This is a genomic window from Arthrobacter sp. ISL-65 (genome assembly GCF_018613795.1).
GTDB lineage: Bacteria > Actinomycetota > Actinomycetes > Actinomycetales > Micrococcaceae > Arthrobacter.
Map to the genome: position 1 here is coordinate 228,931 of NZ_JAGGPN010000038.1, position 51,506 is coordinate 280,436.

Annotated in this window: 52 protein-coding genes and 2 pseudogenes (1 of these 54 running past the window's edge); 26 read left to right on the plus strand and 28 right to left on the minus strand. The window is 65.5% G+C overall.

Going from position 1 to position 51,506, the window contains the following annotated elements; translation table 11 throughout:
- A protein-coding gene (gene dapC / locus J7I85_RS16830; protein WP_214853802.1) for a succinyldiaminopimelate transaminase crosses the window boundary here: on the minus strand, nucleotides 1-1,015 show its 5' portion. The gene continues 125 nt to the left of window position 1, outside the view; only the first 1,015 of its 1,140 coding nucleotides appear in the window; it begins with the start codon at nucleotides 1,013-1,015; the stop codon falls past the left edge of the window.
- A gap of 13 nt (nucleotides 1,016-1,028) precedes the next feature.
- Complete coding sequence (gene fdxA / locus J7I85_RS16835) at nucleotides 1,029-1,355, minus strand: ferredoxin (RefSeq protein WP_026265673.1); 327 nt, start codon at nucleotides 1,353-1,355, stop codon at nucleotides 1,029-1,031.
- Nucleotides 1,356-1,509: 154 nt separating this feature from the next.
- On the opposite strand from fdxA, the gene J7I85_RS16840 reads away from it, so the two are divergent.
- Nucleotides 1,510-1,767, plus strand: coding sequence for a hypothetical protein (locus J7I85_RS16840; RefSeq protein ID WP_308159531.1), 258 nt, complete (start codon nucleotides 1,510-1,512; stop codon nucleotides 1,765-1,767).
- Nucleotides 1,768-1,777: 10 nt separating this feature from the next.
- Here the strand turns inward: J7I85_RS16840 and J7I85_RS16845 are convergent, their stop codons facing one another.
- The gene (locus tag J7I85_RS16845) at nucleotides 1,778-3,115 is read right to left on the minus strand and encodes an MFS transporter (protein WP_214853804.1); all 1,338 of its coding nucleotides are present in this window, start codon (nucleotides 3,113-3,115) and stop codon (nucleotides 1,778-1,780) included.
- 63 nt (nucleotides 3,116-3,178) lie between these two features.
- Here J7I85_RS16845 and J7I85_RS16850 point away from each other — a divergent pair, with 63 nt between their 5' ends.
- Nucleotides 3,179-3,688, plus strand: coding sequence for a helix-turn-helix domain-containing protein (locus J7I85_RS16850; protein WP_214853805.1), 510 nt, complete (start codon nucleotides 3,179-3,181; stop codon nucleotides 3,686-3,688).
- On the opposite strand, the gene J7I85_RS16855 is transcribed toward J7I85_RS16850, so the two are convergent.
- Entirely contained in the window at nucleotides 3,685-4,071 is a 387-nt protein-coding gene (locus J7I85_RS16855) for a hypothetical protein (protein WP_308159532.1), read from the minus strand. The genes J7I85_RS16850 and J7I85_RS16855 overlap by 4 nt on opposite strands.
- Before the next feature lie 28 nt (nucleotides 4,072-4,099).
- Entirely contained in the window at nucleotides 4,100-6,028 is a 1,929-nt protein-coding gene (gene typA / locus J7I85_RS16860) for a translational GTPase TypA (protein ID WP_214853807.1), read from the minus strand.
- A gap of 272 nt (nucleotides 6,029-6,300) precedes the next feature.
- On the opposite strand from typA, the gene J7I85_RS16865 reads away from it, so the two are divergent.
- Nucleotides 6,301-7,152 (plus strand): SGNH/GDSL hydrolase family protein, encoded by an 852-nt coding sequence (locus J7I85_RS16865; RefSeq protein WP_214853809.1) that lies wholly within the window; start codon nucleotides 6,301-6,303, stop codon nucleotides 7,150-7,152.
- A gap of 84 nt (nucleotides 7,153-7,236) precedes the next feature.
- Here the strand turns inward: J7I85_RS16865 and J7I85_RS16870 are convergent, their stop codons facing one another.
- Entirely contained in the window at nucleotides 7,237-9,111 is a 1,875-nt protein-coding gene (locus tag J7I85_RS16870; protein ID WP_214853811.1) for an ABC transporter ATP-binding protein, read from the minus strand.
- Between the two features lie 79 nt (nucleotides 9,112-9,190).
- Between J7I85_RS16870 and J7I85_RS16875 the strand changes: the two genes are divergently transcribed.
- Complete coding sequence (locus tag J7I85_RS16875) at nucleotides 9,191-9,820, plus strand: PH domain-containing protein (RefSeq protein ID WP_214853813.1); 630 nt, start codon at nucleotides 9,191-9,193, stop codon at nucleotides 9,818-9,820.
- A 46-nt stretch (nucleotides 9,821-9,866) separates the two neighbouring features.
- Here J7I85_RS16875 and J7I85_RS16880 read toward each other — a convergent pair whose 3' ends face one another.
- From J7I85_RS16880 to ychF, 4 genes are all read right to left on the minus strand, one after another.
- Complete coding sequence (locus tag J7I85_RS16880) at nucleotides 9,867-11,000, minus strand: ABC transporter permease (RefSeq protein WP_374102482.1); 1,134 nt, start codon at nucleotides 10,998-11,000, stop codon at nucleotides 9,867-9,869.
- Nucleotides 10,997-12,538 carry an ABC transporter permease gene (locus tag J7I85_RS16885; RefSeq protein ID WP_214853816.1) on the minus strand — a complete coding sequence of 514 codons (1,542 nt, stop codon included), beginning with the start codon at nucleotides 12,536-12,538 and terminating at the stop codon, nucleotides 10,997-10,999. The genes J7I85_RS16880 and J7I85_RS16885 overlap by 4 nt, the downstream gene beginning before the upstream one ends.
- A 178-nt stretch (nucleotides 12,539-12,716) precedes the next feature.
- Nucleotides 12,717-14,495, minus strand: coding sequence for an ABC transporter family substrate-binding protein (locus J7I85_RS16890; RefSeq protein ID WP_214853818.1), 1,779 nt, complete (start codon nucleotides 14,493-14,495; stop codon nucleotides 12,717-12,719).
- 326 nt (nucleotides 14,496-14,821) lie between these two features.
- Entirely contained in the window at nucleotides 14,822-15,907 is a 1,086-nt protein-coding gene (gene ychF / locus J7I85_RS16895) for a redox-regulated ATPase YchF (protein ID WP_214853821.1), read from the minus strand.
- A 90-nt stretch (nucleotides 15,908-15,997) separates the two neighbouring features.
- Between ychF and J7I85_RS16900 the strand changes: the two genes are divergently transcribed.
- Nucleotides 15,998-17,293, plus strand: a complete 1,296-nt coding sequence (locus J7I85_RS16900; protein WP_214853824.1) for a DNA recombination protein RmuC — start codon at nucleotides 15,998-16,000, stop codon at nucleotides 17,291-17,293.
- Between the two features lie 37 nt (nucleotides 17,294-17,330).
- Here the strand turns inward: J7I85_RS16900 and J7I85_RS16905 are convergent, their stop codons facing one another.
- Together J7I85_RS16905 and J7I85_RS16910 are read right to left on the minus strand one after the other, a co-directional pair.
- Nucleotides 17,331-18,407, minus strand: coding sequence for a 4-hydroxy-3-methylbut-2-enyl diphosphate reductase (locus tag J7I85_RS16905; RefSeq protein WP_214853827.1), 1,077 nt, complete (start codon nucleotides 18,405-18,407; stop codon nucleotides 17,331-17,333).
- Between the two features lie 40 nt (nucleotides 18,408-18,447).
- Entirely contained in the window at nucleotides 18,448-19,296 is an 849-nt protein-coding gene (locus J7I85_RS16910) for a hypothetical protein (protein WP_214853830.1), read from the minus strand.
- 324 nt (nucleotides 19,297-19,620) lie between these two features.
- On the opposite strand from J7I85_RS16910, the gene xseA reads away from it, so the two are divergent.
- Nucleotides 19,621-20,904: an exodeoxyribonuclease VII large subunit gene (gene xseA / locus J7I85_RS16915; protein WP_214853834.1), complete on the plus strand. Its 1,284-nt coding sequence runs from the start codon at nucleotides 19,621-19,623 to the stop codon at nucleotides 20,902-20,904.
- A 78-nt stretch (nucleotides 20,905-20,982) separates the two neighbouring features.
- Nucleotides 20,983-21,258: an exodeoxyribonuclease VII small subunit gene (locus J7I85_RS16920; protein ID WP_251024435.1), complete on the plus strand. Its 276-nt coding sequence runs from the start codon at nucleotides 20,983-20,985 to the stop codon at nucleotides 21,256-21,258.
- A 55-nt stretch (nucleotides 21,259-21,313) separates the two neighbouring features.
- Here the strand turns inward: J7I85_RS16920 and J7I85_RS16925 are convergent, their stop codons facing one another.
- The 8 genes from J7I85_RS16925 to J7I85_RS16960 all read right to left on the minus strand — a co-directional run bounded on the left by J7I85_RS16925 (nucleotide 21,314) and on the right by J7I85_RS16960 (nucleotide 29,241).
- Nucleotides 21,314-22,168 (minus strand): PPK2 family polyphosphate kinase, encoded by an 855-nt coding sequence (locus J7I85_RS16925; RefSeq protein ID WP_214853837.1) that lies wholly within the window; start codon nucleotides 22,166-22,168, stop codon nucleotides 21,314-21,316.
- 35 nt (nucleotides 22,169-22,203) lie between these two features.
- Entirely contained in the window at nucleotides 22,204-23,424 is a 1,221-nt protein-coding gene (locus J7I85_RS16930; protein ID WP_214853840.1) for a pyridoxal phosphate-dependent aminotransferase, read from the minus strand.
- Between the two features lie 162 nt (nucleotides 23,425-23,586).
- Entirely contained in the window at nucleotides 23,587-24,546 is a 960-nt protein-coding gene (locus J7I85_RS16935; protein ID WP_214853843.1) for an ABC transporter substrate-binding protein, read from the minus strand.
- On the minus strand, nucleotides 24,543-25,286 hold the full coding sequence (locus J7I85_RS16940; RefSeq protein WP_214853846.1) for an ABC transporter permease: 744 nt from the start codon (nucleotides 25,284-25,286) through the stop codon (nucleotides 24,543-24,545). The genes J7I85_RS16935 and J7I85_RS16940 overlap by 4 nt, the downstream gene beginning before the upstream one ends.
- The gene (locus J7I85_RS16945) at nucleotides 25,283-25,996 is read right to left on the minus strand and encodes an ABC transporter permease (protein WP_214853849.1); all 714 of its coding nucleotides are present in this window, start codon (nucleotides 25,994-25,996) and stop codon (nucleotides 25,283-25,285) included. The genes J7I85_RS16940 and J7I85_RS16945 overlap by 4 nt, the downstream gene beginning before the upstream one ends.
- Nucleotides 25,996-27,084 (minus strand): ABC transporter ATP-binding protein, encoded by a 1,089-nt coding sequence (locus J7I85_RS16950; RefSeq protein ID WP_285289607.1) that lies wholly within the window; start codon nucleotides 27,082-27,084, stop codon nucleotides 25,996-25,998. The genes J7I85_RS16945 and J7I85_RS16950 overlap by 1 nt, the downstream gene beginning before the upstream one ends.
- Nucleotides 27,085-27,350: 266 nt before the next feature.
- The gene (gene rsgA, locus J7I85_RS16955; protein WP_374102485.1) at nucleotides 27,351-28,427 is read right to left on the minus strand and encodes a ribosome small subunit-dependent GTPase A; all 1,077 of its coding nucleotides are present in this window, start codon (nucleotides 28,425-28,427) and stop codon (nucleotides 27,351-27,353) included.
- A gap of 361 nt (nucleotides 28,428-28,788) precedes the next feature.
- Nucleotides 28,789-29,241 (minus strand): NUDIX hydrolase, encoded by a 453-nt coding sequence (locus J7I85_RS16960; RefSeq protein WP_214853851.1) that lies wholly within the window; start codon nucleotides 29,239-29,241, stop codon nucleotides 28,789-28,791.
- Nucleotides 29,242-29,297: 56 nt separating this feature from the next.
- Between J7I85_RS16960 and J7I85_RS16965 the strand changes: the two genes are divergently transcribed.
- Nucleotides 29,298-30,386, plus strand: a complete 1,089-nt coding sequence (locus J7I85_RS16965; RefSeq protein ID WP_214853854.1) for a pirin family protein — start codon at nucleotides 29,298-29,300, stop codon at nucleotides 30,384-30,386.
- A gap of 140 nt (nucleotides 30,387-30,526) precedes the next feature.
- On the opposite strand, the gene J7I85_RS16970 is transcribed toward J7I85_RS16965, so the two are convergent.
- Entirely contained in the window at nucleotides 30,527-31,483 is a 957-nt protein-coding gene (locus J7I85_RS16970) for an N-acetylglucosamine kinase (RefSeq protein ID WP_374102483.1), read from the minus strand.
- 36 nt (nucleotides 31,484-31,519) lie between these two features.
- On the opposite strand from J7I85_RS16970, the gene J7I85_RS16975 reads away from it, so the two are divergent.
- On the plus strand, nucleotides 31,520-32,551 hold the full coding sequence (locus J7I85_RS16975; protein WP_214853857.1) for a nitronate monooxygenase: 1,032 nt from the start codon (nucleotides 31,520-31,522) through the stop codon (nucleotides 32,549-32,551).
- 39 nt (nucleotides 32,552-32,590) lie between these two features.
- Here J7I85_RS16975 and J7I85_RS16980 read toward each other — a convergent pair whose 3' ends face one another.
- Nucleotides 32,591-33,577 (minus strand): LysR substrate-binding domain-containing protein, encoded by a 987-nt coding sequence (locus tag J7I85_RS16980; RefSeq protein WP_214853860.1) that lies wholly within the window; start codon nucleotides 33,575-33,577, stop codon nucleotides 32,591-32,593.
- Nucleotides 33,578-33,667: 90 nt separating this feature from the next.
- Between J7I85_RS16980 and J7I85_RS16985 the strand changes: the two genes are divergently transcribed.
- Nucleotides 33,668-34,939 carry an MFS transporter gene (locus tag J7I85_RS16985; protein ID WP_214853862.1) on the plus strand — a complete coding sequence of 424 codons (1,272 nt, stop codon included), beginning with the start codon at nucleotides 33,668-33,670 and terminating at the stop codon, nucleotides 34,937-34,939.
- 118 nt (nucleotides 34,940-35,057) lie between these two features.
- The gene (locus J7I85_RS16990) at nucleotides 35,058-35,567 is read left to right on the plus strand and encodes an Lrp/AsnC family transcriptional regulator (protein ID WP_214853864.1); all 510 of its coding nucleotides are present in this window, start codon (nucleotides 35,058-35,060) and stop codon (nucleotides 35,565-35,567) included.
- On the opposite strand, the gene J7I85_RS16995 is transcribed toward J7I85_RS16990, so the two are convergent.
- The 3 genes from J7I85_RS16995 to J7I85_RS17005 form a co-directional block, all read right to left on the minus strand.
- Complete coding sequence (locus tag J7I85_RS16995) at nucleotides 35,558-35,866, minus strand: hypothetical protein (RefSeq protein WP_214853866.1); 309 nt, start codon at nucleotides 35,864-35,866, stop codon at nucleotides 35,558-35,560. The two genes, J7I85_RS16990 and J7I85_RS16995, sit on opposite strands and share 10 nt — an antisense overlap.
- Nucleotides 35,863-36,630 (minus strand): transcriptional regulator, encoded by a 768-nt coding sequence (locus tag J7I85_RS17000; protein ID WP_214853869.1) that lies wholly within the window; start codon nucleotides 36,628-36,630, stop codon nucleotides 35,863-35,865. Before J7I85_RS17000 ends, J7I85_RS16995 begins: the two co-directional genes overlap by 4 nt.
- 131 nt (nucleotides 36,631-36,761) lie before the next feature.
- Nucleotides 36,762-37,997 carry an MFS transporter gene (locus tag J7I85_RS17005; protein ID WP_214853872.1) on the minus strand — a complete coding sequence of 412 codons (1,236 nt, stop codon included), beginning with the start codon at nucleotides 37,995-37,997 and terminating at the stop codon, nucleotides 36,762-36,764.
- Between the two features lie 156 nt (nucleotides 37,998-38,153).
- On the opposite strand from J7I85_RS17005, the gene J7I85_RS17010 reads away from it, so the two are divergent.
- From J7I85_RS17010 to J7I85_RS25125, 6 genes are all read left to right on the plus strand, one after another.
- The gene (locus tag J7I85_RS17010; protein ID WP_214853875.1) at nucleotides 38,154-38,660 is read left to right on the plus strand and encodes an Lrp/AsnC family transcriptional regulator; all 507 of its coding nucleotides are present in this window, start codon (nucleotides 38,154-38,156) and stop codon (nucleotides 38,658-38,660) included.
- Between the two features lie 9 nt (nucleotides 38,661-38,669).
- Nucleotides 38,670-39,095, plus strand: coding sequence for a DUF1761 domain-containing protein (locus tag J7I85_RS17015; protein ID WP_214853878.1), 426 nt, complete (start codon nucleotides 38,670-38,672; stop codon nucleotides 39,093-39,095).
- Between the two features lie 43 nt (nucleotides 39,096-39,138).
- Nucleotides 39,139-40,134 carry a magnesium/cobalt transporter CorA gene (gene corA / locus J7I85_RS17020; RefSeq protein WP_214853881.1) on the plus strand — a complete coding sequence of 332 codons (996 nt, stop codon included), beginning with the start codon at nucleotides 39,139-39,141 and terminating at the stop codon, nucleotides 40,132-40,134.
- The gene (gene zapE / locus J7I85_RS17025) at nucleotides 40,134-40,640 is read left to right on the plus strand and encodes an AFG1/ZapE family ATPase (RefSeq protein WP_214853885.1); all 507 of its coding nucleotides are present in this window, start codon (nucleotides 40,134-40,136) and stop codon (nucleotides 40,638-40,640) included. Before corA ends, zapE begins: the two co-directional genes overlap by 1 nt.
- A gap of 75 nt (nucleotides 40,641-40,715) precedes the next feature.
- Nucleotides 40,716-41,057 (plus strand): hypothetical protein, encoded by a 342-nt coding sequence (locus J7I85_RS17030; protein WP_003805240.1) that lies wholly within the window; start codon nucleotides 40,716-40,718, stop codon nucleotides 41,055-41,057.
- A 630-nt stretch (nucleotides 41,058-41,687) separates the two neighbouring features.
- Nucleotides 41,688-42,089, plus strand: coding sequence for a hypothetical protein (locus tag J7I85_RS25125; protein ID WP_251024436.1), 402 nt, complete (start codon nucleotides 41,688-41,690; stop codon nucleotides 42,087-42,089).
- A gap of 24 nt (nucleotides 42,090-42,113) precedes the next feature.
- Here the strand turns inward: J7I85_RS25125 and J7I85_RS25130 are convergent.
- Nucleotides 42,114-42,644 (minus strand): annotated as a pseudogene (locus J7I85_RS25130) (HipA domain-containing protein); the annotation flags it as partial.
- The gene (locus J7I85_RS17040; protein ID WP_214853887.1) at nucleotides 42,601-42,861 is read right to left on the minus strand and encodes a helix-turn-helix transcriptional regulator; all 261 of its coding nucleotides are present in this window, start codon (nucleotides 42,859-42,861) and stop codon (nucleotides 42,601-42,603) included. The pseudogene J7I85_RS25130 and the gene J7I85_RS17040, both read right to left, overlap by 44 nt.
- A gap of 441 nt (nucleotides 42,862-43,302) precedes the next feature.
- Here J7I85_RS17040 and J7I85_RS17045 point away from each other — a divergent pair, with 441 nt between their 5' ends.
- Together J7I85_RS17045 and J7I85_RS17050 are read left to right on the plus strand one after the other, a co-directional pair.
- Nucleotides 43,303-43,533, plus strand: coding sequence for a helix-turn-helix domain-containing protein (locus J7I85_RS17045; protein WP_214853889.1), 231 nt, complete (start codon nucleotides 43,303-43,305; stop codon nucleotides 43,531-43,533).
- Entirely contained in the window at nucleotides 43,533-44,840 is a 1,308-nt protein-coding gene (locus tag J7I85_RS17050; protein ID WP_214853891.1) for a site-specific integrase, read from the plus strand. The genes J7I85_RS17045 and J7I85_RS17050 overlap by 1 nt, the downstream gene beginning before the upstream one ends.
- 280 nt (nucleotides 44,841-45,120) lie before the next feature.
- On the opposite strand, the gene J7I85_RS25955 is transcribed toward J7I85_RS17050, so the two are convergent.
- On the minus strand, nucleotides 45,121-45,447 hold the full coding sequence (locus J7I85_RS25955; RefSeq protein WP_374102486.1) for a DUF4209 domain-containing protein: 327 nt from the start codon (nucleotides 45,445-45,447) through the stop codon (nucleotides 45,121-45,123).
- Nucleotides 45,448-46,943: 1,496 nt separating this feature from the next.
- Between J7I85_RS25955 and J7I85_RS25600 the strand changes: the two genes are divergently transcribed.
- The 7 genes and pseudogenes from J7I85_RS25600 to J7I85_RS17085 all read left to right on the plus strand — a co-directional run.
- Nucleotides 46,944-47,429: an HNH endonuclease gene (locus tag J7I85_RS25600; protein WP_214853895.1), complete on the plus strand. Its 486-nt coding sequence runs from the start codon at nucleotides 46,944-46,946 to the stop codon at nucleotides 47,427-47,429.
- A gap of 220 nt (nucleotides 47,430-47,649) precedes the next feature.
- Complete coding sequence (locus J7I85_RS17065) at nucleotides 47,650-48,210, plus strand: hypothetical protein (RefSeq protein ID WP_214853896.1); 561 nt, start codon at nucleotides 47,650-47,652, stop codon at nucleotides 48,208-48,210.
- Between the two features lie 643 nt (nucleotides 48,211-48,853).
- On the plus strand, nucleotides 48,854-48,982 hold the full coding sequence (locus J7I85_RS25605; RefSeq protein WP_285289608.1) for a hypothetical protein: 129 nt from the start codon (nucleotides 48,854-48,856) through the stop codon (nucleotides 48,980-48,982).
- 146 nt (nucleotides 48,983-49,128) lie between these two features.
- On the plus strand, nucleotides 49,129-49,407 hold the full coding sequence (locus tag J7I85_RS17070) for a hypothetical protein (RefSeq protein WP_214853897.1): 279 nt from the start codon (nucleotides 49,129-49,131) through the stop codon (nucleotides 49,405-49,407).
- Nucleotides 49,391-49,597: a hypothetical protein gene (locus J7I85_RS17075; RefSeq protein WP_214853898.1), complete on the plus strand. Its 207-nt coding sequence runs from the start codon at nucleotides 49,391-49,393 to the stop codon at nucleotides 49,595-49,597. The genes J7I85_RS17070 and J7I85_RS17075 overlap by 17 nt, the downstream gene beginning before the upstream one ends.
- Before the next feature lie 173 nt (nucleotides 49,598-49,770).
- Nucleotides 49,771-50,409 carry a hypothetical protein gene (locus J7I85_RS17080; RefSeq protein ID WP_214853899.1) on the plus strand — a complete coding sequence of 213 codons (639 nt, stop codon included), beginning with the start codon at nucleotides 49,771-49,773 and terminating at the stop codon, nucleotides 50,407-50,409.
- Between the two features lie 638 nt (nucleotides 50,410-51,047).
- Nucleotides 51,048-51,506 (plus strand): annotated as a pseudogene (locus J7I85_RS17085) (hypothetical protein); the annotation flags it as partial.

Here is a 51,506-nt window from a genome sequence, read left to right on the forward strand (position 1 = left end):
GGCGTGCCACGGTGTCCCAGGTTGCTTCGCCCGCCGTGCACCACAGGTACAGGCCGGCGGCGGACTCGTGCAGCGTCAGCCCGAAGGACTCAAGCGCCGGCAGGAGCCGCTCCCGCCGTCCGCGGTACAGGTCCTTCTGCTCCAGGACGTGCGCGTCGTCGCCCAGTGCCACCCGCATGGCTTCCTGCACCGGGTACGGCACGATCATGCCGGCGTGCTTGCGGCTGTTGACGAGGTTGGCCATGAGGGCCGCATCACCGGCGACGAAGGCGGCCCGGTAGCCGGCCAGGTTGGACTGCTTGCTCAGCGAGTACACGGCGAGGAGCCCGTCGTGGGACGCACCGGCGACGCGCGGATCCAGGATGCTCGGAACAGCCTGTCCCCCGCGCTGCAGGTCCCACTCGCCCCAGCCAAGCTCGGCGTAGCACTCATCGGATGCCACCAGGGCGCCGATTGCGCGCGCCTGGTCCACGATCTTCTTCAGCGACGCGGCGTCGCGGACGCTGCCGGTGGGGTTGCCCGGCGAGTTGACCCAAACCAGCCGGACCTTCGCCCGGGTGGCCGCGTCCAGCTCGTCGAGGTCATCAGCCGCAACCGCCGTGGCCCCGGCGAACGTGGCCCCGATGTCATAGGTGGGGTAGGCGACCGTGGGCCGGACGACGACATCTCCCGGCTTAAGGCCCAGCAGGAAAGGCAGCCACGCCACGAGTTCCTTGGAGCCCACGGTCGGCATGACGGCGCTGGGGTCCAGCCCCTCGACGCCGCGGCGGCGGGCGAACCACGCCGCGATGGCCTCCCGGAGCGCGGGCGTGCCGTGCACCGTGGGGTAACCCGGCGCATCCGCGGCTGCCTTCAGCGCGTCCTGGATGACCGGCGGCGTCGGGTCCACGGGCGTGCCGATGGACAGGTTCACCGCACCGCCGGGGTGTTCAGCCGCTTTGGCGAGGTACGGCGCCATCGCTTCCCACGGGTAGTCGGGCAGGCTAAGGCCGAAACTGCGCACAGCTGTAGTCACGAAGGGGTCCGCCTCAGTGGTCCTGGTTCTGCGGCGGGAGCGCTGCAATCATCGGGTGGTCCTTGCCGGTATTGCCCACCTTGGCGGCGCCGCCCGGGGAGCCGAGGTCGTCAAAGAACTCGACGTTCGCCTTGTAGTAGTCTGCCCATTCCTCGGGGGTGTCATCCTCGTAGTAGATGGCTTCCACCGGGCAGACGGGCTCGCATGCACCGCAGTCGACGCACTCATCGGGATGGATATAGAGGGAGCGTTCGCCTTCGTAGATGCAATCGACGGGGCACTCCTCAATGCATGCCTTGTCCTTAACATCTACACACGGCTGCGCGATTACGTACGTCACGTCCCTTGCCTCTCCACGTTGATTCCCGGCGGCTGGCCGGTTGCTGCATCCGGCCTGCATGCCGGGCTGTCCACTTCAGAGCCTATTATCTCCCAGGCCCGTCCCGCTAACGAAGCGGGCGCGTCACACTCCGGACAGGTCATACGATGGACGGGTGAGTCCGACGACACCAACTCCCCGGCAGTTCCTGGCCACGGCCCCCGTCGGAACGCGCGTCGTGGTGCGCTACAGGATCGACGGCGGCTTTACGGATGCGCTGGGAGACCTTCTGGAGTGCGGCGAAAGTGAGTGCACCGTGCGGACCCGGAGGTCCGACGTCGGCATTCCCCTTGACAGCGTGGTGGCCGCCAAACAGGTGCCGCCGGCAGCTCCGCGGCGGGGTTCACGGCTGGCCCCGCCAGCCGCGGGCTGACAGCCCGGGCCTAGGCCCTGTCCTTTTCGTCCAACACCTCGGCTTCCGCGGAACCATCTGCCCGCATCCCACCCGTCTCCACCCCGTCCGGAAGCGTGCGCATCGTGCGCAAAGGAGAGAACAGGACCGGGGCGGCGGCCAGGAGACTGCCAGCCGCTCCGATCATCATGGTGGCCACCAGCCCTATGTGCTCGCCAAGGTACCCCGAGGCCAGGGCCGACAACGGAATCACGCCCCACACGGCAAACCGGATGGACGCATTCATGCGGCCGAGAAGCCGGGACGGGCAAACCCGTTGGCGCATGGTGAGCTGCACGACGTTGTACACCAGGACGCTGAAGCCAAACCCGAATTCGGAGATCACCAGCAGCACCAGTGAGACTGCGGGTTCGGGCACGACACCGGCGAGCGGCACGAGCAGCAGAAAAACTGAGCTGACCACGGCGCACACCGGAATCACCGTGCCTTCGCCAGCGCGGGCGGCCAGCCTCGGCGCCGCCACGGCGCCCAGCACTCCGCCGGCCGCGCCAACGGTCATGACCAGGCCCAAGCCCTGCGGCCCCAGCCCGAGATTGCGCAGCACCAGCAGCGGCGTCAGCGTGAAGATCAGCGTGCCGAAAAAGTTCATTCCGGCGGTACAGGCCGCAATGCGGCTGATGAGCGGATGCCGGAGCACAAAGGAGAGGCCTTCCCGGATTTCCGCAGGGAGCGGCCTCCGGTCGGCCGGGGCCACACGTACTTCCGAGTCCCGGGTGCGGGCCAGGAACACCGCGGAGAGCAGGTAGCCCGCGGCCTCCCCCACGAACAGCACGGGAGCCGAGACAAGCGCCAGCATCGAGCCGCCCACGGCGGGTCCGCCGATGCGTGCAACCTGGGTGGTCGCCTCCAGCTTTGAGTTGGCCTCCCGCACCTGCGGAGACTCCACCAGCACCGGAACGTAGCTCTGGTACGCGACGTCGAAGAACACCGTGGCCGTTCCCACGGTCGCCGCGATGACGTAGAGGTGCCAGATTTCCAGGCTGCCGCCCCACCAGAGGAGAGGCACGGCGGCCATGGCGGCCATCCGCACCAGATTCGCGGCGATCATGGTTTTCCGCTTCAGCCAGCGGTCAACCCACGCCCCAACTGGAAGCCCAACAGCCAAGAAGGCGGCTAAGCCTGCGGCGGTCAGCGCGCCAACCTCGAATTCGGACGCGTGGAGCATGCTGACGGCCAGCACGGGGAACGCCAACTGGCCCAGCTGCGCGCCGAACTGTCCCAGCGCCTGGCCGGCCCAAAAGGTGGTGAAGTTGCGGTCCCGCCACAGCGCTCGTGCTGTTGGGACCACCGCGGTCGATTCGGCAGTCACTGCTTCAGTTTCCGGCAGTGATTGGCATATGTCAATCGTTCATTGCTCGTTACACTGGCGTCTATGACACCCCCGCCGGAAAGCGATGATGCAGACCTGGTGGCAAAGGGCCGCGCCCTAAGTTCTCCGCTACGGCTGAGGATTCTTCGTTTATGCCTGCACCAGTCACGTACCAACAAGGAGATCGCCGAACTGCTCGGCCTCAATCCCGCTTCCAGCCTCCACCACGTCCGCACCCTGGTGCGGACCGGGTTCCTGGTGGCCGAGGACCGCCGGAAGGGGCGGCGGGGAGCCACCGAGGTACCCTACATCGCCAGCCGCAAGTCGTGGAGCACCCCCGTGGACAACGTTGCGCCCATCCTCATCGAGACGTTCCTGCAGGAAACCCGGGACCTTCCGCCCGAGGACATTGAGGTGTGGCGCCTCGGGGTGAAGTTCAACGCCGCCAGACGGGAGGAAATGCTGGCCAAGCTCCGCGCCGTCATCGAGGAGTACATGGCACTTCCCGCAGACGACGATGGCGAGGCCACCTCACTCATGATCGCGCACCACCGGGACCCGGCGGCAGGCTAGCGGGCGGAACCGGACGGGCGGCTGTACCGCCTGCACCAGGCCAGCATCGCGACGGTAACCACCACGATCCCGTAGACCCAGATGCCTCCGGCCAGGTCACCGGCAATGAGCCGCTTGCCTGGCTCCATCCCGGACCACCAGCCGGCCAGGGCATAACAGACCGCGCCGCACACCGCCGTCGGAATCAGCGTCCGGAACGCCGCCCCGAGGAACAACTGAAGCGACGCCAGGAGCAGCAGCGCCGCCACGGCACCCATGGGCAGAGCGGAACCGGCGGCAGCGAACTCCTGACGGTGCAGCGCGGTTCCGGCGAAGGCAGCAAAAAGAGCTGCCGGCACGGCGGCGGCCAGGCCGCCTGCCATGCCGGCAGCTCTTCTGTTCACGATTTCGGTTCCCTGCGGGAGGGTGTCGTTATGCCTTCGCGCGCGCGCGGTTGGCCTTGGCACGCTCATTGGTGTCAAGGATGACCTTGCGGATGCGGATGGCGTCCGGTGTAACCTCAACGCACTCGTCCTCGCGGGCGAACTCGAGGGACTCTTCCAGGGTCAGGTCCCGCGGCGGCGTCAGGTTCTCGAAGGTGTCCGAGGAAGCTGCACGCATGTTGGTGAGCTTCTTTTCCTTCGTGATGTTCACGTCCATGTCGTCGGCGCGGGAGTTCTCGCCCACGATCATGCCCTCGTACACCTCGGAGGTGGGCTTGACGAAGAAGGAGCCGCGTTCCTGCAGGTTGATCATGGCGAACGGGGTCACGACGCCTGCGCGGTCGGCCACCATGGAACCGTTGGTGCGGTATTCAATCGGGCCGGCCCAGGGCTCGTAGCCCTCGGAGATGGAGGCTGCGATGCCGGCGCCGCGGGTGTCCGTGAGGAACTTGGTGCGGAAGCCGATCAGGCCACGGGCAGGAACGATGAACTCCATGCGGCACCAGCCGGTGCCGTGGTTGGCCATGTTGGTCATGCGGCCCTTGCGGGCGGCCATCAGCTGCGTTACGGCGCCGAGGTACTCTTCCGGCACGTCGATGGTCATGTGTTCCATCGGCTCGTGGATCTTGCCGTCGACCGTCCGAGTGACAACCTGCGGCTTGCCCACGGTCAGCTCGAAGCCTTCGCGGCGCATCTGCTCCACGAGGATGGCCAGCGCGAGCTCGCCGCGGCCCTGGACTTCCCAGGCATCCGGACGCTCGGTGGGGAGAACCTTGATGGAGACGTTACCGATCAGTTCCTTGTCCAGGCGGTCCTTCACCTGGCGGGCCGTGACCTTGGCGCCCTTGACCTTGCCGGCCAGCGGGGAGGTGTTGATACCGATCGTCATCGAGATCGCGGGATCGTCAACGGTGATCAGGGGCAGCGGCTGGGGGTTCTCGACGTCGGTCAGGGTCTCACCGATGGTGATCTCCTCGATGCCGGCGACGGCGACGATCTCGCCCGGACCGGCGGACTCGGCCGGAACGCGCTCGAGCGCCTTGGTGGCAAGGAGTTCAGTGATCTTGACGGTCTTGAGCTCACCGTTGGCGCGGGCCCAGGCAACCTGCTGGCCCTTGCGGAGGGTGCCGTTGTAGATGCGCAGCAGGGCGAGGCGGCCCAGGAACGGGGAGGCGTCCAGGTTGGTGACGTGCGCCTGCAGGACACCTTCCGGGTTGTAGGTCGGGGCGGGGATGTGCTCGATGATCGCGCTGAAGAGCGGCTCGAGGTCCTCGTTCTCCGGGGCGGTGCCATCAGCGGGCTGTTCGAGGGAGGCGCGGCCAACCTTGGCGGCGGCGTAGACCACCGGGACGTTGAGGATCTTGTCCAGGTCAAGGTCGGGAACCTCATCGGCGAGGTCGGAGGCCAGGCCCAGGAGCAGGTCCATGGACTCGTGGACGACCTCTTCGATGCGGGCGTCCGGGCGGTCGGTCTTGTTGACCAGGAGGATCACCGGCAGGTGCGCGGCGAGGGCCTTGCGGAGGACGAAGCGGGTCTGGGGCAGCGGGCCCTCGGACGCATCCACGAGGAGAACGACGCCATCCACCATGGACAGCCCGCGCTCCACTTCGCCGCCGAAGTCGGCGTGGCCGGGGGTGTCGATGACGTTGATGGTGATGGTTTCGCCCTTGGAGGACGGTCCGTTGTAGGCCACCGTGGTGTTCTTGGCCAGGATGGTGATGCCCTTTTCGCGCTCCAGGTCACCGGAGTCCATGACACGGTCTTCGAGGTGGTTGTGCTCGGCAAAGGAGTTGGTCTGCTTGAGCATGGCGTCCACGAGGGTGGTCTTGCCGTGGTCAACGTGGGCCACAATCGCGACGTTGCGCAGGTCACTGCGAACTGCAGTTGCTACCGCGGTGTTGGTGGTGGTTTCAGACATGCGTTATTGCTCGATTCAGTGGTGAAGTCAGCTGTTGTATCGCGACATTTCCAACCGGAACGCACGACGGATCAGACCCTTAACACAGGGCACCTACCTCCAGTCTAAACGCTGAGCCATTTATTGGCCTAAAACGGGCGCCCGCACACGCGCCCGGACCCGTTACCAAATCGTGAATCCAACGGGGCGTCATGTGAGCAAAATCACTGGCTTTTCCGAAAGTGATCCACCACTATTGCTAGACCACTTACGAACATGCCAGGAGTCCACGGATGTTACAAGCCTCGACGCGGGCCCTCCTGATTGGTCCGGTCATCGCCGCCAGCGTGTTTTTGACGGGCTGCGGCGCAGCAATGGAACCGTCGTCCGGTGCCGGATCGGCGGCGCCAGCGGTGCCGCGTGCCGCCGCCCCGGTGGCCGCCCCCGGTGAGGCCGTGGCCGCCGGTTCTGCGGTCGTGAGCGAGCTGGGGGCCGCCGTCGACCCCGCCAGCCTTCCGGCCGGAGCGCTATACCGCAATCCGGCCAACGGGCGGGACGAGGTAATCGTGGGCAACATCGCCCACACCGCACTGCTGATCGGCGACTCGCAGTCCGAGCCGCAGGCCAGCTGGCCGCGCCAGGCCCTGGCAGGGCTGGGCTATGACGTCTTCTTCTGCGGCAAGGGCGGCACCGGCTACGTCGCCGCCAACGGCACCACCGGCAACTACGTCGAGGCCCTGCAACGCGGCGACTGGCACCTCCCCTACGGTTTCCCCCCGCTGGTGGTCATCGAGGGCGGCGGAAACGACGCGAAGCAAGGGGCGAGCGACGAGCAGATCTCGGCCAACGCAGACCGGCTTATCACGACGATCAAGCAGCGGTACCCGGGCGCGAAGCTGGCCATGGTGGGAACCTTGGGCAAGGGAACGGAGCACGGCGGCGCCCGGCGCGCCGAGGTGGACGCGCTGCTGGGGACCGTCGCCGCGGACCACGGTATTCCGTTCGTCAGTGTCGGGGACTGGCTCACGCGTTACGGGCTGGAGGCCCAGCTGAAGGACAGCGTCCACATGAACGGCGACGGGCACCGCGCCCTGGGTGCGCTGCTGGGTGAGAGGCTCGCGAAGTTGGGGCTGGCCCTGTCCTAAGGCCGTTGTTAAGCGAAAAAGCAGAAGGAAGCCGGTGGCCGCCCATGGCGGTCACCGGCTCCCTTGCTTTTGCTTCGCGCCGCGCTACTCCGTTCCGGTGGCCAGCAGCTGTGCCCGCAGTTCGCGGCGCTCGCGCTGTTTTTCCGGATGCGGCAGGGGCACGGCGGCAAGCAGCCGCTGCGTGTAGGCCTCCTGCGGGTTGCGCAGGATCTGGTCGCGGGAGCCCTGCTCCACGATGCGGCCGCGCTGCATGACGCAGATGTGGTCTGCCAGCACGTCCACGACGGCGAGGTCGTGGGTGACGAAAAGGCAGGCGAATCCGAGCTCACGCTGGAGGTTCTGGAACAGCTCCAGGACCCTGGCCTGCACGGACACGTCCAGCGCAGATGTCGGCTCGTCCGCCACCATCAGCTTCGGCTTGAGCGAGAGTGCCCGGGCAATGCCGACGCGCTGTTTCTGCCCGCCGGACAGCTCGTGCGGGTACCTGTTCCGGTAGTTCCGCGGCAGCTCCACCTGATCCAGCAGCGCCTCGATGCGCTTCTGCAGTTCGGCGCCCTTCGCCACGCCGGCAAGGTACATGGGCTCGCCGATGCTTTCGCCGATGGGCAGGCGCGGGTTCAGGGACGAGGACGGGTCCTGGAACACCATGCCGATGTGGCGGCGCACCTGGTGCAGCTGCTTGCCGTTCTTCTTCGCGGCGGAGATGTCCTCCCCCACAACACGCATCGTTCCGGCAGCCACCGGCAGCAGTCCGACGGCGGCACGCCCGATGGTGGTCTTGCCCGATCCCGACTCCCCAACGAGGCCCACCACCTGCCCGGGATGGATGGTCAGGTTGGCGCCCTCGACGGCGCGGAAGGCCGGCACGCGGCCCTGCTTCGGGTACTCGATGGCGACGTCGGTCAGCTCCAGGACCGGTTCCCCCACGGGTCCCCTGGATTCGGCGGCTGCCAGGGCCGCCGCGTTCTCCCGCTCGCGGCGGACCAGTTCGTCGTGGTCTACGGAGTCAAGCTCGGCATGGGTGGCCGCTGCCAGCGCTGCTGTCACATCAACCTCCGGCGCAGTGTCCGTTCCGCCCTGGCCGAGGTGCGGCACGGCCGCAAGCAGCGCCTGGGTGTAGGGATGCTGGGGGTTGTGGAAGATCTGCTCCGCGGTGCCGGTCTCCACGATCAGGCCCTTGCGCATGACGGCGATCCGGTCCGCCAGGTCCGCCACGACGCCCATGTCGTGGGTGATCAGGACGATGGCGCTGTCCAGCTTGTTGCGCAGGTTCCGCATCAGGTCCAAAATCTCCGCCTGCACCGTGACGTCCAGGGCCGTGGTGGGCTCGTCAGCGATCAGCAGTTTGGGATCGCAGGAGAGCGACTGCGCGATCATGGCACGCTGCCGCTGGCCGCCGGAGAGCTGGTGCGGGTAGGACTTGAACGCCTTTACCGGGTCCGGCAGCTCCACCAGCTCCAGCATCCGCAGCGCGCGCTCCTTGGCCTGGTCAGGTGAGACTTCGTTGTGAAGCCGCACCGTCTCGACGATCTGCGCGCCCACCGTGTAGACCGGGTTCAGCGCCGTCATGGGCTCCTGGAAGATGACAGCCACGTCCTTGCCCCGGACGCTGCGGATATTGGCCGCATCCGCGCCCAGCAGCTCCTTGCCGGAGAGCCTGACGCTCCCGGACACCCTGCTGTTGCTGGGCAGCAGGCCGAGCAGCGCCATGGAACTGGCGCTCTTGCCCGAGCCGGACTCGCCAACGATGGCCAGGACCTCGCCGGCGCGGACCTCATAGTTGAGGCCAATGGCGGCCGGCACCCACTTCTTTTCCACGCCGAAGTCGACGCTGAGGTCCCGCACTTCGAGGACGACGGAACCCTTCCCGTCTGCCCTCCGCCGTCCGGCGCCGGGCTCAATGGAGTCCGGCTCCAGCGGGTCCGACGACGGGCGGTCAGGGCTGATGTAGTCAGACATGTTGGGGTTTTCCTTCCACCCGGGCCAGCGGAGCAGCTTTGATTAGTGCTGCGGCCGGGAATACTGAATTATTGGGGGCATGAGCACTGTGCCGCATGCCGGAAACGCTGCAATTTTCAAGGCGCGCACCAACAAATGGTTTGCCGGATTCTCGTGGCTCGTGTCGGCTGCCGGGCTGGCCGGCCTGGTTGTGGCGGGCGGAGTCCCCGCCCTGGCGGGTGCCGGGCCACTGCTGCTCATCGCCTACCTGGGCTGGCTGCTGTTCTGGCGTCCGGCGGTGGTTGTGCACGACGCCGGGGTCACCATAGAAAATCCGTTCCGTGCCATCACGGTGCCGTGGGCGGCGCTGGTTCAGGTGGACACGAGGTACGCGCTGACCCTGGTCACGCCCGGCAGAAGTTACGGGGCCTGGGCGGCTCCCGCGCCCGGCATCTGGGGCGGACGCAACGCCCGCCCGGAGGACCTCAGGGGGCTGCCGGACAGCACGTACGGGCCGGGGAACTCCGTCCGCCCCGGCGACCTCAAGAGCACCGACTCGGGGCAGGCCGCGCAGCTGGTCCGTGGACGCTGGCAGCAGCTGGTCGAATTGGGGCTCCTTGATGCCGGAGCAGCCGAGACCACTCCGGTCAGCGTGAAGTTCCGCTGGCGCGAGGCAGCCGCGACCCTGATCCTTCTCGGGCTGAGCTACTGGAGCGTGGCCGTCCTGTAGGCAGGCAGCGCGCTGCACCCGCCCGCGGCGTGGCAGCAGCAGCACGTCAGGCTCCCCTGTCCCCGCCGGCGGTCCGGCCGTCATCAGCCCTGCTGTCCAGGGCCGCCACCGGCGTCGCCTCCGGAACTGTTGCCCCGGCGTCCCTGGCCTTCTTGGCGTTGAACTTCTTTTGCCGCGGGTCAAAGGCGTCCCGCAGGCCGTCGCCAATGAAGTTGATGCTAAGGCAGATGAGGACGATGAACAGGCCGGGGAACCAGAACAACCAGGGTCGGGTGGCGAAGGCTTCCTGGTTCTGGGAGATGAGCAGGCCCAGCGAAGTGTCAGGGGACTTGACGCCGACGCCGAGGTAGCTGAGGGCCGTTTCGGTAAGAATCGCCGCCGACATGGTCAGGGTGACGTTGACGATCAGCACGCCCACCGCGTTGGGCAGGATGTGCTTGAAGATGATCCGGGCATTGCTCGCGCCGGAAATACGCGCCGCGTCGACGAACTCGCGCTCCCGCAGGGTGAGGAACTCGCCGCGCATGAGCCTCGCCAGGCCCACCCAGCTGATGAACCCCAGGAAGATGCCTAGGGCGAGGACACCGTTGCTGCTGGCGAAGGCCGCGAACCAGCTGCCTTCATCCCGGCGTCCTGCCAACTGGGCCATGACGGCGGCGAGGAGCAGCGCCGGGACGATGATGATGACGTCGGTGAGCCTCATCAGGACGGCTTCCATCCATCCCCGGAAATAGCCGGACAGTGCCCCGACGACCACACCGATCAGGCCGGCGATCAGGCCGATGACCACCATAATCGTGATGGACTGCTGGGCACCGCGCATGGTCATGGCGAACAGGTCGCGCCCGATCCGGTCCTGGCCGAAGGGATGCTCCCCCCAGGCCAGGGGCCACAGTGAAGCCGTGGGCGTGCCGTCGTTGACCAGCGGCGAGACGGCCTCGTGGGTGTACTTCCACCAGCCGGGGATCCCGGCATAGCCGACGGAGGTGAAGGCCATGACGAAGATGATGGCGAAGACGGCAAGGCCGACGATGGCGCCGGAGTGGCCGAGAAACCGCTTACGGACGATCTGGCCCTGGCTCAGGCCCCGGGCTTCGGAGACAGGCTCGATGCCGGCAGCTTCCTGCCGCAGGCCGGCCTCCTCCGCCATGATTTCATCCTGCTGACTGGGCTGGCTCATGCTTTCACCCTTACTCGTGGATCCAGTGCGGAGTAGGCGAGGTCCGCGATGAGGTTGAACGCCATGGCCGTGATGGCGACGCAGACGAAGACGCCCATGACGGGGTTCGGGTCAACGTGCTGGATGCCGTCCAGGAACAGGAATCCCATGCCCCGGACGGAGAAGACCGTCTCGGTGATGACCGCGCCGCCGATCAGCCCGCCGATGTCGAACGCGACGATGGTGGCCACGGGGATGAGAGCGTTCCGGAACGCGTGGCGCATGACCACGGTACGTTCCGACAGGCCTTTGGCCCGCGCTGTCCGGATGTAGTCCATGTTCATGATCTCCAGCATGGAGGCCCGGGTGAACCTGGTGTAGCCGGCGAGTGAGATGAGGATGAGTGCGGTGGTGGGGAGGATCAGGTGCGTAAAGGAATCCAGGCCGAGGATCCAGAAGTCGCCTTCGATGTTCGGCGTGCCGGCGCCGATGGTGGCGATCGGCCGTCCCCGGACCCTGCTGTTGTTGAAGTACGCGGGCCAGGCCTGCATGAAACGGTCCAGCACGATGAGGAAGCCCACCAGGAAGGACGTGATGGCCGCCGCGCGCATGGACTGCCCGCGGTCGTAGCCGCCCATGAAGTAGCCGATGGCCATGCCGACCAGGACCGCGGCAACCGCCAGCAGCAGCACCATCAGGAACGTGGCCTGGTCCAGCAGAGGCTGGACCACGAAGTAGAGGACCAGCCCCACGCCCACGGCGATCAGGGCGGACTGCAGCGCCTTGCGGTTCCGCAGGCCTGCGGTCAGCAGAGTCACGGCAAAGGCGATGCCCACCCCGGCGATGGCGATGACCACCGGCCCCAGGCCGGGTGTCTTGAACCACTGGGTCACCGAGAAGTAGATGAGGACCGCGGCGGCAGCGGCGAAGACGATGGCGCCGGTCGATGCCTTGCGTCTGGCGTCGCCGCCGGCCACGACCACGGCCACGGCGCCGAGGACGGCGGCGACGCCGAGAGAGACCGGCAGCGGAATCTCTGGGTTGCGGAGGAAGTTGTTGAAGCCGATGGCGCCGAATTCCTTGAGCAGCACGGCGACCCAGAAGATCGGCAGGGAGAAGAACAGGAAGGCCATGAAGGTCACGCCGTAATCCAGTGTGCTGTACTGCCGCAGGGCGGTGATGATGCCCAGGGTGATGCCCACAAGGATGGCCAGGACGGCGGCCCCGGTGACAAGCGTCAGTGTCTGAATGAGTGCATGGCCGAGGGCGTCCGTAATGGGCTGGCCGGCGATGTTCTTGCCGAGATTGCAGGATCCGGTGAAGGGCACCAGGCACTGGGCCGCACCGCCGAGCCATTTGAAATACCGCACGGGCGCCGGCGTATCGAGGTCCAGCAGTGCGGATCTCGAGTCCATGAGCTGCTGCTTGTTCGGCGCGCTGCTGGCACGGAACTCTGCGAGCGGGTCGCCTGATGCTGCGGTCAGCAGATACACCAGGAAGGACGCGCCCAAAAGGATGAGTGCGGCGGTGACAAGCCGCCGGACTATGTAGGTCACCATTGTGATAGAACCTCAGGATTCGGGCCCAGGGATTGCCCGGACCGGTCGCAGGTTTGGCGGCGCCTTACTGCTTGTGCTGCCAACACAGGCGCTGCCGGGAGATGGCGCTGCAAGGCGCCGGGACCGTGGTGCATGGTCCCGGCGCCTCACCTAGCTAGTTGAACTTCGTGGCACGGGCTTACTTCTCGGCCCACTCCCAGAAGTTCCACCAGACGCCCGTCTGGTTCGGCATGAACTTCACGCCGGTGATGCGGTCGCTGTAGGCGTCAACACCAACGGACTGGAACAGCGGGAGGCCGTAGGCCGAGTCCCAGATCTTCTTGTCGATCTGCTTGGTCAGGTCATCCTGCTTGCTGCGGTCAGTCGTCACAATGAGTTCGTCCATGAGCTTGTCGGCTTCAGGATCGCTGAACTTGTTGAAGTTGGAACCGTTTCCGGAGCGGAAGATCTGCGGCACGCCGGAGACTCCGACGCCCGGGTTGATCCAGCCGAAGATCGTGGCATCATAGCCGCCCTTGCCCAGGGCCTTGCCCCAGTCAGAGGCGCCAAGTCCGCCGTCGACGATCTTGAAGCCGGCCTTGGTCGCGGACTCGCGGATGAGCGAGAACGCGTCCACACGGTTCGGGTTGTCCTTGTTGTACATGATGCGGACTTCGGGGGTCGCACCGTTCAGGAGCTTCTTGGCGGCAGAAACATCAGCATCCGCGAAGGACGAGGATCCGTTGGCCTGCACGGAGGCGTCGTAGGCCGGCTGCGCGGGAACGAACAGCTGCGAATCCAGGGGCTTTGCCTCGGGGTCGAGCTTCTTGATGATCTTGTCGACGATGTCCTTGCGCGGAACCGTCTTCAGGAATGCCTCACGGACATTCTTGTCGGCGAAGGGTCCCGAGTAGTTCAGGTCGATGTGGTCGTAGGAGAGCTGGTTGCCCTGTTCGACCGTGACGCCCTGGCTCTCGAGTGCCTTGAGCTGATCGAGGGTATCAGCCGATGCCTGCGGGGCGATGATGTCGGCTTCGCCGTTCTTCAGCGCCTGGACCTGGGCCGGGGAGGAACCGATGTAGCGGACGGTGATCTCGTCCAGCTTGGCCTCGGGGCCCCAGTTGTAGTCCTTGTTGCGGACCATGGTCAGGGACTGGTCCTGGTTGATGCTCTGGACAACGAACGGGCCGTTGGAGAGGAACAGGCTCGGATCGCTCGGCAGGGTCTTGGAGTCGAAGCCGGTGTTCCACAAGTCGGACATGGCCTTGAGCTTGGCATCAGCGGTCTTGGGCGCCTTGGCGTCGCCGCGGGGCATGCTCTTGAGGTGGTCGATGAAGGCCTGCGTGTCGGCCAGGCCGGCCTTCTTGGCCAGAACGTGGGCCGGGATGTCAATGCCCGGTCCGCCCAGTGCGATCTCCCAGTCCGCGAACGGCTTGGAGTACTTGATAGTCATGGACCGGTTGTTGTCGCCGATCTCGGGGAAATCGGTGAGCGCCAGACCCGTGGGGTCTCCGGCGTAGGAGAAGTAGGACGTCCCGGCCTTGCCCTCGGCGTCGGCGTCGTTGTAGTACCCGGAGAAGGCTGCCCACTGCAGGAGCAGGTCCGCTGCGGTGACGGGCGTGCCGTCCGACCACTTCACACCGTCGTTGATGGTGTACTTGACGGTCAGCGGATCGTCGGACGTCTTTTCCATCTTGCCGAATTTGTCGTTGTGGACGATGTTCAGCTGGTTGTCGATGTAGTAGAACCCGGAGTGTGTGGCGTAGCTGACCTTCGAGTTGATGTCAGTGTTGCCGTCGGCCGTGTTGGGGTTGAAGGTGTTGAACGCGTTGACCTCAACTACAGTGGCTGTTCCCCCCTGCTTGCCGGCCGCATTACTGGACGGGGTTGTCCCGCCATTGGTGCTCGCGCAGGCGCTGAGCGCCAATGCAGCCGCGGCTGCAACGCCTACTGCTTTGGAAATACGACTGAATCGCATTCCGCCTCCTATGTTTCTGTGAGTGTGGAAAAGACCTTCGCTGTGGGCGCCGGCCAGACCCGCTACATCCCCCCAGTGAGATGTGGCGAGTCTCACATGACAAGTAGCCTAGACCCGAACCCGCCACCTGCGGTCCGAAAGTTGTCCCTCAGTAAAGGTTGTTATCGAGATGCAACCAAGCTGTTGCCGAGCGAAAAGTCCGCGCTCTTTTTCCTTGACGCCATGTTGCACGAAGGGTAGAGGAGCCAATCACAGAAAAAGCCCCGATCCAAAGGATCGGGGCTTTTTGCCGTTAATACTCAATCACTGAGTAGCTCAGCGCAAACTCACACGTTGAAGCGGAACTCCACCACGTCGCCGTCGGACATGACATATTCCTTGCCTTCGATGCGGACCTTGCCGCGCGACTTGGCCTCCGCCATGGAGCCCGCGTCGATGAGGTCCTCGAAGGAGACAACCTCCGCCTTGATGAAGCCGCGCTGGAAGTCCGTGTGGATGACGCCGGCTGCCTGCGGGGCGGTGTCGCCCTGGTGGATGGTCCACGCGCGCGCCTCCTTGGGCCCGGCCGTGAGGTAGGTCTGCAGTCCCAGCGTGTGGAATCCGACGCGGGCCAGCTGGTCCAGCCCGGATTCGTCCTGCCCGTTCATTTCGAGCATTTCGCGCGCCTCGGCCTCGTCCAGTTCCACCAGGTCGGACTCGAGCTTGGCGTCAAGGAAGATGCAGTCGGCCGGCGCAACCATCGCGCGCAGCTCGGCCTGCTTCTCCTCGCTGCCGAGAATTCCTTCGTCCGCGTTGAAGACGTAGATGAAGGGCTTGGCCGTCAGAAGGCTGAGGTCCTTGAGGTGCTCCATCTCCAGCTTGTCGCTCTTGACGGAGGAGTAGATGGTGTCACCGCGCTCCAGAACCACCTGCGCGGCCTTGATGGCAGCGAGCTCCGCGGCCTCCCGCTTCTTGATCTTGACCTCTTTTTCGATCCGGGGAATGGCCTTCTCGATGGTCTGCAGATCGGCGAGGATCAGCTCGGTGTTGATGGTTTCCATGTCGGAGCGGGGGTCGACCTTGCCGTCGACGTGGATGACGTCGGGGTCGTCGAAGACGCGCACGACCTCGGCGATGGCTTCCGCCTCACGGATGTTGGCGAGGAACTGGTTGCCCAGGCCTTCCCCCTCGGAGGCGCCCTTGACGATGCCGGCGATGTCGACGAAGGAGACAGCCGCGGGCAGTACGCGCTGCGAGCCGAAGATCCCCGCGAGCTGCTGGAGCCTGGGGTCGGGCAGGTTAACGACGCCGACATTCGGTTCAATGGTGGCGAACGGGTAGTTCGCGGCCAGGACCTGGTTGCGGGTCAGTGCGTTGAAAAGTGTTGATTTGCCGACGTTGGGCAGTCCGACGATGCCAATAGTAAGAGCCACGGACATTGATTCTACCTGTTCGGCCCCCGCATCCCGTGCCGGGCTGTTGCCTTTCCGATAAATGTCACAGCCCCGTGCCACAGTGAAGGCATGGAACCTTTTGCAGTCATTCTGGCCCTTTTGATGCTGTTGCTGGGCGCCGTGTCCGGCGCCGGCGCGGTATACGTGGTGTTGCGCCGGCGGAGCGCCGCCGTGGAAGCGGATTTCGACGGCGTTTCGGCGCGGCTTTCGGAAGTCAGCGCCCAGTTTGCTGCCGCGGATGCCGAGCGGAGGCTCCTGTCGGCCCAGAACCGGGAGCTGGGCATGTCGCGTGAGCAGGATGGAAGCGTACTGCGGGCCCTGGCACCGGTGGCTGAGAAGCTGACGGCGGTCCAGCAGCAGGTATCCCTGCTGGAACGGGACCGGCTCGAACAGTACGGGCAGCTGGCCCAGCAGCTGCAGGAAGCCCGCCTCACGGACGAGCAGCTGATGCGGTCCACGCATGCCCTTGAGTCGGCGCTCCGGTCGAACAGCGCGCGCGGCCAGTGGGGCGAAGTGCAGCTGCGCCGTGTTGTGGAGGCGGCCGGCATGATGCGGCATGTCGATTTCCATGAGCAGCATCACGGCACGTCAGGCACCGAGGCCGCCGTCCGCCCCGACCTTGTGGTCCAGCTGCCGGGCGACAAGCAGCTCGTTGTCGACGCCAAGGTCCCCCTGTCCGCCTACCTTGAGGCGCAGGAGCTGGGGCAGTCGGCCGGAGACAAGCCCGGGCTCAGCCAGGCAGCACGGCAAAACCTCCTGGCGGCGCACGCCAAGGCGCTGAAGGCCCACGTGGACGCCCTCAGCACCAAGAAGTACTGGGACATTCCGGGGAACTCGCCGGAGCTGGTGATCTGTTTCGTCCCGGCCGAGTCCATCCTCGCCGCCGCTCTCTCCGCCGACCCGGCGCTCCTGGATCACGCTTTGTCCAGGAATGTGGTGCTTGCGTCCCCCGGCACGCTGCTCGCGGTGCTCAAATCCGTGGCGTTCACGTGGCGCCAGGACGTTCTCACGGACAGCGCGCGGGAGCTCTTCGAACTTGCCCGGCAGCTGTACGAGCGGATGGGCACGCTCGGGGACAACGTCGGCAAGCTGGGATCCTCGCTGAAGAGCTCGGTGGACCGCTACAACGCGATGGTCGGCACGCTTGAGGCACGGGTGCTTCCCACCGCGCGGAAACTGAATGCCCTGGACACCAGCGGACTGGTCACGCCCCCGGCCGTGCAGGTCACGCCGCGGTCCCTCGCAGCCCCGGAACTGCAGAACGATGAACCGCAGCGCCTGGACCTGGAGACCCAGGAGCTGCATGCCACGGAACTGGAAGCCGGCACATTGCGGTCGACTGAGCAGGAAGAGGACGCCGCTTAACGGATCCGCCGAATGGACGCCGGCTCGCGTGCTCCTGCTAGCGCGAGCGGCGTCCGCCGAGGGCGCGGGATACGTCCCCCGCTTCCTTGAGCGTGGCGCGGAGCTCCTTCGGCAGGGAAAAGAGCAGGTCCTCCTCCGCAGTCACAATTTCCTCGACTGCGCCGTATCCGTAATCGGCCAGGAGGCGGAGCACATCCTTGACCAGGACCTCCGGAACGGATGCGCCTGAAGTAACGCCCACCGTGGCAACACCCTCGAACCAGGACTCGTCCACCTCGTTGGCGAAGTCAACCCGGTACGACGCCTTGGCTCCGTACTCGAGCGCCACCTCGACGAGGCGGACGGAGTTGGAGGAGTTGGCCGAACCAACCACGATCACCAGATCGGCCTGGGGCGCGATCTTCTTGATGGCCACCTGGCGGTTGGTCGTGGCGTAGCAGATGTCGTCGCTGGGCGGATCCTGGAGCGTGGGGAACCGGTCCTTGAGCAGCCGGACGGTCTCCATGGTCTCGTCCACGCTGAGCGTGGTCTGCGAAAGCCAGATGACCTTTTCGGGATCCCGTACCGTCACCTTGTCCACCTCATGGGGGCCGTTGATGATCTGGATGTGTTCGGGAGCTTCGCCGGCCGTTCCTTCAACCTCTTCGTGGCCGTCGTGGCCAATCAGGAGGATGTCGAAGTCGTCCTTGGCGAAGCGGACGGCTTCCTTGTGGACCTTGGTCACGAGAGGGCATGTGGCATCGATGGTGCGGAGTCCGCGGTCCTCTGCGGACTGGACCACGGCCGGGGACACGCCGTGGGCCGAGAAGATGACCAGGGCGCCCTCGGGCACCTCGTCAGTTTCGTCCACGAAGATGGCGCCCTGCTCCTCAAGGGAGCTGACCACATGCACGTTATGGACAATCTGTTTCCGGACGTAAACGGGCGGTCCGTAGTGCTGCAGGGCCTTCTCGACGGCGATGACCGCGCGGTCCACGCCCGCGCAGTATCCGCGCGGAGCCGCCAGCAGAACCCTCTTCGGGCCCGGGACCGGTGCCGCCGCGAGCACTTCCGCCGGCGAACGCCGCCGGCGCGGGACGGTTGGCATCGAAAGGGAAACTGCAGAGGAAGTCATTGCTCCATGCTACCGGCTGGGCCGCAGGCCTCCGGGCGGCTCATCGCCTGCGGGCAGGACCGCCAACCACCCTGAGCAGCAGGCCTGCCGCCACCAGGGCCGCACCGACGAACGCCGAAGCCAGCGTCCAGGACGCAAACCCGGCAGCGGAAGCCTCGACGAACTCCCGCTTGAACAGGTCAGCCATTTCGTTTCCGCTCGCGGTGCCCATAACGGCGTCGGCGGCCCAGCGGGATGCCAGCGTCCACAGTCCGGAAAGCCCCAGTGCGCCCACTCCTATGCCAGCCAGGACTTTCCACCGCCGGCGTGCGGTCACGAGCGCCAGGAGGAACGCCACCCCCGCGCCGACGGCCAGGCTGTATCCCAGCGGAGAGTAAGCGGAAACCCGTTCGACGAGCTGGCGCTGGTTCGTCTGGCCGATGTTCACCAGGGTCTGGCCCGGAGCCTCCAGCGGAACACCAACCTGGCTGGAAATCTGCTTTGCCGCAAGGGCGACGAGCGGGGCCACATCCAGGGTCAGCGAGGTGCTGGAATCCGCCTCGGGCGGCAGGGATGCCGGGTCGGCGAAGTTGAGGCGGTGGCTCTTTCGTAGCGTCTCTTCCCAGGCAGCCGGGTACTCAGGCAGGCCGGTAAGGGAGGTCGCGGCCTTTTCCAGCACCGGCCGCACCAGTTCGGCCACCGGCGCCGGGATGGTGCCGCCGGTATCGATGCTGTTGACGGCGGCGGTCGCCAGGCGCTTCTGGAAATCCGGATCCTTGCCCAGCGGTGCCGCCAGGACAACGAAACCATCCTCCTGCACGATGTTGCGGTCCACCCACATCGCCGGAACGGCGGCGGCGGAAAGGAGAAGACCAAGGATGACGGCCAAGGCCGCAAGAAATGAGCGCAAGGGATTCCTAGCTGGTCGGGTTTCTCGGCTGGTCGGGTGCCTGGCTGGTCAGCAGGACACTGCCATCCTAGGCGCGCCGTCCCAACTATCGAAAAAGTAGGGCGATCAAAAATACCGGGCGACCAAAAATGCCTGGTGACCAAAAATGCCTGGCCATCAAGACCGCCGGGTTGTCAGCAATGCCGGCAAATGCCGCGTTTACCAACAATGTCGGAGCCCGGTGATACAGCTATGGATAGAGTTGATTGACCCACCGCGCACGCACCATCCACAGGCAAAGGACCGCGACCATGCACCTGGCATTCGCCGCCAACGGGGCTGCACATGGCTGAAAACGCCACTGTCCCTGTACCCGGCACGGCCCCGGCAGCCGGCCCCAGCACGGTGCCGGCCACCGCCGCCGAGACAAGCCCGGACAACCCGTGGCCGCTGCAGTTGCTCTCCCAGAAGCTCAAGACCCACATCGAGCGGGCACCGGCAGCCTGGGTTGAGGGTCAGGTCATCGAACTGAACCGGCGCGGCGGCAGTGCGTTCCTCACCCTCCGGGATGTGGACGCCGAGATCTCCCTGCCGGCTTCCATCTGGTCCAAACTGCTCGACCGGCAGGAGACGCCGCTTGAGCGCGGCAGCCGGGTGGTGGCCCTGCTCAAGGCCGAGTTCTGGCTGAAGACCGGGCGGCTGAACATGTCCGTGAAGGACATCCGGCCTGTTGGACTGGGCGATCTCCTCGCACGGATAGAACGGCTGCGCCATGCCCTGGCCGCTGAAGGCCTGTTCGCCGAGTCGCGGAAAAAGCGGCTGCCCCTGCTCCCCCACCGGATCGGGCTCATCACCGGCCGCGACTCCGATGCCAAGAAGGACGTTCTGCGCAACGCTGCCCTGCGCTGGCCGGCAGTCGAATTCGAGATCCGCGAGGTCGCGGTGCAGGGCAACACCGCCGTATCCCAGATGGTCAAGGCGCTTCGCGAACTCGATGCCCGTCCCGAGGTCGACGTGATCGTCATCGCCCGCGGCGGCGGCGCGCTGGAGGACCTGCTGCCGTTCAGCAGCGAGGAACTCATCCGCGCCGTGGCGGCCGCGGTGACTCCGGTGGTCAGCGCAATCGGGCACGAGGCGGACCGGCCCATCCTGGACGACGTCGCCGACCTCAGGGCCTCCACGCCCACGGATGCAGCCAAGCGCATCGTGCCGGAAGTCTCGGAGGAACTTGCCCGGGTCCGGCAGGCTGAAGCCCAGCTGCGCCGCTCGGTGACGCTGCTGGTGGCCAGGGAAACGGACCGCTTGGCGGCAATCCGGTCCCGTCCGGTCCTCGCGGCCCCGGAGAGCATGATCACGGCGCGCGCGGACGATGTGGAACGGCTGGCCCGCCGGTCCACGGCGGCCATCAGTGCTGCCGTGACGAGGGCTTCCGACCAGCTGGTCCACCTCCAGGCGCAGGTCCGGGCATTGTCACCGCAGCAGACCCTGGACCGCGGTTACGCCGTGGTGCAGGTTTCCGGGTCCGGCGGGGCAGTTGTCCGCCAGCCGTCCCAGGCCCCTGCGGGAACACCGCTCGCGGTCAGGGTGGCCGGCGGGCGGTTCGGCGCGGAATCCACGGGCGCCGCATAAGGCGGACGCAGATGAACCAGCACCACAATTTGCGCCAGCACCGAATGACAGCACCACCGACATGACAGGCCAGGAAACATGACAGATCCGACCATCAATACAGATCAGCCGCACAGCACGGAACAAGATACCGCAGCCCAGCCCGGCCCCGTACTTCCTCCGGACATCGATGCCCTGAGCTATGAGGAAGCACGGGAACAGTTGGTAGCCGTGGTTTCCAAGCTTGAGGCCGGCGGGACCAGCCTTGAGGATTCCCTGGCGCTGTGGGAGCGGGGCGAGGCCTTGGCACGGCGCTGCGAAGACTGGCTGGAGGGCGCCAGGAAGAGGCTCGCGGCTGCCCGCAAGGACAGCTGAACGCCAGCGGAGATCCAGCCGGAGGTTGGGCCCGGCTGAGGACCGCCCGCCCTGGTCAGGACCGCTCGACGAGGCGGCGCTCGGCTTCTACATCGAACTCGGCCTTGGGCCACTCCAGTTCGAGCTCGTCGAGTCCCTCCAGCAACAGTTGCTGCACGGCGATGCGCGCGTACCATTTCTTGCTGGCAGGCACCACATGCCAAGGCGCCTGTTTCGTGTTGGTGGCGTCGAAGGCTGCCTGGTAGGCGGCCATGTAATCGTCCCAGAAGGCACGCTGTTTCAGGTCCTCGGTGTTGTACTTCCAGTGCTTGGCGGGATTATCCAGCCGGGCCAGCAGCCGCTCTTTCTGCTCGTCATTGCTGATGTGCAGCATCACTTTGACCACCTTCGCGCCCGCCGCCGCTTGCCTGGCTTCGAACTCGTTGATCGCCTGATAGCGGCGTTCAAGCTCCTTCGGGTCGGCCCAGCGGTGAACCCGGTGAATCAGGACATCCTCGTAATGGGACCGGTCGAAGACCCCCAGCATGCCGGCGGCCGGGACTTCCCTTTCGATGCGCCAGAGAAAGTCGTAGGCACGTTCCTCGGGCGTGGGGGCCTTGAATGATTTGAACTGAACGCCCTGCGGGTCCATGGCACCAAGCACGTGCTTGACGATGCCGCCCTTGCCGGCCGTGTCCATTCCCTGCAGGATCAGGAGGACGCGCTTGGTGCCGCCGAACTTGGACTCGGCAAACAGCTTCTCCTGAAGCTCCGCGAGCTTTGCGTCCAGCCCCTCGAGGAGCAGCTCGCCGTCGGCCTTGTTTCCCGGGTAGCCCAGCGTGGCGTCGGGGTCAAGGTCGGCGAGCTTGAAGCCCTTGCCGGCCTTCAAAGTTTCTGAGGGAAGCTTCGTGAATTCCACAACGCCGGCCATCGGGTCCTCTTTCCACGGTTGTCTGTGGGTAAAGGCTAGTTCCCCTCATACCTGCTGAGGAAGTCTCCCATCCGGCCAATTGCCTCCTCGATGTCCTTGACGTTGGGCAGGGTCACCATCCGGAAGTGGTCGGGCCGGATCCAGTTGAATGCACGGCCGTGGGAAACCAGGATCTTCTGTTCCTTGAGGAGGTCCAGGACAAACTTTTCGTCATCCCGGATGTTGTAGACCTCAGGGTCGAGCTTGGGGAACAGGTACAGGGCGCCCCGTGCCTGCTGCGTGCTGACGCCGGGGATGGCGTTGAGCATGTCGTACGCCTTGTTGCGCTGCTCCAGCAACCGGCCGCCGGGCAGGATGAGGTCATTGATGCTCTGGTACCCGCCCAGGGCAGTCTGGATGGCGTGCTGGGCCGGAACGTTGGCGCAGAGCCGCATGTTGGCCAGCAGGTTAATGCCTTCGAGGTAGTCCGCGGCCTCCTTCTTGGGCCCTGAGATGGCCATCCATCCTGCGCGGTAGCCGCAGACGCGGTACGCCTTGGACAGCCCGCTGAAGGTCAGGCACAGCACGTCGTCGCCGGTAAGCCCCGCCATGTTTACGTGCACGGCGTCCTCGTAGAGGATCTTTTCGTAGATCTCGTCGGCGAAAATCACCAGCCCGTGCTTTTCCGCCAGGGCAACGATCTTGCGCAGCGTGCTTTCCGGGTACACCGCGCCGGTGGGGTTGTTCGGGTTGATCACCACGATTCCCTTGGTGCGGGGCGTGATCTTGGCCTCGAGGTCCTCCAGATCGGGCTGCCAGCCGGACTCCTCGTCGCAGAGGTAGTGCACCGGACGGCCGCCGGCAAGCGCCACCGAGGCGGTCCACAGCGGATAGTCCGGGGTGGGGATCAGGATCTCGTCGCCCTCCTCGAGCAGGGCCATCAGCGACATGGTGATGAGCTCGCTGACGCCGTTGCCCAGGTAGATGTCGTCCACGTGGATGCTCTGGATGCCACGTGTCTGGTAGTACTGCGAGACGGCGGTGCGGGCGGAGAAGATGCCGCGGGAATCGCTGTATCCCTGGGCGTGGGGCAGGTGGCGGATCATGTCCACCAGGATCGCGTCCGGCGCTTCAAAACCGAAAGGTGCGGGGTTGCCGATGTTCAGTTTGAGGATGCGGTGCCCCTCTGCCTCCATCTGCTGGGCGGCCTGAAGAATCGGTCCACGGATGTCGTAAAGGACATTATGAAGCTTGGTGGACTGCTTGAATTCTGCCATTCATCAAATATGCCACAAGCGGGATGTAGTTCCGGGGAGACGTGCCTCACACGGTTGACCCGGCGGCGCCCAGCCGCCCCTCCCTCACTTAACGCCGACGGCGGCTGCCGGTCCCCGCGGAACCGGCAGCCGCCGTCGTACTTTCCTAGTCAGCCACAGAGCCTACTTGACGATGCCCTTGTCCTTGAGCCACGCAGCGGCCGCGTCCTTGGCGTTCTGCTTCTGGCTTCCGCTCACCGCACGGTTGAGGTTGATCAGGTCCTCAGTGGTGAGGGTCTTGGAAACATTGTTGAGTGCCTCCTTGGCCTTGTCCGTCACCTTGGCGTCGTTGTAGAGCGGCAGCACCTGCTGGGCCTTGAAGTTGTTCTTCGGGTCCTCCAGCACAACCAGGTCGTTGTCGGCGATGGACGGCGTGGTGGTGAAGATGTCGGCCACCTGGACCTCATCGTTCAGGAGCGCCTGCAGCGTCAGGTTGCCGCCGCCGTCGCTGAAGGGCTTCAGCGCCTTGAGTTCGCAGCCGTAGTTCTTCTTGAGCCCCGGGAACCCGTAGGACCGGGTTTCAAATGTGGCGGGTGCGGCCATGGTCAGGTCCTTGCAGACCTTGGCCAGGTCCTCGATCGACTTCAGCTGGTACTTTTCGGCGGTGGCCTTGGTGACCACCATGGCGTCCTTGTCCTCGGCCTTGGATGGCTCAAGTACGGCGAGTCCCTGCGGCAGCTTGCCCGGAAGAGCCTTGTAGATGTCCTCCGGCGTGACCTCCGCGGCCTGCGCGTCGACGTGGGACAGCAGGTTGCCGGAGTAGTCCGGGACGACGTCCACCGAACCGTCCTGCACCGCTTTGAAGTAGATCTCCCGCGAGCCGATGTTTGGCTTGGTGGTGGCGGTGACTCCGGCCGCGCTCAGGGCACCGGCGTAAATCTCGGCGATGATCTGGCTCTCCGGGAAGTCCGCGGAGCCGACGACGAGGGAACCGCCGGAGGTGGCGCCCCCGGTTGCACTCGTGGAGGGGGAAGACAGCGGATTGCCGCTGCTGCAGGCGGACAGGGCAAGGGCGACGCCGACACCAGCGGCGAGGCCGCCCAGGCCACGGCGGGTAAGAGTCGTGCGGACGGGGTACTTCATGCGGTGCCTCCTTGAACAGCGGCAGCCGCGGGCGCGGCAGCCGAGAGATCGGTGGCGGCCTTGCGGCCACCCTTGGAACGTGCAGAAAGTCCCGGTGAAACGACCAGCCGCTGCACAGCCGCCAGGACAAGGTCGACGACGATCGCCAGCGCCGCGATGAGGAGCGAACCTGCCAGCATCCGCGGGAAGTCCTGGAGCACCAGCCCGTCGAACAGATAGCGCCCCAGGCCGCCGAGCGGAAGGTACGCCACCACCGACACGGTGGCGATCACCTGCAGCACGGCAGTGCGGATGCCGCCGAACATCACCAGGAGCCCGTTGGGTACCTCCACGCCGAACAGGACCTGCAGCTCTTTCATGCCCATGGCACGGGCGGCGTCCACCACGTTCGAGTCCACGCTGGAAATGCCGGCGTAGGTGCCGGCCAGCAGCGGCGGCACCGTAAGGATGACCAGGGCCCACACCGGCGGCATGAGGCCGCTTCCGGCGACAAGGGCGAACAGCACCAGGAGCCCGAGCGTGGGCAGCGCGCGGAGGGCGCCGGCCACGGCCACGGCCACAACGCGGCCCCTGCCGGTGTGCCCGATGTAGAGGCCGACGGGGACAGCGATGGCGGCAGCGATGATCAGGACCAGGCCGCTGTACTGCAGGTGTTCGAGCAGGCGGACGGGGATTCCGCCCGGACCGGACCAGTGCGTTGGATCCGCGAGCCAGGCGAATGTTTCAGTGAAGATGTTCATGAGCCCGCCCCCGCGTGCACTTTGGCGTCCGCGAGGAATTCGGCGCCCGACCTGGCGTTCGCGTCGGTCTTTACGGAGCCGGCCCTGGTCCACGGTGTGAGGACCCGTTCCAGGATCACAAGCAGCGCGTCCATCACCACTGCCAGCAGCAGGATGGCGACAATTCCCACCACCACTTCGGTGACGAAGTTCCGCTGCAGCCCGTCCGTGAACAGCATCCCCAGGTTTCCCACGCCCAGCAGCGCGGCGACGCTGACCAGCGAAATGTTGCTCACCGACACCACGCGGAGGCCGGCGAACATCACGGGCAGGGACAGCGGCAGGTCGATCTGCAGGAACCGGGCGGCCGGCTTGTAGCCCATGGCGACGGCCGCCTGCCGGAGGTCGTCATCGACGGAGTCGAAGGCGTCCAGGGCCGCGCGCACCAGCAGCGCCACGGCGTAGATGGTCAGGGCGACGATGACGTTCAGGGGGTCAAGGATCCGCGTTCCCAGCAGCGGCGGGAGAATGATGAACAGCGCCAGCGACGGGATGGTGTAGAGCAGGGAGCTCACGGTGGTCACGAGCTGCCGCAGTGCGCTGTGCCGCCGCGAGAACTGTGCCAGCGGGATGGAGATCACCAGGCCCAGGACCATCGGAACCAGGGCCAGGACCAGGTGCTGGCCGGCCCGTTCAAAGACCATGGGGCTGTTCGCCAGGAACCACTCCATCAGAGGGCGCCCTGCCGGGCCTGGCGTGCGGACTCGATGATGGAGAGCACCTCCGCGCCCTTGACGACGCCGGCAACCTTGCCGTCGCCGTCGACCGCAACGCCGAGCCCCGATGGGGAGGACAGCGCGGCGTCCAGGGCGCGCCGCAGGGTGTCGCCCGGCCGGAACAGGGAGCCGCCGGGGACGAGCTGGGAGTCGAGGCCGGGGCCTTCCCAGCCCAGAGGCCGCTGCTGGTCATCCACCACCAGGCGCCAGGCGTCCGCACTGGCCCTGGCATCCCCGCCCCGGGTGACCGTTTCAACGGGATGGACCGCGACGCCGTCGGCGGTTGTGAAGGCGAGGTGCCGGAACCCGCGGTCCCGGCCCACAAAGGAAGCCACAAACTCGTTGGCCGGTGCCCGGAGGATCTCCTCCGGGGCGGCGTACTGCGCCAGCTTGCCGCCGACGGCGAAGACAGCCACCTTGTCGCCCAGCACGGTGGCCTCGTCGATGTCGTGGGTGACGAAGACGATGGTCTTGGCCAGGTCCCGCTGCAGGCGCAGGAGCTCCTGCTGCAGTTCATCGCGCACCACCGGGTCCACGGCGCTGAAGGGCTCGTCCATCAGCAGGACCGGCGGATCGGCGGCGAGCGCCCGGGCCACACCAACGCGCTGCTGCTGGCCGCCCGAGAGCTGCGACGGGTACCGCTTGCCCAGCGACGGAGCCAGCCCCACGACGTCGAGCAGTTCCTCCGCGCGCTTGCGGGCGTCGGCTTTGGGCACGCCGTTTAGCCTCGGCACGGTGGCGATGTTGTCTATTACGGAGCGGTGCGGCATCAGGCCGGAGGACTGCATCACGTAGCCCATGGAGCGCCGGAGCTCGGCTGCGGGCACGGAAGTGACGTCGCGCCCGCCGACCGTGATGGTCCCGGAGGTGGGCTCCACCATCCGGTTGATCATGCGCAGGGAGGTGGTCTTGCCGCAGCCTGATGGTCCTACGAACACCGTGATGGAGCCCCGGTCAATGGACATGCTCAGCTGGTCCACCGCCGGTTGCCCGCTCTGGTACTGCTTGGTGACGCTCTGGAACTCAATCATGGCTTCGGCCATACCCGGCTTACCTTACTGTTGGGCGGCAACATCGGACGGTAAAGCGAATTGATCATAAGCACGCTGTTTTTGGCTGTAAAGCGCATCTTGACACAGCGTAACCAGTGCCCGAAGCAAAACCGCAGCAGGCACGGATACCGTAATCATTCGGAGACAAACACGATTGATTCGGCGCCCTCCCCCGTCCGGATGGGTGGAGGAGTTATTGTCCAGAGAATGGGCGCTCGGAGGGCCTTTCGGGCCATTATCTGGACAAAAACTCCAGTCTAGGAATGGCGGTAGCGTTCGGCGGCCCGCTGGCTCCGCCCGGCCACCACCACCTTCTGGTGCCACTCGCGCTGGTACGCCCTTCTTGCCGCAGCGTCGTGGCGCCGCTCCAGGGCGGCGAGCTCGCGCTGGAGCTTGATGTAGCTGGCCCACCGCCTCTCCTCGAGGGATCCGTCGTCGAGGGCCGCGCGGACGGCGCACCCGGGTTCTCGGTCATGGGCGCAGTCGGAGAAGCGGCACTGCTCGAAGAGCACCTGCAGGTCGCCGAACATCTCCTCCATGCCGTCCTCGGCGTCGAACAGGCCGAAGCCGCGGACGCCGGGAGTGTCCATCAGCACGGCGCCGTTGGACAGCGGCACCAGCTCCCGCGACGTCGTGGTGTGCCGCCCCCTGCCGTCGGTGGCCCGCACGTCCCCGGTGGACTGGACGTGGTGCCCCACAAGCGCGTTGATGAGGGTGGACTTCCCGGCGCCGGAGGGGCCCAGCAGGGCGAGCGTCCACCCAGGCTGCACCCGGGAGAGCAGTTCGTCGATGCCGTCTCCCTGCTCCGCGGAGGTGGTCACCACATCCACGCCGGCTGCCTGCAGGATCACCTTCCCGACGACGTCGTCGGCGATGTCCGCCAGGTCCGCCTTCGTGATGATCACCAACGGGGTGGCACCGGAATCCCAGACCGCCACGAGAGTACGTTCGAGCCTGTTGTGGCTCAGTGGACGGTCCACGGGAACAACCACGCCCACCATGTCGATGTTCGCGGCGAGGACCTGCGCCTCCGTGGACGGGTCGAAGGCACGCTTGCGGCTCAGCTCGGACGTTCGGGGAAGCACCTCGACGACGGCCGGTTCCGCAGCCCGGTTGCGGCCGAGCCAGACCCAGTCGCCGGTGGCCGGCACGGCACCGGCCGGATAGGGCAGGTGCACCAGTCCGTCGGCCGTGGCTGCGACGATCCGGTTCCGGTCCACCCGGACGACGCGGGCGGCGGCCTCGGCGCCGCTGGCCGGATGGGCCGCGAAGTGCTGCGCCTTGGCCTCCGTGAAACCGTACTGGCTTGGGCCGGGCAGGCGCTCAGTGTTTATGGAAGGGGTTTAGTTTTGAAGCTGGTTGGCACGAGTGCCGGAAGAATTTTTCACTGTGAACCTCGGGTTGGCCCCGAAGCGCCGCCGGCCGGCAAAGCAGTGCGCTGTGTGCGCTGGGCTGGCTAGGAGTGGGCAGCAGCAGGGGCAGGAGTAATGAAGGTCTTTTCGAGAAGGCGCGGAGCGCGCACGAATTCTGCAATCATCAGGTCCACCTCCCCCGTACGAAGTTCATGCCAGACTGGCCGCCGCCGGACAGAAGGCCCGGGGACTCCCCCAGAATAGCCAGCGGGGCGCCGGCTGGCTAGGGCTACCACGCTGCGGCCGGAACTCAGCCCAGGACTTTCTGTCCAAGCGAGCGAGTTCAGTCCAGCTTGCCGTTGACCGGCCGCTCCGAGAACAGGCGAAGCGCGGCGTCAACCAAGGACACCCTGTTCAGCGAACCGACATCCTGCAGCGGAATCCACGCGGCATGTGTGGTGGTGCCGTTCGTTTCGTGGGTGAGCTCCCCGCCTGTCACCCTCGCCTCATAGACCAGGCGGAGCGCCTGGAAGTCGCGGTCCGCCCCGTCCAGCCGCGAATCCGCCGGCCAATGGCCGACGTCGATCCCGAGCATCTCGCCGATGTCGGCGTGGTACCCAGTCTCCTCGAAGACCTCACGGATGCAGCCGTCCACGGGGTGCTCGGCCAGGTCCAGCCCGCCGCCGGGCAGCGTCCAGCCTTCCTTGCCGTCCTGCTTCCAGTACGCCAGAAGGATGGCGCCGTCGCGGATGATGACCGCGTAAGCGGCGGGGCGGGTGTCGAAGAGAACGCTCATGGCTCCAGCGTAGACCCGCGCTATCCGCGTGCAGGCGGCCGTCCTAGAGTGGGACTGTGACGAATCTGGAGCTTCTCCCGCAGGAGGAAACCTGCCCGCCCGCCGGCCCGGAAACAGGAACGGGAGCCGGGCCATGCCTGCAGTTGTGGCCGGCACGCGAGGTGCCGCTGGGCGGGGTCCGCGCGATGTCGGTGCTCCGCACCCTGCCACAGCGCGGCCTGCCGACAGTGGGTGCCTGGTGCTTCCTGGACAGCTTTGGCCCCGACCGGACGGCGATGTCCGTGCTGCCGCATCCGCACACCGGCCTGCAGACCGTGACGTGGCCGCTGGCCGGGCAGATCAGGCACCGGGACAGCGTGGGCAGTGACGTCATTGTCCGTCCGGGCGAGCTGAACATCATGACCGCGGGCCACGGCGTCTCGCACTCCGAGTTTGCCGTGCTGCCGGCGGCGGACGACGGCGGTGCCGGGCTTCCGGCGGCGGACGACGGCGGTGCCGGGCTTCCGGCGGCGGACGACGGCGGTGCCGGGCTTCCGCTGCAGCGCGGGCTGCAGCTGTGGGTCGCGCTGCCCGACGGGGAGCGGGACAGGCCCCCGGCCTTCGAGCGGCACCGCGACCTGCCCACGGTTCATGGCCCGGGCTTCACGGCCACGGTAATGGTGGGATCCTTCGCCGGCGCTTCCTCGCCGGCCACCATGTACACCCCGATCGTCGGCGCGGACGTCAGCTGCGGCGGTGCCGCCTCCTTCCCGCTTGACCCGGCGTTCGAGCACGCCGTCCTGGTGCTCGACGGCGGCCTGACGGTGGACGGGCAGGAGATCGGCCCGGGACCGCTGGGCTACCTGGGGGCCGGGCGCGAGGTCCTGGCCGTGGACGCCCTGCCGGAGACCCGCTTCGTACTGATCGGCGGCGAGCCGCTCCACGAGGAACTGCTGATGTGGTGGAACTTCGTGGGCAGGACCCATGAGGAGGTCGCCCGGGCGCGGGCGGACTGGGAGGCCCAGGCAGAGCTGTCCGACCCGGCTGCGGAAGGTGCCCGCTTCGGGCTGGTCCACGGCCACGGACCGGATGCAGGCCGGGAGGCAGGCAGGATCCCCGCGCCGCCCTTGCCCGGCGTGAAACTCAGGCCGCGGACCCGGTCCTAGGGCACCCCGGCCTGGTTCCGTCCGGGCGTGAACGGACACAGCGCGAACGGACACTTGCGCGAACGGACACTTGCGCGAACGGACACTTGGGGCCCTCAGGCGGGGCCTCAAGTGTCCGTTCGCGCTTGATTACACCAGTATCAGGGCTGGTCGCGGACCAGCAGCGGGACACCGAAGACGGGGTCCTGCGCCAGGATCCGCACGTCGCTGACTCCGGCTGCGGCCAGGTGCTTCCGGAATGATTCCTGCAGCCGGACAACGTTCATGCCCAGGCCGCTGCCCAGAATGACCGGACCGTCCAGCCCCAGCTGCCGGAGGACCTGTGCCGCCATGTCCGCCAGGTCCTTGCCCGCCTGGTCGATCAGGTCGCGGCTGACGCTGTGGCCGGCGTCGGCCGCCTCCACCACCAGCCGGGCCTGCTGCGCCCAGAAGCGCCGTCCGGTGTCCGGGGAGTGGAAGAGCGCGATCAGCTTGTTCGGGTCGTCGGTGTGGCAGGAGTCCAGCAGCGCACGGGTCAGCTCGTCCGGTTCCCGCCCCTGGTTCATGCGCCGCAGGCTGTGCCGGACGGCCTCGCGCCCCAGCCAGTAGCCGCTGCCTTCGTCGCCCAGGAGGTAGCCCCAGCCGCCGGCCCGCGCCTCGTCGCCGTCCCCATTCGCTCCCCAGGCCGCCGAGCCCGTGCCCGCAATGACTGCGACGCCGGTGCTGGCGCCGCCTGCCGCGAGCAGGAGCCGGGAGTCGTGGACCACGGTAATCCGGGCCCCCGGGGCGTGCGGCTCAATGAGGGCGGCCAGGGCGGCCGCGTCCTCATCGGTGTCGATCCCGCCGGCGCCGGCGTAAACCTGCGCCACTGGCCCCCGGCCGATTTTGGCGAAAAGCTCCGCAAGATGCGCCGCGGCTTCCGCACGGCTGACGTTCTGGACGTTGGCGCTTCCCACGCTCTGGTCGGCTACCGGTTTCCCGTGCTCGAAGCGGACGCCCCTCGTCTTGGTGCCGCCGATGTCGAGGCCGATCACGACGTCGTTGGGCCGGGCGTCGCCGGACGCGCCCGTGCTGGACGAAACAGGGGCCGCACCGGATAGGTTGTCAGAGTTAGTCACCAGAACAGATTACTGATTAGCCCCTAGGAGCCGGCCATGCCCCACGCCGAGATTGATACCCGCATCATTGCAGCGCCCATGGCAGGCGGGACGTCCACGCCGGGCTTCGTCTCGGCAGTCCACCGCGCCGGGGGACTGGGCTTTCTCGCCGCGGGGTACAAGAGTGCGGACGCGGTCAGTGCGGAGATCCGCGCCTGCCGGGACGCCGGCGTCCGGTTCGGGGTCAACGTTTTTGTGCCGGACCATGCACAGCTGAATCCCTCCCCCGATGGCGTGGCCAGGCTGGAGGAGTACCGGGGCAGCCTGGGCCGGGACGCCGGGCGCTACGGCGTGACCGTGCCGCCCCTGGTCCTTGACGACGACGATGCCTGGCAGGCGAAGATCGACCTCCTGTTGCAGCACCCGGTTGAACTGGTCAGCTTCGCGTTCGGGCTGCCCGATTCCGCAGTGGTCGAGGCGCTTCGGAAGGCGGGGTCGACGGTCCTCGCCACGGTCACCAGCCGCGCCGAGGCAGAGCTGGCAGCTGACCGAGGAGCCGACGCCCTCGTCGTCCAGCACAGCAGCGCCGGCGCCCACTCCGGTGCTTTCCTGCCCGGGACGAAACCTGGCGGCATGCCGCCGTCGACGGCTGACCTGATCCGGGAGGTGGCGGCCGCCGTCGACCTGCCGCTGATCGCCGCCGGCGCGGTGTCCGACGCCGCCGCCGTCAGGTCGGTCATTGCCGCCGGGGCGGTGGCAGCGCAGGTGGGAACGGCGCTGCTGCGGACGGACGAAAGCGGCGCGCGGCAGCTGCACAAGGACGCCCTTGGCGATGACCGCTTCACCGAAACAACACCCACCCGCGCGTTCACCGGCCGTTACGCACGGGCACTAGTCAACGACTTTGTCCGCGACCACGGGGACGCGCCCGAGGGCTACCCCGCCATCCACCATCTGACAGCCCCCATCCGCGCGGCAGCAGCCGCTGCCGGTGACCAGGAGCGGCTGAACCTCTGGGCGGGCCAGGGCTGGCGCTCGGCCAGGACGGGACCCGTGGCTGAGGCGGTGGCCGCGCTCCTGAACGGTTAAAGCCCGGCGCCGGTTAGGGCCCCGGCGCCAGGGGGCCGGTCAGGCGCCTGAGCGGGCCCGGACCAGCCCCGCAAGCAGCCCGGGCCCCTCCTCCAGCACCAACTCCCGGAAGAGCCGGACGGCGTCAGGTTCGCTCTCCCGCACGCTGCGGCGCTCCCGCCAGGCCAGGCCGATCTCGCGGTACGCCAGTTCTGATTCCAGCGCAATTTCCACCCAGCCCAGGTCGCCGGTGTCCGCAGTGACGCCGAGGCCCGGCCCGCTGCCTCCCTCCGGAGGGAGGATGCTGACACCCAACCCGGCGGACACCAGACCACGCGCGGTGTGTGAATCCTGGCTTTCAAAGGCGATCCGAGGCCTGAAGCCGGCCTCCCGGAACAGGGCCTCCGCCAGGGAGCGCAGCCCGTAGCCGGAACCGAGCGCAACGAACGGATCTTTCCGGATCTCGGCCACAGCCACCGACTTCCGGTCCGCCAGCGGGTGCCGGTGGTGCACCACGAGCCGCAGCGGTTCCCGGTACAGCGCGGCGGAGCCGATGGTCCTGCTAGCTGGTACCACGGGTGCGGTCAGGGCGAGATCGGCGGCGCCGGAGGAGAGTTCCGCCAGGCAGCTGTCGCGGGAGCCCTGGCGGAGATCGAACTCTGCCTGCGGATAGCGGCTCCGGAAGGCGCTGATGAGCAGGGGCAGCGTCGCCTCGCCGAACGTGTGCTGGAAGGTCACGGTGACCCGGCCGCGAACCACCTCCGATTCGTGCCGGACAAGGTCCAGGCCGGCACGGAACTCGGCGAGCGCCGATTCCACATAGGGCAGCAGCGTCGTGGCAGCAGGTGTCAGCCGCACTCCCCTGCCGTCCCTGACCAGCAACTCGGTCCCCACCACGGCGCTGGCGCGCGCCAGCGCGCGGCTGACGGTCGACTGCGGAACGCCGAGCAGCTCGGCGGTTTCGGTGATGTGCTGCGTCCGCCCAAGCTCCGCCAGCAGCGGCAGAATCGGCAGCAGCTGCACCAGCTGCCTGTGTTCGATATCCACGGTTCTCCTCCGTCAATCAATCCGATCATGCATGAATTATTGACGAATCATGCATTGGATACTAGGTCAGCATAGATCTACGCTGAAGGCATGCCAACGCCCCACAAACGCGCCACCGGAAGCCTGGAGTGGAACGGGCACCCGAAAGGTTCACAGGCCTACGGCAGGATCCTGGCAGGCCTCGCGTTCGCCGGCGTGGCCACCTTCGCGCAGCTCTATTCCACCCAGGCCGTGCTCCCCGTCATGGCCGCCGAGCTTCGGGTGACCGCCGCTGAAGCGGCGCTGACCATTTCGCTGGCCACCGTGGGCCTCGCCGTCACCGTCATCCCATGGTCGTTCCTCGCCGACCGGATCGGGAGGGTGAAGGCCATGACCTGGGGAATCTGCCTGGCCACAGCACTGGGACTGCTGGTGCCGCTGGCAACGTCCTTCCCCGTCCTGCTGGGCCTCCGGATGCTGGAGGGCATGGCTTTGGGCGGCATTCCTGCCATCGCCATCGCCTACCTCAACGAGGAAATCGACCGGGCACACGCCGCCGTGGCCGCGGGCAGCTACGTCGCGGGCACCACACTGGGCGGGCTGACGGGAAGGCTCGTCGCCGGACCGGCCGGGGAATTATGGGGATGGCGCGCCGCCGCGCTCGCGGTCTCCGTCCTGGCCACAGTGGCCGCCGTGCTCTTCCTGGTCCTCATCCCCAAGGCCCGCGGCTTCAGCCCGGCCCGGGGCATAGGCCTCCGCGGTGCGGCCAGGACCCTGTCCGGCCACCTGGCCAACCCCAGGCTGCTGGCACTCTACGTGCAGGCCTTCCTGCTGATGGGCGGCTTCGTGGCCGTCTACAACTATCTCGGGTTCCGGCTCTCCGGCGAACCGTTCAGCCTCCCCGCCACACTCATCAGCCTCATCTTCCTGGCCTACCTTTCGGGCACCGTGACCTCACGCCGGGCCGGAGCCCTGACCCAGCGCTTCGGCCGGCGCACGGTGTTGCTGGCTGGCATTGCTGTTATGGCGGCGGGCCTGGCCCTCACCCTTACGCAGGTGCTGGTGCTGATACTGGCCGGCCTCTTCATCTTCACCGGCGGTTTCTTTGCGGCCCACAGTATCGGCGCGGGCTGGACCGGAGCCATCGCCCGGTCCGGCCGGGCACAGGCAGCATCGCTGTACAACCTCGCGTACTACCTCGGCTCCAGCATCTTGGGCTGGGCAGGCGGACTGGTGTTTCAGTCCCTCGGCTGGCAGGCGCTGGCGGCCGCCGTCATCATCCTGGGGTGTGCGACGGCGGTGATCACCGCCGTCGCGCATCCTGCTTCCGGGGGCGAACGGAGGGAGCGCCAGCAGGACGAGGCGAGCCTGCAGCATCCCTGAATAATCCGCCGCCCAACGGGGCAGGAATCCTGCACTTGTTCGGGAGTGCCGCTCGCCGGTGAATGTCTTGGCAACTTTCGCGCCGCTAAGATGAACGGAGAACACTCCAGGAGGATCCGTGAGCAGCAACGCGAAGAATATTCGGCCGGCGGCGGGACACGAACCCCTCGACGCCATTGACGAGCGGCTGCTGGCGGCCCTGGTGGACGATGCCCGGATATCCAACAAGCAGCTGGCCGAGCTGGTGGGCATCGCCCCCTCCACCGCCCTCATGCGCACCCGCGCGCTCTCGGACCGGGGCATCATCCAGGGGTTTGAGGCGAAACTGAGCCTTTCCGCGATCGGCCGGTCAGTGCAGGCCCTGATCGCCGTCCGGCTCCGCGCCCACGACCGGGAGCAGATCGACCGGTTCACCTCCCGTGTCCCCAAGCTGCCCGCCGTGCTGTCGACCTTCCACACGTCGGGCTCGGTCGACTATCTGCTGCACATCGCCGTCGCCACCACCGAGGACCTGCGGGACTGGGTTCTGGACAACCTGGCCACCGATCCCGTGGTGGGCCACACCGAAACCACACTGGTGTTCGACCACATGCAGGGCAACCACGGGCCGCTGCCGGATCAGGACTGAGTCAACACCGGGACTATGTCAACGCCGGGACTGCGCGGCCCGGCAACGACCAGCCCGGCGCTGCCTAGCGGCGGGGAAGCAGCAGGCCCGAGTGGGCTGCGCCGAGGACATCCCCACGCAACAGGAAATTCGTCGCGGCGCCGCGCGGCGTCCCGCTGCTGCCGGACGGCTTCCTCCGGAACAACCCGGCGCCGCTCCGCCCATCCCACCAGGCCCGCGCCGATACGGACGGCCACGGCTTCCAGGACGGAGGCACGGCGATAGCTGGCGACGGACTGGTTGACCGATAGAGCGCTCATGGCTCTTTCCTTTCGGGGTTCGATGGCTGTTTTGTGCTGGTTGATTCCGCTTGGGCTGTGTTTTGCTCCGCAGCCCGCGGAGCGGCCCGCTTCCCGGCCCGCTCCGCGGGCTGCGCTTTTCGCTGGCCGCGGCTGCCGGCGGACGCGGGGACACCGAGGATGGGGAACGCGTTGAAATGGATCTGGACCGGCCGGGCGCCTTCCTGTTCGTCCTCACCCCGGATCTCCTCCAGCAGACGGTAGGAGTAGGCGTCCATCGCCCGTGTATAGGCACCCAGCTGATCTTCGTTCATTCGCACGTTGGCGGTGCTGACGATGGCCGCTTCCAGCCAGCCGCGGTCCAGGGTGTCCGCCCCGTGTGCCATGAAATCAGCAAGCACGGCCTGGCGGCGGTGTTCGAACTCCCGGTTGACCAGCCGTGACGCTTCCTGGGTGGCGGGGGAACTTGCAAGCTCAGGTGACGAGACCTCAATGGCGCCCCGCGGCCGCTCCCACCACCGCTCACGTGCCGTGCCTTTTCCCTCTACTTCCCGAACGAAGTCGTGCTTGGCTAGCTGGCGCAGGTGATAGCTCGTGGAACCGCTGGACTCCCCCAGCAGCTCGCCGAGGCTGCACGCCGTCTGTGCGCCGTACCGGGACAGCATTTCCAGGATCTGGACGCGCAGCGGATGTGCAAGGGCCTTCAGGGAGGCCGGGTCCATCTTCCGGACCGGGTATGGCAGATCCTGCACGTCGGGCGTTTCGGTGTTCGGCTTGCTGGCCATACCGCAAGGCTACTCTTGCAAAGATTTCTTTGCAATGATTATTTTGCAATCAGTTCTTTGCAATTGTTTCTTTGCAAGCCTAACGACGGCGCCACCTCCCGCCGCTGCTAGCGGCGGAGACTGCGGCCCTGCTACCGAAGGAGGCTGCGGCGCCAGGTGATCGCAGCCAGCAGCGCCGCCGCTACGGCGCAGGCTGTCACGAATCCGGCGACGGCCGCGTCGAGGCCGTAGGCCGCCGTCGCGAGCCCCAGCCCCACCACCGGCACAGCACTTCCGAGGTAGGTAATCACATAAACGGTGCTGACGATCTGTGCATGCCGGGACGCCTCCACCTTGCCCGCCACGTCATTGAAGACGGTCCGGAAGGCGACGCCCTGGCCGGCGCCCGCGGCCAGGCTCGCCGCGACCAGCAGCCACGGGTTGCCGGCGGCCGCCGCGCCCGCGAGGAGCGCCACGGCGCCGCCCAGCACAGCCAGCCCCGCCGGCACAGCGAACCTGCTCCGGACGGCGATCAGCTGGCTCAAGGCGGACGAACCCAGGGTGAGCCCGGCCAGCAGGCCGATCAGTGGCCGCGAGTCGGTGCCCAGGATCTTCGCGAAGTAGCTTGGCGCAAGGGACAGGCAGAAGCCGAAAACGGCAAAGCTGAGGAAGCCGACGGCCGCCGCCAGCCAGAATGCACCACGGGCCTCCCGGGACACCGTCGGCCGGCGCGGCGCCAGGGCTGTCAGCGGGTGCGGGCCTTCTGCCACTTTGATGGCAGGGCGGGCGCGCAGCAGGTACAGGGGGATCAGCAGGGCGGCCAGGACGAGCGAATGGATGAGGTACGGCGCGGTGGTGGAGCCGGGCAGGAGGGAGAGGATCCCGCCGATCGCGGGGCCCGCCGCCACTCCCCCGGCCGAAGCCAGCAGGGTGAAACGGGAGGCCCACTCCGGGCGCTCGGGCAGCAGCTCACGCAGTGCCGCCGAGCTGGCCCCCGTGGCCAGGGCGACGGCAACGCCTTGGAGGGCCCGGCCGCCGCACAGCCCGGCGAGGCTGTCCGCATTCGCAAAGACCAGGCCACCGGCGAGCCCGGTCAGCACGGCAAGGAGGAGGGCCGCACGGCGCCCGATGTGGTCGGACCAGTGCCCCGCGAGCATGAGCGTGGCCACGAGCGCCAGGACGTAGGCGGCGAACGCAATGGTGATGCCCAGGGAACTGATGCCGAGCCGCACCTGCAGCAGCGGGTACAGCGGGGTCGCCAGGTTTGCTCCCACCAGGAGCGTGAAAATGACGACGCCGGCCATGGCCAGCCGTGAGGTGGTGGACGCATCCCAGCCCCAGCGGGTGGCCGCAGCCGGACGCATTCGAAGTTCGCTAAAGACGGTCATGCCCGTGCCCTTGCCTGTGTGGCCGTGTAACCGGCCCCTTGTGGGGGCTGCTCGCACGGATGGAATCTTGGTACCTAAAGAATGCGGCAGGAGTGCGTACCCAGTGCGTCATTTTGTGGGAATATTGAGCAAAACCATCAATCTTTGGCCGGATTCATGAACCGGAGTGACGATTTGAACACGTTGGACCCCACGGATCTGAAGATCCTGCTTGAGCTGATCCGCGACCCCCGCGTTCAGATCGGCGAGCTGAGCGAAAAACTCGGCATCGCGCGGAACACTGCCCAGTCACGCGTGCGTCGCATGCTCCGCTCCGGCATCCTGCACGACGGCGGCCGCGAGATCGACCTCGAGGCGGTGGGATACGACGTCGTCGCCTTTGTGACGATTGAGGTGACCCACCGGGAGCTCGACGGCGTGATCGCCGCTTTGCGGCTGATTCCCCAAGTCCTCGAAGTGCACGAGATCTCTGGCAGGGGCGACGTCTGGTGCCGCGTGGTGGCCACCGACACGCAAAATCTCCAGGCCGCGCTGCGTTCGATCCTGCGTATCAAGGGCGTGATCCGCACCGAAACCGTGCTGGCCCTCCACACGCACATCCCGTACCGGACCGAGCCGCTGATCAGCCGCCTCGTGCAGTCTGCTGGGGCGCAGTCGGAATAGTATTCGAGGATGGATTGGCTCTCTTACTTCTTTCAGGTCAACTGGCTTGCGGTGCTTCTTGCCTTCATCGCGAGCATGGCCATCGGCTTCGTCTGGTATTTGCCCGCCGTGCTCGGCAAGCGGTGGATGGAGGCCGTGGGCAAGACCGAAGAGGACCTCCGGAACTCTGAGGGCGGCGCCGGAACCTGGGTTCCCATGATGGCGGCCGCAGCCGTGACCGCCATCCTCCTCGCAGTGCTGATCAGCAAGCTCGGACTCGACAACGCAGTGGCCGGTGGGTGCTTCGCTTTTGTGCTGGCGGTCGTGTTCCGCGTGGGAGGTCACGTAATCCACAACGGTTTCGCCGGACGTCCCGCCGCCGTGACGCTCATCGACTCCGGCCATGACGTCCTCGCTGTGACAGCAGCGGGAGCGATCATCGGCGCGATGTCCTGACCCAACAGATGTCCTGCCCCGAACAGACGGAGACCTGCAGCCTGTGACCATCATTGACAACGCCGTCTACGTCGACGGGGTCCGCACGGCGGAGCCCGAAAACCTGGAACAGACGTTTGAAACGCTTGACAGCCACGGCGGAATGGCCTGGATCGGCCTGTACCGTCCTTCGAAAGCCGAGATGGCCGCCGTCGCCGACGAGTTTGGGCTGCACGACCTGGCCGTCGAGGACGCCGTCTCGGCCCACCAACGGCCCAAGCTGGAGCGCTACGGTGACAACCTCTTCACTGTCCTAAGGCCGGCGCGGTACCGCGACGACACCGAATCCGTGGAATTCGGGGAGCTCCATGTATTCGTCGGCAGGAACTTCGTGGTGACCGTCCGGCACGCGGAGATGTCCGGTGTGGGACAGGTACGCCGCCGCCTGGAGTCCCGGCCGGATCTCCTGCGCCACGGACCGCCGGCAGTACTGTACGGGCTGCTGGACCAGGTGGTGGACGACTACGCTCCGGTGGTGGCCGGGCTAGAGAACGACATCGACGAAATCGAGGACCAGCTCTTCTCCGGCGACTCTGCGGTGTCGCGCCGCATCTATGAGCTCGCCCGCGAGGTCATCCAGTTCCAGCGGGCCATCCATCCGCTGCCGGCCATGATGCAGCAGCTCAACGACGGATTCGACGACTTCGCTGCCGACGCCGAGCTCCAGCACAATCTTCGGGACGTCGAGGACCACGTGGAGCGGGTGATTTCGCGGGCCGATTCCTTCCGTGACCTCCTGCAGAATGCCCTGACCCTGGACGGCACGCTCACGGCCAACCGGCAGAACGAGGCCAGTGCGCAGCAGAACGAGCAGGTGAAGAAGATCTCGTCCTGGGCTGCCATCTTCTTCGCCCCGTCATTCGTGGCCGGCGTGTACGGCATGAATTTTGACCATATGCCGGAGCTGCATTGGGCCTACGGCTATCCCATGGCGATGCTGCTGATGGCCGCCACCGCCGCCCTGATGTATCTCATCTTCAAGCGGAAGGGCTGGCTCTAGTGGCCGGTTTCTACCGGGGCCTGATCATCACTCCCGGCACGGAACGGCAGTTGGGCGCCTACGGGCTGTTCAGGCCTTCGCCATCCCAGCGGGAGGCCCTGGCCCTGCCCACCGGTCCGTTGTCAGTCAAGGGCGCCGATCCGGACATCCTGTGGGTCAGCTTCACGGAGCTGTGCGTCGGGGGTCGGTCGACGGCGGACTATCTTGTGCTGGCGGAAAGGTTCCCTGCCTGGGTGGTGGACGGCATCCCGTCACTTTCGGGAGAGTCCACTGCCAGCCCGGCTGACTGGCAGCGGTTCCTGGCTCTGTTGGATGTCCTCCACGAGCGGGAGATCACGCCGTTCCTCATCGCGCCGGGATCGCATGGCGATCCCTTTAGTGCGCCGCAGGGCAGCGCTGCTGATGAACTTGCCGCCGTCCTGTCACGCATCGGAGAGCGGCTCTCCGGGCTTCGCCGGATCGAGTCGGACGAACAGTTGGCGGATGAGCAGTCCGGCGGCTGCTAGCAACCGCCGTAACCCGTCCGTCCTGAGCCGGTTGCGTCTGCTTACAATCGATTGACATCAACTACTGAGGGAAACATGAAGAAACTCACCACCGCCCTGCTTGCCGCCGGGTTCGTCCTCTCCGCTTCCGCCTGCGCTGCACCGCAGCTAACCACCGCACAGACGTGCGACCGGATCCGGACGGTTGTCTCGAACCCCACGAACTCCGTCGGCAAGACCGGCATGACCCGCCTGGCCAACCAGATCCGTCCCATCGAGGCAGTGTCCTCCGACGAGCTTCGGCCCGCGCTGCAGGCCATCCTGGAATACACGGACGAGTCCGCGAAGGAAACCCCGGATGAGGCGAAACTCACCGAGCTGAAGACCGGCTACGAGCAGGCCGGCAGCACCTACAGCAGGTTCTGCGGCGGACAGTAGCCCCGTCTCTTACACGTCTGGCGGCCACGGGCAGGACACCCCTCCTGCCCGTGGCCGCTTTTCGCGTCGGCAAAAACAAGGCCGCGCTGGCGTGGCACCGATACTGCATCGAGTCCTGTGAGGGTTGTGCCACGGCCGGAAGGTTCCATGGTGTCGTAGGCCGCGGGCTGACGATGCTAGGTGCCACCTTCCCCTCCAGGTGAGAGCCGCTCTAGACGTGAACCAAAGCCAGCCCCCGGAGCTTGGGAAAACCTCGGGCATGCGGCGTCCACCCCCTCACACAGGGGGTAAAAACGAAGCCCGACGATCAGGTAGCACCCGCATTTCACAATGTGCAGGCCCCAGACTGTTCCTGTCCCTGAAGCAGAAGGTAGCCGCGAACCGTTGCTTCAGAACGCCGGGTCCGGAACGCATTCCCCCCGATGTACCCCGGACCCGGCGGACAATTCCATGAGGCGGCCAGGGGCCGCTCGAACTCGCTGCCGGCGACGCCCAGCTGCGGTTACTTGGATGAATGCTGTCGAACTCTTGATCCGAACCTGCGATGACGGTGGCAGGTTCTTGAGCTGCCTCCGGGACTATTTCATTGAGAGTCGCAGGACGGCGTGGACAACTGGATGAGGTGGCTGCATGGCGGAGGACCCGGACGCGGGCCAGGACCTTCCGGTTCTGGATGACGCTGCATTGCAGGACCTCAGAGACGAAGCCGGGGAGGATGCGGCGCAGACATTCATGGAGGAGTATCTGGTGATGCTTCCCGTGCGGGCGGCCAAGATCTTCAAGGGCCTCACCCGCGGCGATGCCGCGACCACTTTGGACGCCATCATCAGCCTGAGGGTCAGTTCCGGAATGGCCGGCGCGCGGCGCCTTGAGTCCTACTGCGGCAGTCTCGAGAGCGCACTTAAGCACGGCCATGCCCCAGACATGACAGCAGTGAAGGCCGTGCTGTTCGCGAACATCCGGCAGGTAGTCCGCGAAGCGTCCCGGCGCGGCCACCTCCCGCCCAAATCCCACGGTTCCGCAGAGTCCTGACTTTCCCGCCAGGGCGAGCACCGCCTCCTCGGAGCTGACGGCGTATTTGGACGCTGGCGGAAGGTTCAAGACCTGCGCCGCGTCCTCCAGCGGCACCCCCAGCGGGCCGCCGCTCCGCTCGACGCGGTCGAAGCGTTCAACGAGGAGCCCGGGCAGGCCTGTCCGGTCTCTCACCACGGTGTGGGCGGCGACGGGTATCTTCAGTGTCCGCGCGCCTGCCAGATGCGCAGCCTCGTTGACCACCAGATGCTGGTGAAGAGGCGGGTCCAGCCTCAGCAGGTACCGCCGGCCGGCCAGTGCCAGCGGGGTGGTCAGCACGGAGGCGCTGGCCTTGTTCTGGACGCCGATCGCGAGCAGCAGGCTGAGTTCGTCGGCCAGGCTCGTCTTGACGGCGTCCTTAAGCACGGTCAGGTGATGGCCTTCGGGCAGGAGGCCAGCGAAGAAGGCCGGCAGGGACCCGCTCCGCGACTCTACCGGCTCAAGGGCGAAGGCAAGGGAGCTGGCCACCGGGCTACCCCCGGACGCGGGGTAATCCGGGGTGTATGAAAAAACCACACTGCCGCGGTCGGTGCGGTCCAGCCGCCCTGACGTGCAGTCCGACGGCGTTCGCTGCCGCGGTCACCGCACGCAGTGACGGATTGCCGGTCCCGTTCTCGATGGCATGAACCGTGCGCGAGGAGGTGCCGATCAGGTCCGCCAGCGTGCCCTGCGTGATGCCGGCAGCCTTCCGGGCTTCCCTGATGTTCACCCCAATGCTCTTGATGTCATCCATCGCCGGGCCATCCCGAGTTATATTGCTGATAACGCTCTGATCAATACGTAGCTTGCCTCATCTGAATCAGCAACATATTTCTGATCTGGCCTTCATCGGCGGCGCCTAACGGGCTGATGACCTAAATCGGTAATATCTTTCCGATAATCATTCAACACGGCCCTAACAAAAACACCCCGGTCCGAAGACCGGGGTGTCACTGTGGAGTTAAGGGGATTCGAACCCCTGACCTCTTCGATGCGAACTGTGGATAACGTGGGTTCACGTGTGCTCACGAAAGCGTGCTCTGGCGCGCTGTTACGCGGATTCGAGCTCACGGAGCCTCACGCACGGTCACATCCGATTCACGCTCGTTCACGGTCAAAGTGTTATGCAAAGTGTTATTCCCCGGGTCCCGCGCAAAGTGACCGCTCTCGGCGGTCGAGGCGCATAGGACTCTCTGTGAACACAGCAGACGTCGTAGCAAACGGCCCCTCATGGATGCCGTCGGAATTGATGACACGAGAAGAAGCGGCGGCATATTTGCGCCGCTCTCCCGGGACCCTGGCCAACTGGGCTGCCCAGCGGAAAGGACCGCCATACTATCGCCAACTGGACGGCGCCGTCGTCTACGCGATCGAGGATCTGGCTGAGTGGCTGGCTGCCCAGCGAGTGACGCCGAGGGCAGCCTAATGGCCAACCATGAGACGCGACCGGGGTCATGGGGAAAAATCCCACCCGCAAAGAGACTGCCGGACGGCAGCTACAAAGCTAACGGACGATACAAGACTCTGGACGGGAAGAAGCTCCTCCAGCGTTTTCGCACCGGCACCACTGCACGCAAGGCCGAGGACGCCGTTCTGGCCGTCTTTCAGACAATGGCGGCGGAGGACGCAGCCAGGCACTCGGCGGAACTCGACAAGTCACCAGGACGTGAGCCGGAGGTACTCTTCGCTGAGGTTGTTGAGAGCTGGATCTCCTACATCGAGGCGGGCGGCAAAGGGCTCCGGGTTAGCACTGCGTATGAGTATGCACGCATGGCAAGGGCTGACATTGTGCCCTCTCTGGGGGCCCTGAAGCTGACTGATGTTGACATCAAAGCCTGCGCGGACTTTCTGCACGGCATCGTCAACGGAGGTCGTTACTACGCAAAAGCAGAACACAACCGGGCTGTTCTTTCTAACATCATGGAATGGTGCGCTGGCCTTGGTCTCATCCCTGGTAACCCAGTGAGGCAGGTAGCCTACCTGCCGAAACCGCGGAAGAAGCCGGTCCAGATAATCGAAAAAGAGGACATGGCCAAAGTTCTGTCCTCCGTGCGACACCACGGAGAGGCTCAGATGAACGTAAAGCGGCCCGGACCGCCGCAAAACCTGGACATCCCCGATGGCGTGGAATTGTTCCTCGCCACGGGCGTTCGCATCTCAGAACTCCTTGCATTGCGGTGGCAGGACGTGTGGATCGACAAGTTGGACGACGGTTCCTACTGGGTGCAGATAAACGGAAAAGTGGGCTGGGAGAAGGGCAAGCCCATGCTGCGACACGATTACGGCAAGACAGGTGACAAGATCCTTGACCTTCGTATAAGCCCGGAAGTTGCGGCTATGCTCCGCGCACGAAGAGCCAACGAGAGGCAATCCAACCCTAATGGGGCTATATTTCCGGCTCGCGGCGGCAAATGGATGCAGCCCCACAACTTCCGTCGGCGCTGGCGTGCAGTCCGCGAGGAACTGCAGGTCGCATATGATCTGCCGGCTGAAGATGTTCCCGTCGAGAGGAAACAGGAACACCGTCAGTCATCCCCGATCAAAACCGTCACCCCTCATACTTTCCGGCGTTCAGTGGGGACATACATTGCAGAAACGGCGACAATCGACCAGGCCGCCCAACAGTTGGGGCACAGCCGGACAGCTGTGACCATCCGGTCTTACCTCAGAGAACGTCAAGAGGCTCCGGACAGCAGCGGATACCTGGCAAGCGTTATGTACAAGCGCGAGTAGGAACGGGCCCACGCACCGGAGCGGGGAGCTAGGCAAGCTGCAGCCGCTCCGGGCATCGTCACGTACTTCCACGTCGGTGTCCTACGTCTGGCCTCCAATAATACGTCTCACGCGGACTGCCCGAAACAGGCCACCATCCACCCGCCACTTGCGCTCAAATCACAGGCATTCACCCCAAGGGCAGGGGTAGCCCAACTACGATGTGTAACCTCGTTGTCCGGTGCAAGTTACTCTCAGCGTCATGCCTGGCGCGTCTGGGACTACGAGTGGGAAACCTGCTCTAGCTGCTGCTCTCAGGTGAGCCTGTGTTGCTTGTCCGGCGACGGTTCCAGTAGGGGGCATACATTAAGCGCAGGACAAACCACCATGCATAGAAGACTTCCGCAGTGTTATGAGCAGCGTCATCGATTAGACCGTGAGCAGCTAGGTTACGGATGTTTGGGCCCACCGGTCCGCAGAAGAGTGCTTTAAGCTCATAAGTCAGATTTTCTCCTAGGACATCGACTCCTTCCTCCATCTGCTGAGTGCCGTTAAACCGATTTCGTTTTCCACTCCAGTCGTCATGCGAACCAGCCTCTCGGCAACGGGCCTTCCACACTGACTGCATAGAGATCAACTGGAAATGAAAAGGTCATCAGTTCGATTCTGATAGGAGGCTCGGGATAACCCCCGGACAGCCCCTAGATCTAGGGGTTTCCGGGGTTTTTCGCTGGTTAAGCCCGGAAGTGGCCAACGGCCTAGGGCGCACTTATGGCACACTTTGACCGCAACTGCGCAAAGGTTCATGCCCCAAGTTTAGGCTTTGGAGCCGGCCCCACTCCGAACGCCGAATATCTCGCCCCGGCCTGGTGACGCTTCTAGTCACTCAGACCGATGCTCTTCTTTGACCCGGCATACTGCTACGCCCTGTTCCCAGCAGAATGCCGTCGTTGCCTAAAATTGGCCCGAACGGCGGAGCGATTCACTAACCCTCGAGCCGTACAATCAGAGCCAACAACGCCCGACGTAGGAGCAGGACATGGAATTCGGCGGCTCTCAGGTTCCCCCGCACCGGGCATCTCCTGGTCACCATGATGTCTGCGGCTGCGGCCGCCAAGATCCACGCACCATGAGCCCTGATGAGCTGGCTCAGGCAGCGAAGAGCTGGCGCCGTGTGCAACGCTCAGCAGCAAGTCTAAGGGTGTCGCTCGAAAGTCGCCCCGGCAGCAAGACCACGCCGCCGAATTGGGTGGTCGCGCTATCCCGTGAGGAGGGGGAACCAGTCCTACTGCGCGGGTGGGAGGAGCGAACGGTTGAGCGGCTGAACCGGGAGGCCAGGGCTGCCTGCCCATGCCGTTGCCACGGCGTGAAGACGCAAGAAGAGTTGGATGAGGATCGGCGTCGGCAGCGTCGTGTCCAACGGGCCGCCGCTCGTGCTCGAATCACCCTTAACTCCCGGTCCGGCGAAGAATCTGAACTCTGGCTGCTGCAACTGGCCGCGGAGGAAGATGACCCATTGTAGACAACCCTTGCCCGAAACGAGGATGAAGAGCGCCCCTACCTTCCGCGACAAGTGAGATAAGCGTCGTGAGCTTCTCCCACGTCGCTGTCCTCCAGGGCGAACTCTGGCGCTGCAGAGACTGTAAGTCGCCTTCACACCCAGGCAATGTTCGAGGGCACGGAGATTCATCTTCGAGAAAAGACTCTGCCCGGGGTGATGCGGAGCCGAAACTTCCCGTCCTCGTCACGCAGCTGCCCTGAATGTCAGACCGCTCTTTAACCTTTCTCCCATGACAAGCGAAGTACTCCATGGAGATCTGAAGCCTTCCGGATTCGAACGGCCACCGGCTCACTGTATCTTCTGGATTTGTCCGCCAGCACCCTGACTCGCTTCGTTGCTGCCGTCGAACCTGCTGAGGATCATCTTGCGGCGGGGATGAGCTGCCTGCGAGGTGACGGGCAGCCCCTCCCGGTCCCCCAAGTTCTCAGTCTTGAGGTCGGGCAGCCCGCGCTGTTCATGCTGCAGGTGAGCGCCGACGACCCCTCGGTGCCAACTCTGCGGGCAACAAGTCGAATAGTTGAGATAGTCGGATTGAGTGAGGACGAGGAAGGACGGTACGGCCTGTGACGACGGCGGAAGAGTACTACCGGTACTACACCCGGCATGGACTGCCAGGATGGTTCAGCCGTCTCGGAGGACTGAGGCAGGCGATCATACGTTGTGACGGTCCGGAGGTGCTGGAGATCCTCCGCACCCGCTGCACACTCGATCCGAAGGATCCCCACGGCTGCTGGGTGTGGACAGGAGCGAAGCGTTCAGGCTACGGCTTCATCGGCCGTGGACCAACCAACCGACTCGCCCATCGCGTGGCATGGGACTTCACCGAAGAGTTGGGCACGCTTAGCGTCCATCACACATGCGGCACGCGGCTCTGCATTAACCCGCAGCACCTCGCTGCTGTCACCCACCTCGAAAACGTCGCGGAAATGCTTGGCAGGAGGAGCTATCTGCGTCGGATTCATGAGCTGGAGGAGGCTCTTCGCCAGTTTGATCCCAATCACCCTCTCCTCACGAGGCGGCCCAAGCCGCTCCCTCCGGAAGAGAACTAGCACCGGACGTCAGTCGCCGCGCGGCCCGACCGGAGGTGATGCAGAGTGTTTCTTTGACCAGCATCTCGCCGCCAGCCTTCTTAACGGTGAAAGAACGACCCGGTGAAATAGCTGAATTATTGGGATGGTGCCACTAGATAAACCGGAGCCGATCGAGGGTCAAGCCTGTCGGACAGAGGAGCATTGCGTACCGCGTGACAGTTTGTGGCAACATCGACGCATGCGCCGACTTCTGGACGAAATGACAGGCTCATTCAGGGTGACGACGAGATCCGGTACCGACTATCTGGTCTGTCTTGACCCGCCTCGCTACGTAATCCGGTTTCCCGGTGCATTTGACCAAGCGTTGGAACCGGCAAACGAGGTCGCACCGCTTAGGAAGGACAGTGAGGCAATTCCCCTTCTCCGCGTCGTCAACCTGACGGTGGGTCAGCGCGGGCGCATGTTGCTGTACGTAACCGAAGATGGCGGCGCAACCGTTCGGGATACGACCGAGGTTTCCCAAATCTTGCCACTTGCTGGGCAATTCCAAATGAGCGACGAAGCTGCCGCGGAAATCGGGCGGAATGCGCGGAAACTTGGGTGGTCCAGAGTTTTCCTCATGCCCTCCACGGCACCGCCGGTATTCGTCCTCGACGCATCGGCTGCCAGGACGTTATCTTCGAGAAGTTTCCACCAGTTGGAGAGCGCCATCGAAGGAGTACTCGGCAACGTGGAATTCATCTTGGACGGGGCTGAGTATTTCGACGTCTCGCAATTGAACGAGATGAGGGAACTGTAGTCGGCGACGTTTCCCTCCGACAGGCGGTTTTGAATGCGCAGGACGATCACCCGGGCCAGAACAGTTACCGGCTTTCGCTGCACCGCCGGCAATCGCCTGAGCCTGGCGGCTTAATTCCGTGGGCTGTGCCGGGGCTCACTTCAAAATTCCAGTAGCCTTTCGACAACAGACTGCGCTGCCCTAAGGACCGAGGCTATTTCGCCACCATCTGGGATGGGGCTGGAGGTTCTGTGCGAGGGGGCTGCCTTCTGCGCTTGGGCAAGGGCGTCCTTCGCACTAATCAGGTCGGTCAGCCTGGTCTTCAAAGTGTCCAAGTCCGAGGAGAGCGAGCCTGATGTCGCGGCCGATTCCGGCCTCGTCGGCGTCTACACCCGAGGCATCGGCTGCAACACCAACTGCGTCTGAGCACGTGATTCCGTTCGCTCCTGCCTCCGTTCCGATGTCTTTCATCACCGCTTCTGCGTCATGTTGCGTTGCCGCTACGTCAGTCTTATGAGTGGCTAGGTCCACCGTCACCCCGTCCAGATCGCCTTTAACGTTTCCGATAGACCATCAGGGATCAGAGACCTGACATTGTAGGCCTCGCGCTCAATTGCCTCCGGAATCCGAAGAGTCGTTTCAACGTCGATGCCGACGGTACAGCATGGGTGATCAAGACATCGAGCGGCTCGGACCCCAGCGCGACAACGTCCTCCGGTACGACTTCCTCTCCTTCGAACCAGTCCCAGCCCGGGGTGAGGAATTGTTTGTCGATCGAGTAGGCACCGCCTAGGGCTCCGAACCGCACTACCCCGAGGCTCCAGCGGTGCCCGCGCGGGGCGTGCAGCAGCCGGTCGCTGATGACCCCAAGCCGTCAGCTTCGACTGAGGCAACGCCCTCAACCGCATCCTCCTGCAGCTGGACCCGAACTTCCCGATCGTGCCCCTGGGTCAGCAGATGGACTACAACCACCTCTGCGGCCCTGGCGGTGACCGTGACGTCCTGTTGCAGGCCATGAATACCGAGGGCCTCTACCGGAACCTTGAACCTGTGCCAAGGGCTACGGAGGCCGTCCTGGCGATGGAGGAAGCCGGGCTGAACGTCTTCTTCTGCTCCACGCCGTTCGCGACGCACCCGACGTGCGCCTCCGAGAAGCTGGCCTCCATTGAGGAGCACCTGGGGAGCCGCTGGGGCGAACCGGGTGATCCTGGCCCATGACAAGACTCTGGTCCGCGGCGACGTGCTCATCGACGACAAGCCGGGCATCACCGGAAACATGACGCCGTCCTGGACGCACCTCGTCTTCGACCAGTCCTACAACCGCACCCTCACGGAAGCTCCGCGGCTTCAGGAGTGGAAGGACTGGGAAGCTGCCCTCTATCCCCTTCTGGAGATGGCCGCCGCGTAAAGCCGCCACCTGCCTCGACTGAAGCCGCGCCATCTGGTTTTGCCCTTCTGCGTTTTGGGCTGTCCCTAGTCCGGCAGGCCGGAGGGCGACACACAACGGAAAACAGACGCCGAACACATATCCTCACCTGAGAAACTTCAACGGCAACAAAGCCGGCGCACAAGGGGGAAACCATGTTCGGGAAAGACAACCTGCCGAAGCCCATCAGGGTCGACGGCAAACCGAAGCGCCGGCTCCCGCTCATCCTGTCCGGGCTGGGTCTGGCCGTCATGCTCGCGTTGGCCGGCCTCTTCTGGTTCGGTCAGGCTGTACCGGCCCAACAGGTCGCTCAGGCGCAGGCTGCGGCAAAGACCCAAAAGGACGAGGCGGCCAGGAAGAAGAAGGCCGAATCGGATGCGTTCTGGGCCAAGGTGGACGCGGAGAACAAGGCCCAGCGTGAAAAGGACGCGAAGGCTCTCGCTGCCTTCGAGGCCAGCGACGGAGGCGAAGCCGAGACAACGAAACGTGAGATGGAGAAGCTCGGCTGGACACAGTTCGCCGGGGACTTCTACTACCAGTTCGCGGACAAATCCGAGTACAGCTGCAGCTACTCCAAATGCCTCGTCGTGCACGTGACGACCATGGCGCCGGCAGGATGCCCCGGAGGCCTATACGTGGAGGCTACCGTCGACGCCGGTGGAGCTTCGGTCGGCAGGGCCAACAGCATCACCGCCGCACTCCCCCACGGCAAAGATGCCATCGTGAAGCTGACGGACACGTCAGGAGCCGGAGAAGCAATGGCGCTGACAGACCTGCACTGCCTGCGCGGCTAGCCGCACCGCCGACGAAAAACGGGCGATGAGCTGCATTCGGTGCTGCCGATAAACGGCTTCGTGCCCCCATCAGCAAATTTTCACTGCAGCGCATGGAGCGCCCCAAAAACAGAAATGGCCCCCATTTGGGAGCCATGTGATAACCCTCGTCTCTAGAGCCAGAATATCGTTCCTCAGGTTATCACATGAGGTAAAACCGACGTCTCTCACAAATCAAAGCGCTCGACCGCCGAAAGCGGTCAAAACATTCGGGAACCTACCGCCGGTAGGGTGGGAAAACGGCCCTGCTTCCCAACGCTGGCGCGGAATTTGGGTCCACCGGGACCCCCACTCGACCAAAACGACCGCGGAGGATAGGACCTCTATGAGTAGAAAGTGTATTAACTAGGAAGGAAAAGGGCTCTCTAGGAAGAGAACAAGGGCCCCCTTATATATATCTCTATTTCTGGTCGTTTAAGTAGAGTAGTAGTAGTAGGGGCCCTATTTTCCCCGGTATTCCGCGGAATATCCCACTCGACCAAGTGGTCGTTTCGTGGTCGTTCGGTGGGAGCGGCCGGTAGAGCGGCGAATTCAGGTTCCGAAGCGGTTTGTTCGTCCGCCGGCGCCGTTTGAGGCCCTGGCCGCACACATGGCTGGGCATGACGACATCTCAGAACCGACAGCCCAAAGGAATCACCACCGGCGGACAGTTCACCCCAGACACCCACGCCGAGTCGACGCTCCTGCTTGATCCCGCCACCCGCGACATCACCCTCTCCCCCGGCGAGAGCAAGTCCTTCCAAGACCTGGCTGACGGCGACATCATCGAGACCCTGAACGTGAACCGCTCCGATGACGGGTCCGGCTACTGGACCTCCCCGGCCCAGACGGTCAACATCAAAGACCTCGTCTCCGCCCCTCGCCTGCACGGGCAGACGGCGGAGTCGGCCCGAAGCAGAGGGCAGGCCACCGAAGGCTGCCTCGTTGACCGTGAGAGACGAGGGGTTCCCAATCCATTCGTCTCTCAGCTAGCGTTAGGTACACGCACAGATTCACCCGAGCGGAAGATTGGTAAGACCAGCTCGCACGGGACCAGTAGCCAAACGGCCACACCACAC

Coding starts and splice junctions, on each gene's coding strand:
- J7I85_RS25125 (WP_251024436.1), top strand. CDS start 41,688: ATGGCGGAGGACCCGGACGCGGGCCAGGACCTTCCGGTTCTGGATGAC.
- J7I85_RS16960 (WP_214853851.1), bottom strand. CDS start 29,241: ATGAGCGTTCTCTTCGACACCCGCCCCGCCGCTTACGCGGTCATCATC.
- J7I85_RS16975 (WP_214853857.1), top strand. CDS start 31,520: ATGCCCCACGCCGAGATTGATACCCGCATCATTGCAGCGCCCATGGCA.
- J7I85_RS16940 (WP_214853846.1), bottom strand. CDS start 25,286: ATGAACATCTTCACTGAAACATTCGCCTGGCTCGCGGATCCAACGCAC.
- J7I85_RS16865 (WP_214853809.1), top strand. CDS start 6,301: ATGTTACAAGCCTCGACGCGGGCCCTCCTGATTGGTCCGGTCATCGCC.
- J7I85_RS17030 (WP_003805240.1), top strand. CDS start 40,716: ATGAAGAAACTCACCACCGCCCTGCTTGCCGCCGGGTTCGTCCTCTCC.
- J7I85_RS17050 (WP_214853891.1), top strand. CDS start 43,533: ATGGCCAACCATGAGACGCGACCGGGGTCATGGGGAAAAATCCCACCC.
- J7I85_RS17065 (WP_214853896.1), top strand. CDS start 47,650: ATGCGCCGACTTCTGGACGAAATGACAGGCTCATTCAGGGTGACGACG.
- J7I85_RS16885 (WP_214853816.1), bottom strand. CDS start 12,538: ATGGTGACCTACATAGTCCGGCGGCTTGTCACCGCCGCACTCATCCTT.
- J7I85_RS16870 (WP_214853811.1), bottom strand. CDS start 9,111: ATGTCTGACTACATCAGCCCTGACCGCCCGTCGTCGGACCCGCTGGAG.
- J7I85_RS16930 (WP_214853840.1), bottom strand. CDS start 23,424: ATGGCAGAATTCAAGCAGTCCACCAAGCTTCATAATGTCCTTTACGAC.
- J7I85_RS17005 (WP_214853872.1), bottom strand. CDS start 37,997: ATGACCGTCTTTAGCGAACTTCGAATGCGTCCGGCTGCGGCCACCCGC.
- J7I85_RS16890 (WP_214853818.1), bottom strand. CDS start 14,495: ATGCGATTCAGTCGTATTTCCAAAGCAGTAGGCGTTGCAGCCGCGGCT.
- J7I85_RS25955 (WP_374102486.1), bottom strand. CDS start 45,447: ATGCAGTCAGTGTGGAAGGCCCGTTGCCGAGAGGCTGGTTCGCATGAC.
- J7I85_RS16900 (WP_214853824.1), top strand. CDS start 15,998: ATGGAACCTTTTGCAGTCATTCTGGCCCTTTTGATGCTGTTGCTGGGC.
- J7I85_RS17080 (WP_214853899.1), top strand. CDS start 49,771: ATGTTCGGGAAAGACAACCTGCCGAAGCCCATCAGGGTCGACGGCAAA.
- xseA (WP_214853834.1), top strand. CDS start 19,621: ATGGCTGAAAACGCCACTGTCCCTGTACCCGGCACGGCCCCGGCAGCC.
- J7I85_RS16920 (WP_251024435.1), top strand. CDS start 20,983: ATGACAGATCCGACCATCAATACAGATCAGCCGCACAGCACGGAACAA.
- J7I85_RS17000 (WP_214853869.1), bottom strand. CDS start 36,630: ATGGCCAGCAAGCCGAACACCGAAACGCCCGACGTGCAGGATCTGCCA.
- J7I85_RS16995 (WP_214853866.1), bottom strand. CDS start 35,866: ATGAGCGCTCTATCGGTCAACCAGTCCGTCGCCAGCTATCGCCGTGCC.
- J7I85_RS16985 (WP_214853862.1), top strand. CDS start 33,668: ATGCCAACGCCCCACAAACGCGCCACCGGAAGCCTGGAGTGGAACGGG.
- J7I85_RS16850 (WP_214853805.1), top strand. CDS start 3,179: ATGACACCCCCGCCGGAAAGCGATGATGCAGACCTGGTGGCAAAGGGC.
- J7I85_RS16925 (WP_214853837.1), bottom strand. CDS start 22,168: ATGGCCGGCGTTGTGGAATTCACGAAGCTTCCCTCAGAAACTTTGAAG.
- J7I85_RS17015 (WP_214853878.1), top strand. CDS start 38,670: ATGGATTGGCTCTCTTACTTCTTTCAGGTCAACTGGCTTGCGGTGCTT.
- J7I85_RS17010 (WP_214853875.1), top strand. CDS start 38,154: ATGAACCGGAGTGACGATTTGAACACGTTGGACCCCACGGATCTGAAG.
- J7I85_RS16905 (WP_214853827.1), bottom strand. CDS start 18,407: ATGACTTCCTCTGCAGTTTCCCTTTCGATGCCAACCGTCCCGCGCCGG.
- J7I85_RS17040 (WP_214853887.1), bottom strand. CDS start 42,861: ATGGATGACATCAAGAGCATTGGGGTGAACATCAGGGAAGCCCGGAAG.
- J7I85_RS16950 (WP_285289607.1), bottom strand. CDS start 27,084: ATGGCCGAAGCCATGATTGAGTTCCAGAGCGTCACCAAGCAGTACCAG.
- J7I85_RS16935 (WP_214853843.1), bottom strand. CDS start 24,546: ATGAAGTACCCCGTCCGCACGACTCTTACCCGCCGTGGCCTGGGCGGC.
- J7I85_RS16875 (WP_214853813.1), top strand. CDS start 9,191: ATGAGCACTGTGCCGCATGCCGGAAACGCTGCAATTTTCAAGGCGCGC.
- J7I85_RS25605 (WP_285289608.1), top strand. CDS start 48,854: ATGGGTGATCAAGACATCGAGCGGCTCGGACCCCAGCGCGACAACGTC.
- J7I85_RS16945 (WP_214853849.1), bottom strand. CDS start 25,996: ATGGAGTGGTTCCTGGCGAACAGCCCCATGGTCTTTGAACGGGCCGGC.
- J7I85_RS16880 (WP_374102482.1), bottom strand. CDS start 11,000: ATGAGCCAGCCCAGTCAGCAGGATGAAATCATGGCGGAGGAGGCCGGC.
- typA (WP_214853807.1), bottom strand. CDS start 6,028: ATGTCTGAAACCACCACCAACACCGCGGTAGCAACTGCAGTTCGCAGT.